Origin of the sequence: Streptomyces sp. NPDC056734 (assembly GCF_042790455.1) — a bacterium.
Classification (GTDB): domain Bacteria; phylum Actinomycetota; class Actinomycetes; order Streptomycetales; family Streptomycetaceae; genus Streptomyces.
This window is the reverse complement of record NZ_JBHTZD010000001.1, coordinates 179,120-236,790: the sequence shown is the minus strand read 5'-3', so window position 1 is coordinate 236,790 and position 57,671 is coordinate 179,120. Positions and strand designations below refer to the sequence as shown.

The 57,671-nt window shown below is 72.3% G+C and carries 45 protein-coding genes and 1 pseudogene (2 of these 46 running past the window's edge); 18 read left to right on the top strand and 28 right to left on the bottom strand.

Features of this window, described 5'->3' with window-relative positions; genetic code table 11:
- The 4 genes from ACFRFC_RS00890 to ACFRFC_RS00875 all read left to right on the top strand — a co-directional run.
- Positions 1–972: the 3' portion of a M20 family metallopeptidase gene (locus ACFRFC_RS00890; protein WP_382680164.1), read on the top strand. Its footprint begins 273 nt before the window's first position; only the last 972 of its 1,245 coding nucleotides appear in the window; the start codon falls outside the window, past its left edge; the stop codon is at positions 970–972.
- The gene (locus ACFRFC_RS00885) at positions 965–1,981 is read left to right on the top strand and encodes a GNAT family N-acetyltransferase (protein ID WP_382679729.1); all 1,017 of its coding nucleotides are present in this window, start codon (positions 965–967) and stop codon (positions 1,979–1,981) included. Before ACFRFC_RS00890 ends, ACFRFC_RS00885 begins: the two co-directional genes overlap by 8 nt.
- Positions 1,978–3,090 carry an o-succinylbenzoate synthase gene (menC, locus tag ACFRFC_RS00880; protein WP_382679726.1) on the top strand — a complete coding sequence of 371 codons (1,113 nt, stop codon included), beginning with the start codon at positions 1,978–1,980 and terminating at the stop codon, positions 3,088–3,090. Before ACFRFC_RS00885 ends, menC begins: the two co-directional genes overlap by 4 nt.
- A 117-nt stretch (positions 3,091–3,207) precedes the next feature.
- Entirely contained in the window at positions 3,208–4,884 is a 1,677-nt protein-coding gene (locus ACFRFC_RS00875; RefSeq protein ID WP_382679723.1) for a PucR family transcriptional regulator, read from the top strand.
- A gap of 128 nt (positions 4,885–5,012) precedes the next feature.
- On the opposite strand, the gene ACFRFC_RS00870 is transcribed toward ACFRFC_RS00875, so the two are convergent.
- The 8 genes from ACFRFC_RS00870 to ACFRFC_RS00835 form a co-directional block, all read right to left on the bottom strand.
- Positions 5,013–7,124: a prolyl oligopeptidase family serine peptidase gene (locus ACFRFC_RS00870; protein ID WP_382679720.1), complete on the bottom strand. Its 2,112-nt coding sequence runs from the start codon at positions 7,122–7,124 to the stop codon at positions 5,013–5,015.
- Complete coding sequence (locus tag ACFRFC_RS00865) at positions 7,121–8,416, bottom strand: erythromycin esterase family protein (protein WP_382679717.1); 1,296 nt, start codon at positions 8,414–8,416, stop codon at positions 7,121–7,123. Before ACFRFC_RS00865 ends, ACFRFC_RS00870 begins: the two co-directional genes overlap by 4 nt.
- Before the next feature lie 13 nt (positions 8,417–8,429).
- Positions 8,430–10,313: an ABC transporter substrate-binding protein gene (locus ACFRFC_RS00860; protein WP_382679714.1), complete on the bottom strand. Its 1,884-nt coding sequence runs from the start codon at positions 10,311–10,313 to the stop codon at positions 8,430–8,432.
- A 92-nt stretch (positions 10,314–10,405) separates the two neighbouring features.
- On the bottom strand, positions 10,406–11,350 hold the full coding sequence (locus ACFRFC_RS00855; protein WP_382679711.1) for an ABC transporter permease: 945 nt from the start codon (positions 11,348–11,350) through the stop codon (positions 10,406–10,408).
- Complete coding sequence (locus ACFRFC_RS00850) at positions 11,347–12,297, bottom strand: ABC transporter permease (protein ID WP_382679708.1); 951 nt, start codon at positions 12,295–12,297, stop codon at positions 11,347–11,349. Before ACFRFC_RS00850 ends, ACFRFC_RS00855 begins: the two co-directional genes overlap by 4 nt.
- 100 nt (positions 12,298–12,397) lie before the next feature.
- Positions 12,398–14,668 (bottom strand): dipeptide ABC transporter ATP-binding protein, encoded by a 2,271-nt coding sequence (locus ACFRFC_RS00845; protein WP_382679705.1) that lies wholly within the window; start codon positions 14,666–14,668, stop codon positions 12,398–12,400.
- Between the two features lie 147 nt (positions 14,669–14,815).
- A complete protein-coding gene (locus tag ACFRFC_RS00840; protein ID WP_382679702.1) occupies positions 14,816–15,856 on the bottom strand; it encodes a dipeptidase in 1,041 nt (346 codons plus the stop codon).
- Positions 15,853–17,220 (bottom strand): serine hydrolase domain-containing protein, encoded by a 1,368-nt coding sequence (locus ACFRFC_RS00835; protein ID WP_382679700.1) that lies wholly within the window; start codon positions 17,218–17,220, stop codon positions 15,853–15,855. Before ACFRFC_RS00835 ends, ACFRFC_RS00840 begins: the two co-directional genes overlap by 4 nt.
- A 377-nt stretch (positions 17,221–17,597) precedes the next feature.
- Here ACFRFC_RS00835 and ACFRFC_RS00830 point away from each other — a divergent pair, with 377 nt between their 5' ends.
- Complete coding sequence (locus ACFRFC_RS00830) at positions 17,598–18,329, top strand: polysaccharide deacetylase family protein (protein ID WP_382679697.1); 732 nt, start codon at positions 17,598–17,600, stop codon at positions 18,327–18,329.
- 213 nt (positions 18,330–18,542) lie between these two features.
- A complete protein-coding gene (gene icmF / locus ACFRFC_RS00825; RefSeq protein ID WP_382679694.1) occupies positions 18,543–21,773 on the top strand; it encodes a fused isobutyryl-CoA mutase/GTPase IcmF in 3,231 nt (1,076 codons plus the stop codon).
- Between the two features lie 14 nt (positions 21,774–21,787).
- Here the strand turns inward: icmF and ACFRFC_RS00820 are convergent.
- Positions 21,788–22,012, bottom strand: a pseudogene (locus tag ACFRFC_RS00820) (hypothetical protein); the annotation flags it as partial.
- A gap of 32 nt (positions 22,013–22,044) precedes the next feature.
- Complete coding sequence (locus tag ACFRFC_RS00815) at positions 22,045–22,587, bottom strand: GNAT family N-acetyltransferase (protein ID WP_382679691.1); 543 nt, start codon at positions 22,585–22,587, stop codon at positions 22,045–22,047.
- A gap of 336 nt (positions 22,588–22,923) precedes the next feature.
- Here ACFRFC_RS00815 and ACFRFC_RS00810 point away from each other — a divergent pair, with 336 nt between their 5' ends.
- From ACFRFC_RS00810 to ACFRFC_RS00795, 4 genes are all read left to right on the top strand, one after another.
- Positions 22,924–23,973, top strand: a complete 1,050-nt coding sequence (locus tag ACFRFC_RS00810; protein ID WP_382679688.1) for a zinc-binding dehydrogenase — start codon at positions 22,924–22,926, stop codon at positions 23,971–23,973.
- Positions 23,970–25,094, top strand: a complete 1,125-nt coding sequence (locus tag ACFRFC_RS00805; protein WP_382679686.1) for a class I SAM-dependent methyltransferase — start codon at positions 23,970–23,972, stop codon at positions 25,092–25,094. The genes ACFRFC_RS00810 and ACFRFC_RS00805 overlap by 4 nt, the downstream gene beginning before the upstream one ends.
- The gene (locus ACFRFC_RS00800; RefSeq protein WP_382679683.1) at positions 25,091–26,494 is read left to right on the top strand and encodes an amidohydrolase family protein; all 1,404 of its coding nucleotides are present in this window, start codon (positions 25,091–25,093) and stop codon (positions 26,492–26,494) included. Before ACFRFC_RS00805 ends, ACFRFC_RS00800 begins: the two co-directional genes overlap by 4 nt.
- A 74-nt stretch (positions 26,495–26,568) precedes the next feature.
- Positions 26,569–27,036: a VOC family protein gene (locus tag ACFRFC_RS00795; protein WP_382679681.1), complete on the top strand. Its 468-nt coding sequence runs from the start codon at positions 26,569–26,571 to the stop codon at positions 27,034–27,036.
- A 162-nt stretch (positions 27,037–27,198) separates the two neighbouring features.
- Here ACFRFC_RS00795 and ACFRFC_RS00790 read toward each other — a convergent pair whose 3' ends face one another.
- The gene (locus ACFRFC_RS00790; protein WP_382679678.1) at positions 27,199–28,047 is read right to left on the bottom strand and encodes an alpha/beta fold hydrolase; all 849 of its coding nucleotides are present in this window, start codon (positions 28,045–28,047) and stop codon (positions 27,199–27,201) included.
- Positions 28,048–28,216: 169 nt separating this feature from the next.
- Between ACFRFC_RS00790 and ACFRFC_RS00785 the strand changes: the two genes are divergently transcribed.
- The 4 genes from ACFRFC_RS00785 to ACFRFC_RS00770 all read left to right on the top strand — a co-directional run bounded on the left by ACFRFC_RS00785 (position 28,217) and on the right by ACFRFC_RS00770 (position 30,509).
- Entirely contained in the window at positions 28,217–28,624 is a 408-nt protein-coding gene (locus ACFRFC_RS00785) for a VOC family protein (RefSeq protein ID WP_382679675.1), read from the top strand.
- 224 nt (positions 28,625–28,848) lie between these two features.
- Positions 28,849–29,163, top strand: a complete 315-nt coding sequence (locus tag ACFRFC_RS00780; RefSeq protein ID WP_382679672.1) for a hypothetical protein — start codon at positions 28,849–28,851, stop codon at positions 29,161–29,163.
- A 458-nt stretch (positions 29,164–29,621) separates the two neighbouring features.
- A complete protein-coding gene (locus ACFRFC_RS00775) occupies positions 29,622–29,837 on the top strand; it encodes a hypothetical protein (protein ID WP_382679670.1) in 216 nt (71 codons plus the stop codon).
- Positions 29,838–30,020: 183 nt separating this feature from the next.
- Positions 30,021–30,509: a beta-class carbonic anhydrase gene (locus ACFRFC_RS00770; RefSeq protein WP_382679667.1), complete on the top strand. Its 489-nt coding sequence runs from the start codon at positions 30,021–30,023 to the stop codon at positions 30,507–30,509.
- A 144-nt stretch (positions 30,510–30,653) separates the two neighbouring features.
- On the opposite strand, the gene ACFRFC_RS00765 is transcribed toward ACFRFC_RS00770, so the two are convergent.
- The 13 genes from ACFRFC_RS00765 to ACFRFC_RS00705 all read right to left on the bottom strand — a co-directional run bounded on the left by ACFRFC_RS00765 (position 30,654) and on the right by ACFRFC_RS00705 (position 47,377).
- Positions 30,654–31,400, bottom strand: coding sequence for an SDR family NAD(P)-dependent oxidoreductase (locus ACFRFC_RS00765; protein ID WP_382679664.1), 747 nt, complete (start codon positions 31,398–31,400; stop codon positions 30,654–30,656).
- Positions 31,397–32,407: an alcohol dehydrogenase catalytic domain-containing protein gene (locus ACFRFC_RS00760; RefSeq protein ID WP_382680163.1), complete on the bottom strand. Its 1,011-nt coding sequence runs from the start codon at positions 32,405–32,407 to the stop codon at positions 31,397–31,399. Before ACFRFC_RS00760 ends, ACFRFC_RS00765 begins: the two co-directional genes overlap by 4 nt.
- A gap of 2 nt (positions 32,408–32,409) precedes the next feature.
- A complete protein-coding gene (locus tag ACFRFC_RS00755) occupies positions 32,410–33,531 on the bottom strand; it encodes a zinc-binding dehydrogenase (RefSeq protein ID WP_382679661.1) in 1,122 nt (373 codons plus the stop codon).
- A gap of 46 nt (positions 33,532–33,577) precedes the next feature.
- The gene (locus ACFRFC_RS00750) at positions 33,578–34,603 is read right to left on the bottom strand and encodes a zinc-binding dehydrogenase (RefSeq protein ID WP_382679658.1); all 1,026 of its coding nucleotides are present in this window, start codon (positions 34,601–34,603) and stop codon (positions 33,578–33,580) included.
- A complete protein-coding gene (locus tag ACFRFC_RS00745) occupies positions 34,591–35,541 on the bottom strand; it encodes an SMP-30/gluconolactonase/LRE family protein (RefSeq protein ID WP_382679655.1) in 951 nt (316 codons plus the stop codon). Before ACFRFC_RS00745 ends, ACFRFC_RS00750 begins: the two co-directional genes overlap by 13 nt.
- 1 nt (position 35,542) lies before the next feature.
- Positions 35,543–38,056, bottom strand: a complete 2,514-nt coding sequence (locus tag ACFRFC_RS00740) for a M81 family metallopeptidase (RefSeq protein ID WP_382679653.1) — start codon at positions 38,054–38,056, stop codon at positions 35,543–35,545.
- Positions 38,057–38,118: 62 nt separating this feature from the next.
- Complete coding sequence (locus tag ACFRFC_RS00735; protein WP_382679650.1) at positions 38,119–38,988, bottom strand: SDR family NAD(P)-dependent oxidoreductase; 870 nt, start codon at positions 38,986–38,988, stop codon at positions 38,119–38,121.
- Between the two features lies 1 nt (position 38,989).
- Positions 38,990–40,198 carry an enolase C-terminal domain-like protein gene (locus tag ACFRFC_RS00730; protein WP_382679647.1) on the bottom strand — a complete coding sequence of 403 codons (1,209 nt, stop codon included), beginning with the start codon at positions 40,196–40,198 and terminating at the stop codon, positions 38,990–38,992.
- 77 nt (positions 40,199–40,275) lie between these two features.
- Positions 40,276–41,556 carry an aspartate aminotransferase family protein gene (locus tag ACFRFC_RS00725; RefSeq protein WP_382679644.1) on the bottom strand — a complete coding sequence of 427 codons (1,281 nt, stop codon included), beginning with the start codon at positions 41,554–41,556 and terminating at the stop codon, positions 40,276–40,278.
- A gap of 139 nt (positions 41,557–41,695) precedes the next feature.
- Positions 41,696–42,466, bottom strand: coding sequence for an SDR family NAD(P)-dependent oxidoreductase (locus ACFRFC_RS00720; RefSeq protein WP_382679641.1), 771 nt, complete (start codon positions 42,464–42,466; stop codon positions 41,696–41,698).
- Between the two features lie 2 nt (positions 42,467–42,468).
- Positions 42,469–44,331, bottom strand: coding sequence for an ATP-binding cassette domain-containing protein (locus ACFRFC_RS00715; RefSeq protein WP_382679638.1), 1,863 nt, complete (start codon positions 44,329–44,331; stop codon positions 42,469–42,471).
- A gap of 133 nt (positions 44,332–44,464) precedes the next feature.
- Complete coding sequence (locus ACFRFC_RS00710) at positions 44,465–45,661, bottom strand: sugar ABC transporter substrate-binding protein (protein WP_382679635.1); 1,197 nt, start codon at positions 45,659–45,661, stop codon at positions 44,465–44,467.
- 228 nt (positions 45,662–45,889) lie between these two features.
- Complete coding sequence (locus tag ACFRFC_RS00705; protein WP_382679632.1) at positions 45,890–47,377, bottom strand: M81 family metallopeptidase; 1,488 nt, start codon at positions 47,375–47,377, stop codon at positions 45,890–45,892.
- 173 nt (positions 47,378–47,550) lie between these two features.
- Between ACFRFC_RS00705 and ACFRFC_RS00700 the strand changes: the two genes are divergently transcribed.
- From ACFRFC_RS00700 to ACFRFC_RS00690, 3 genes are all read left to right on the top strand, one after another.
- Positions 47,551–48,315, top strand: coding sequence for an IclR family transcriptional regulator (locus tag ACFRFC_RS00700; RefSeq protein WP_382679629.1), 765 nt, complete (start codon positions 47,551–47,553; stop codon positions 48,313–48,315).
- Positions 48,316–48,470: 155 nt separating this feature from the next.
- Positions 48,471–50,084 carry an amidohydrolase family protein gene (locus tag ACFRFC_RS00695; protein ID WP_382679626.1) on the top strand — a complete coding sequence of 538 codons (1,614 nt, stop codon included), beginning with the start codon at positions 48,471–48,473 and terminating at the stop codon, positions 50,082–50,084.
- Positions 50,077–51,348, top strand: a complete 1,272-nt coding sequence (locus ACFRFC_RS00690; protein ID WP_382679623.1) for an amino acid deaminase — start codon at positions 50,077–50,079, stop codon at positions 51,346–51,348. Before ACFRFC_RS00695 ends, ACFRFC_RS00690 begins: the two co-directional genes overlap by 8 nt.
- A gap of 41 nt (positions 51,349–51,389) precedes the next feature.
- Here the strand turns inward: ACFRFC_RS00690 and ACFRFC_RS00685 are convergent, their stop codons facing one another.
- Positions 51,390–51,539, bottom strand: coding sequence for a hypothetical protein (locus ACFRFC_RS00685; protein ID WP_382679620.1), 150 nt, complete (start codon positions 51,537–51,539; stop codon positions 51,390–51,392).
- 180 nt (positions 51,540–51,719) lie between these two features.
- On the opposite strand from ACFRFC_RS00685, the gene ACFRFC_RS00680 reads away from it, so the two are divergent.
- Positions 51,720–54,785 (top strand): tetratricopeptide repeat protein, encoded by a 3,066-nt coding sequence (locus ACFRFC_RS00680; RefSeq protein WP_382679617.1) that lies wholly within the window; start codon positions 51,720–51,722, stop codon positions 54,783–54,785.
- A gap of 39 nt (positions 54,786–54,824) precedes the next feature.
- Here the strand turns inward: ACFRFC_RS00680 and ACFRFC_RS00675 are convergent, their stop codons facing one another.
- The 3 genes in view from ACFRFC_RS00675 to ACFRFC_RS00665 are tightly spaced (each overlapping or abutting the next) and all read right to left on the bottom strand, a layout consistent with a single transcriptional unit that may run on beyond the window.
- Complete coding sequence (locus ACFRFC_RS00675) at positions 54,825–55,214, bottom strand: DUF2237 family protein (protein ID WP_382679614.1); 390 nt, start codon at positions 55,212–55,214, stop codon at positions 54,825–54,827.
- The gene (locus ACFRFC_RS00670; protein ID WP_382679611.1) at positions 55,211–57,232 is read right to left on the bottom strand and encodes an amidase family protein; all 2,022 of its coding nucleotides are present in this window, start codon (positions 57,230–57,232) and stop codon (positions 55,211–55,213) included. Before ACFRFC_RS00670 ends, ACFRFC_RS00675 begins: the two co-directional genes overlap by 4 nt.
- Positions 57,229–57,671, bottom strand: partial view of a DUF1116 domain-containing protein gene (locus ACFRFC_RS00665; RefSeq protein WP_382679608.1) — the final stretch only. It continues 838 nt past the right edge of the window; 443 of the gene's 1,281 nt are visible here — the last part of the coding sequence; its start codon lies beyond the right edge, outside the window; the stop codon is at positions 57,229–57,231. Before ACFRFC_RS00665 ends, ACFRFC_RS00670 begins: the two co-directional genes overlap by 4 nt.

Sequence of the window (57,671 nt, the reverse complement as noted above, 5' to 3'; positions counted from 1 at the left end):
GGGTGTTTCGACATGAAGGCGGGACTGGTGATGGCCTTCCATGCGCTGGGATGTCTGGCATCCCGCGCGGACCCGCTCGTCCCCGGCTCCCCGCACCCCCGTACTCAACCCCAACCTCAACCCCAACCCCATCCCCTGGACGGTGTCACCCTTCTCGTCACCGGTGACGAAGAGCCAGGTTCTCCCTCCTCGCGGGGGCTCATCGAGGAGGAGGCACGCCAGTGTGCCGCCGTTCTTGTGCTGGAGGCGGCCGGTCCCGGAGAGGCCCTGAAGACCGAGCGCAAGGGGGTTTCCCGGTATGAGGTGGTGGTGCGGGGGCGGGCCGCGCATTCCGGGCTGGAACCGGAGCGCGGGGTGAACGCGACGATCGAGGCCGCCCATCAGGTCCTCGCCGTGGCCGGGCTGGGCGATCCGGCGAAGGGTACGACCGTCACACCGACGCGCCTGGAGGCGGGGACCACGATCAACACCGTCCCCGCGTCGGCGCGCTTCGATGTCGACGTCCGGGTACGGGACGCTGCCGAGCAGGACCGCGTCCACGCCGCCATGGGTGGCTTGCGGGCGCGGCTGGCCGGGGCCGTCGTGGAGGTCGAGGGTGGTCCGAACCGGCCGCCCCTGCCTGCGAGCGCGTCGCGGGAACTGTTCGCGCGGGCGGAGCGGCTCGCGGCGGGGCTCGGGATCGGCCCGCTCACCTCGGTCGCGGTCGGCGGTGCCTCCGACGGGAACTTCACCGCGGGGGTCGGCATCCCCACCCTCGACGGACTGGGAGCGGTCGGCGGCGGTGCGCACGCCGACGACGAACATGTGCTCGTCGCCGAGCTGCCCCGGCGGACCCGGCTGCTCACCGCGCTGATCGCCGAGCTGCTGGAGTCACCGGACAGCTGTCCGTCCGGACGAACCGGGGACCGGCATCCTGTGTCGTCGGACCAGCAGCACGACCAAAACGGCTGGAACCATGACCGGCGTGACTGATCTCCTCCACCACCGCACCGACTCCCCGCCCATCGACGCGGCGTACGCGGCGGCCGAGGCCGCCGAGAAGGCCGCGGGCGTCGATATTCGTTCCCTGGACAGTATCGGCGAGCTCGAGGCCGTCCAGCGGCTGTACGAGCGCATCTGGCGTACCGGCGAGAACAGCCCGCCCGTGGCGGCCGACCTGCTGCGCGCGATGGCGAAGGCGGGCAGTTATGTGAGCGGCGCCTTCGACGGGGACGAACTGGTCGGTTCCTGCTTCGGGTTCTTCTCTCCCCCGGCGCGCGAGGCGCTGCACAGTCATATCGCGGGGGTGCTGCCCCATGTACGGCAGCGCAACGTCGGGTTCGCCCTGAAGCTGCACCAGCGGGCCTGGGCGTTGGCGCGCGGGGTCCATGAGATCTGCTGGACCTACGACCCCTTGGTGCGTCGTAACGCGTACTTCAACATAGCCAAGCTGGGCGCCGAACCGGCCGAGTATCTGCCGGACTTCTACGGGCCGATCGACGACGACATCAACCGCAGTGACGACTCCGACCGGATCCTGGTGCGGTGGCGGCTGGAGTCGCCCGGCGTCGCCGCCGCCTGTGCCGGGCGGCCCGCGCCTGCCGACGCGGAGGCCGCCCGTACGGCGGGCGCGGCCGTGGCGCTCAGCGTCTCGGCCACCGGCACGCCGGTCACCGGAGCGGCAGACGCCCACGCCGGCACCGTACTGGTGGCCGTTCCCGAGGACATCGAGGCGCTGCGGGAGAGCGACCCGGCCTGCGCGGCGCGCTGGCGCACGGCGGTACGGGAGGCGCTCGGCGGGCTGCTCGCCGAGGGCGCGCGGGTACGCGGCTTCGACCGGGCGGGGTGGTACGTCGTGGATCGCCGGCCCCGCTCGGCATCAGCATCAGCATCAGCACCGGCACCGGCATCAGCACCGGCACCGGCACCGGCAGCGGCATCAGCACCGGCAACGGCAGCGCATGGAACACATCACAGCGAGACACCGCGGGAGTCAGTGTGAAGATCACCGGAGTCGAACTCCGCACCATCGGGATGCCGCTGGTGTCCCCCTTCCGTACGTCGTTCGGGACCGAGACCGTACGTGAGGCCCTGCTCGTGCGGGTCGTCACCGACGAGGCCGAGGGGTGGGGCGAGTGCGGCGCGGGCACCGCCCCCCGGTACTCCTCGGAGTACACGCAGGCCGCCGCCGATGTCCTGAGCCGCTTCCTGGTCCCGGCCCTCGCCGAAGTGCCCGGCCTCGACGCCCATCGGGTCGCCCCGGCCCTGGCCCCGTTCAAGGGTCACCGCATGGCCAAGGCGGCGCTGGAGACGGCGGTGCTGGACGCGGACCTGCGCGCCCGTGGTGTCTCCTTCGCGCAGGCCCTGGGCGCGGTCCGTGAGACCGTGCCGTGCGGGGTGTCGGTGGGCATCACGGAGTCGATACCCGCACTGCTCGACGCGGTCGCCGGATATCTGGACGCTGGCTATCTGCGGATCAAGCTGAAGATCGAGCCCGGCTGGGACGTCGAGCCGGTCCGGGCCGTACGCGAACGGTTCGGCGACATCATGCTCCAGGTCGACGCCAACACCGCCTACGGCCGTGGCGACGCCCGGCAGCTGGCCCGGCTCGACCCGTTCGGCCTCCTCCTGCTGGAGCAGCCCCTCGCGGAGGACGACCTCCTCGGGCACGCGGAACTCGCCTCGAAGATCACCACCCCGATCTGTCTCGACGAGTCGATCGTCTCCGCCCGCGCCGCCGCCGACGCGCTCGCCCTCGGCGCCTGCCAGGTGGTGAACATCAAGCCGGGCCGCGTGGGCGGCTACCTCGAAGCCCGCCGGATCCACGATGTCTGTGCCGCGCACGGCGTCCCGGTGTGGTGCGGCGGCATGCTCGAAACGGGGCTGGGCCGTGCCGCCAATGTGGCGCTCGCCGCACTGCCCGGGTTCCTGCTGCCCGGCGACACCTCGGCCTCCGACCGCTACTACCGGACCGACATCACGCCGCCGTTCCGGCTCGTGGACGGACACCTCGCCGTACCGGCCGGGCCGGGGCTCGGTGTCACCCCGGTCCCGGAGATCCTGGACGCGGTCACGACCACGACGACCTGGGTACCCCTGCCCGCTTCCTGATCTCCTCCGGAGCACCCACCCCCGCGACCGCGCCTGTCCCGCCCGACGAACCGGATGGCATCATTTCGTCATGCGCAACAAACGACGACGCGGGTCCGCCGCGCTAGTTTCGGCCTCGTGCTCATCCCCGTGACCAGCCTCCCGCGAGCGAGCCTCGGACGTGTCCTCGAGGAACTCGGTACCACCCTGCTCGACGTGGTCTGCGGCGACGTCGAACGCGCCGACGACCTCGGCGGCGTCGTCATACACGACCCGCTGGACGAACCGGAGCTGCCTCAGAACGCCCTGGTGCTCGGCGTCGGTCTGCACGACCCCGCCGACCTCGCGCGGGTCGTCACCCAGCTCGGCGGACGCGGCGCCGCCGCGCTGGTGGTGCGCGCGCCCGTCGCCCCCGACGCGGGGCTCCTCGCCGCGTCCCGCGCGTCGGGCGTGGCGGTCCTCTCCTTCGCCCGGGGCGCGTCCTGGACGCACCTGGCGGGGATGCTGCGGACCCTGACGGCCGACGGCAGCCGCTACGACACGGAGTCCACCGCCGCCGGCCGGACCGGGTCGGGTGATCTCTTCGCCGTCGCCAACGCCATCGCCGCGCTGCTGGACGCCCCTGTCACCATCGAGGACCGCAACTCGCGCCTGCTGGCCTTCTCCAGCCGCCAGGAGGACGTGGACCCGTCACGGGTGCAGACGATCCTGGGCCGTCAGGTCCCCGAGCACTACACCCGCATCCTGGAGGAGCGCGGGGTGTTCCAGTCGATCTACCGCAGCGACCGGCCCGTCTTCGTGGCCTCCCTGCCCGAGTCGGGCGACGCGTTGCAGCCGCGCGAACTGCCCCGCGCGGTGATCGCGGTGCGCGCCGGGGACGAGATCCTCGGCACGATCTGGGTGGTCGTCCCCGAGCCGCTGAGCGCGGAGCGCAGCGAGGCCCTCTACGAGGCGTCCAAGCTCGTGGCGATGCACATGGTGTGGCAGCGCGCCGATGCCGACATGGAACGGCGACTGCGGGCGGAGCTGCTGGCCAGCGCCCTGGAAAGCGGCCCGGGGTCGGCCGAGGCGGTCCGCCGTCTCGGTCTGAAGGACGAGCCGTCGGTCGTCCTCGCGCTCACCGTCGTGGACGCGGCGGCCGAACCCCGGCTGCCGGCCCGGCTGGCCACCGAACGGAAGCGGCTCACCGACGCGTTCGCCATGCATCTGTCCGCCGTGCACCCGCGTGCCACCGCGGCGCTGATCGGCGACGTCGCGTACGGCATCCTGCCCCTGCTCCCGCAGAACCGGCAGAACCCGGAGGACGCGGGGGAACGCGCGGCCCGGATCGCCACCGAGTTCCTGGCCCGCGTCGGCTCGCGGCTGCGCCCGCTGATCGGGGTGGGTCAGCCGGCCGCGGACTGTTCGGCACTGGCCCGGTCGCGTGCGGGGGCCGAGCGGGCGTTGCGCGTGCTGCGCTCCGGAGGCGTGGGGCAGCAGGTGGCCCGCGTGGACGACGTCCACATCGAGGCGCTGCTGCTGGAACTCGCCGACCTCGTCCCGCGCGGGGACCTTCCCAGCGGTGCCGTCGCGCGGGTCGTCGCCTACGACGAGACGCACCAGGCCAATCTGGTCGAGACCTTGCGCAGCTGGCTGGACGCCTTCGGCGATGTCGCCGTGGCGTCCGCCGCGATGTTCGTGCACCCCAACACGTTCCGCTACCGGCTGCGGCGCGCGGCCGAGGTCGGCCGTATCGACCTGGGCGACCCGAACGCACGCCTGTCGGCCATGCTCCAGCTCCGCCTGATGTCCCTCAGGTCCGCCCCGGACGCGTGAAGCCCTCGTCCCGGACGCTGAGCCCTCCGCCGGGATGCTGGTGCCGACCGTCCTGGACACCTGAGCACTCCGCCCGGACACCTGAGCCCTACGCCGGGACGCTTGACCCAGCCGCCCCGAACCCCAAGTCACCCCCTCCCACCAAACGCCCCCTCACCCCCCACCCCGAGTGTGCTGAGCAGAAAGGCCAGCCACTCGGTGTCCTGGGCGACCGCGACCTCGTGCGAAGTCGCCGCGCCGTGACCCGCGTTGTCGAAGACGTGCAGCAGGATCGGCGCCGGGCCCTGCTGCGCGGCCTGCATCCGGGCGGCGAACTTGCGCGCGTGCCACGGTGCGCACCGCGGGTCGGTGGCCCCGGCCTGGAGGTAGACCGCGGGGAAGACACCGGGCCTGACCAGCTGGTACGGCGACAGCCCGAGCAGCCGCCGCACCTGCGCCGGATCGTCCGGGTCGGCCCACGCCTTGCGGATGACGAAGTCCAGGTACGGATCGCGGGTCCCCCCGATGAGGTCGAGCAGCGGCGCCCGTGGCAGCACGGCACGCCACAGCTCGGGCCGCTGGGTGACGGCGATCCCGCACATGAGGCCGCCGTCGGACCCGCCGGTCAGCGCGAGCCGGTCCGGGCCGGTGAGCCCCGTGGCGACAAGGTGCTCGGCGACCGCGACCAGGTCGGTGTCCCGCACATGCTTGCGTTCGCGGTGCGCGGCCAGATACCAGTCGCGGCCGAACTCGCCGCCCCCGCGCAGATACGCCTGGACGAGCACGCCACCGGCCCCGACGAACGCGGCCAGGTCGGGCTGGTACTGCGGCAGCAGGGGGACGTTCGCCGCGCCGTACGCGGAGATCAGTGTCGGCGCGGGCCGCGCCGGGTCGCTGCCCACGGGTCGAACGACGTGGTACGGGATTGTCTCGCCGTCGGGTGCGAGGGCGCGGCCGACCGTCACCTCGGCGTCGAGGGTGACCTCCGGGGCCGACAGTGTCTCGATGCCCGGCTCCCCCGGCCGGTGGCGATACACGCCCCAGGAACTGGTCAGGGTGGAGAAGGCGAAGACGTAGTCGTCCGGCGGTGTGCCGACCGCCAGGCCGGTGAGTGCGAAGAACGGGGCGGCGAGTGCGCCCCGGCCGGGCAGGGGGACTTCCCCGGTGATGGCGCCCGTACGGTCGAGGATGCGGACCCTGGCGAAGGTCTGGTCGAACTCGCTGAGGTAGAGGTGTTCCCCGACCGGGGTGAGGGACCTCAGTACGGTCTCCCCCTCCGGCACCAGCTCCCGCCACCCCGCAGGGTCGTTGGGGTCGGCCGCGTCGAGCGGGAGGGCGACCACCCGTCCCCGGGGGGCCGCGACATCGGTCACCGCGAGGTAGTGGTCGCCGACGACATGACCGGCGATCGTCCCGGCGCACTCGGTGACGAAGGGGCGCCAGGCCGTGCCGGGCCGGGTCAGGTCACGTACCGCGACCGGGACGGGGCTGCCCACCCGGTGGCTCGCGACGGCCCACCGGCCGTCCGGCGAGACCTGGACCAGCGTGTACTCCCGGGAGCCCTCGCCGACCGGGATCGGTTCCACCTCGGTGGTGCCGATCCCGGTCCCTCCCGGGGACGGTTCGGCGAGCCGGTGATGGAACACCGCCTGCCGGAACTCCCGTGGTGAGCCGGTGAGCGCGAGGAAGTAGAAACCGCTGCTGTCGGGCAGCCATGACACCCCGCCCGCCCACGCACTGTGCAGGACTTGTTCCGGCGCACCGCCGAGCACCCGCCCCGAATCCACGTCGATCAGCCGGATGGTGTTGTGCTCGCTGCCGTCGGTACAGACGCCCAGGGCGAGGACGCGGCCGTCCGGCGCCGGCACCAGCCAGGACAGGACCGCCGGATGGGGCTCACCGCCGAACGCGGCCAGGTCGGCCACCGGCCGCCCCGCCCCGAACGGCCGGTCGGCGACGACCACCGTGGGCGCCGCCCCGCCCGGCGGGGTCACGGCACGGAACCAGCGTCCGGCCGCGTACTTCGGCAGCGCCGGACGCGACCCGCGGTCGTACGTCTCGATCAGTCGCCGGACGGCCGCCGGGTCCTGTCCGTCGTAGCTGACGGCGGTGGCGATCTCGGCCTGCCGCCGCTGCCACCGCCGTACCTCTTCGGTCTCCGGCTCCAGCCACCGGTACGGGTCCGGCACCCGGACGCCCGCTACGTCCTCGAAGACGTCGACGGTACGCGCGGGCGGATACGGCGGAGGGTTGACGTTCACGGTGACTCCGGCTTGTCGGGGGCGTCTGGGTGGAGGCTCGCGGCCTCGGCGAACTCCGCGCGGAGCCGTTCGAACGCCCCGGGGATCCTGGTGACCCGGCGGACATGGAGCAGCGCGTCGTAGGCGGCGGGGAAGTCGTCCACGGGGTCGAGGCCGCCGCCGACGAGCGTGCCCTGGACCCCGTCGAAGAAGCCGTCCGGCGCGCGGCGCGGGTCGACCAGGGTCAGTGGCGGGCCGAGGCGGTCCAGCCGTGACTCGACGGACTCCGGTGTCAGGGTCCGGGTGCCCAGGGTGACCTCGCAGTCGAACGGGCGTGGGGAGCGCTGGGTGAATCGGACCTCGGGGCCGGACCCGTAGGTCATGGCGATGGCGACCAGGTCGGCGCCGAGCACGGAGTCGAGCTGACTGCCCAGCGTCGGCCGGCCATTGAGCGGTGTGCGGCGGATGTGTGCGTTGTGGGCGCTCACCACGACGCGTCGCTCCCGCCGGAGGATCCATTCCACGCTCCGCGCCATGAACGCGTCCCGGGGGTACGGCCCCGCCGGGGGCTCCGCGTTGTCCCCACGGTCCTCGGTCTCCGCCACGAAGGCCCGGAAGGAGGCCGCGCACCAGAGCGCGACCTCCGCTTCCGCACTGTCCTGGCCCCTCTCGTGGTGGAACCGGAGCGCGCGCTCCTCCAGGTCGCGCAGCCCGTCGAGCAGCCGGGTGCGGTCGGCGGCGGGCATGGCCGCATAGCGGACCGCGGCCTGCGAACGGCCGCCCAGGTCACTCAGCCGCACCAGCTCCTCGTCACCCGGGTGGGCCGGCAGCCGGTCGAGGCAGGCACGGACCGCCGGCCCGGGTGAGGTGGAGGATCCGGGCAGGTCCATTCCGTAGAAGGCGACCTTCGCCGCATCTCCGGAGTTGCGGTGGCGCATCCAGCGCAGTTGCCGCCACATCGGCTCGCACTCGCCGAACCGGTAGGTGATGCCGTCCCGGGCGACCGTCTCGACCCGCCCCGGTCCCCCGTGGATCCACTCATCGACCGCGAGCCCGTCGGCGAAACCGGACTCCAGCACCAGGCCCGTGAACCCGAAGTCCTCGACCAGGAGCCGGAACACCCGGTCCCTGAGCCCGTAGAACTCGGTGATGTTGTGCGCGCCCTCGCCGAGGGCCACCACCCGTGCGTCCCCGATCAGCTCACGCACCGCCTCGGCGTCCGCCGGTCCGGCGGTCCGGCCCAGGGGGCGGGCGAACGCGTCCTTGGCCGGGCCGACGGTCATGCCGCCGGTCGTCTCGCTCGTCGTGTCCATGGCCGTGGGTGTCCTACGAGTCCTGCTCGCGGAAGTACCACAGCTCGGGCGTGTACAGGAAGCTGAGCAGCGCGTTGAACGACGACGGCGGACCGGAGAGGGTGTCCTTCCAGACGACCAGGGTGTGCGGGGTCGGGAAGAACAGCACCGGCAGGTCCTGGGAGAGGCTGGTCACCTCGGTCGACAGGACCGTCGGGTCCGCCCCGAAGGTCGATGCCTCGATCAGCTTGTCCACCTCGGTGTTGCGGTAGCCGCCCAGGTTGAAGCTGCCGCCCGTGTTGAACACGGTGTTGCTGCTCGGGTATCCGGCCGCCAGGTAGAGCGGCCCGTAGTCCTGTGCCGCCCACTTGTCCTTGTTGGCGGGCGCGAAGCTGTTGCCGTAGTTGGAGTACAGGTAGTTGAGTGACTTGGTCTCGATGGTGACCTCGACGCCGAGCTTCTTGGCCTGCGACGCGAAGGCGATGTCCCGGGCGCCGACATAGGCCGGGGTGTTCGCGGAGGAGAGGGTGAAGTCGATCGTCTGCCCCTGGGGGATACCGGCCCCGCACTCGCCCGGCCCGGTGCCGGGGCGCTCACAGGTGGTGGAGCCGTCGGGCACCACCTTCCACCCGTTGTCGGTGAGCAGCTTCTCGGCGGCGGCCGGGTCGTACGGGTAGGGCGCCTGGTCGCCGAACTCGGGCGGGTACGGGGAGCCGCTGCCCGCGGTGCTGTAGTTCGGGGAGGCGGCACCGTTGTAGACGCCCCGGCTCTTGACGTAACCCCCCTGGTCGATGAGGTGTTGCAGGGCCTGGCGGACGTACGGGCGGGCGATGACCTTGTCGAAGTTGTCGGTCGTGTTCTCGAAGTTGAGGACGAGCGGGTCGAAGCGGGCGGGCGCCGGGGCGCCGTAGACGTGGTAGCCCTTCTTCTTCAGCGCGTCGATCTGGGTGATGAAGCTGGAGTCCAGGGTGCCGACGGTCAGGTTGCCGGCCTTGAACTGGTTGAGCACGGCCGCGGCGGAGGTGAAGGACTTGAAGTCGACCTGGCCGAGCCGTGAGTCCCCCGGGCCGCTGTACGCCTTGTTGGGGGCCAGGGAGAACGATCCGGTCGTCGGGTCGAAGCTCTTGAGGCGGTACGGGCCGTTGACCACCTGCCAGAGCGGATTGCCGGCGAAGGTGGACTGGGACTCGGACTGCTTGGTGAGATAGGTGTAGATCGCCTTGGCGTTCTCCGGGTCGGCGTGGTCCAGGTGCGGCCCTCCGGTGCGGGCGATGTTCCACTCCTCGGAGGGCATCACATACAGCAGGGTCAGCATCGACAGCAGGTACGACGGGTTGTACGCGGTGTCCAGTTCGAGGGTGAGTGTGTCCGGCGTGGTGGCCTTCGCGGTGACACCGTCGGGGAACTGGCCCGGGGTGTAGAAGCTCCAGTTGGCCGGGCTCTCCTTGAGCGCGGCCTTGAGCAGGGCGAAGGAGAAGACGACGTCATCGGCGGTGACCGGCCTGCCGTTGGACCAGGAGTAGTCCTTCATCTTGATGGTGACGGTCTTGCGGTCGGAGCTGTAGGCGGGGGCCTCGGCCAGGCTCAGCGCGGTGTCCGCGATCTGGTCGCCCTCCCCGCTGGGGCGGTACAGGGAGCGCCACATCAGGCCCCGGGCGATGACGGTCCCGTTGGCGGAGGCGGGCGGGTAGGGATAGATGTAGTTGGGGCTGAGCCCCGGGGTCAGCGCGACGGTGGCCGTGCCGCCGTCGGTGGGCTTTCCCGACTCCTTGGGCAGGGTCTTGTAGCTGTCCTGGACGTCCTCGGCCGCGGTGCCGCCACCGCCGGTACAGGCCGTGGCCAGCACGGCGAACACGGCGGCCAGGGCGGTGAGCGCCGCGAGGCGGCGTCTTCGCGGCTTGGCACAGACATGTGACATGGGTGGCTCCCTGCGAAGTGTCGGGGTGGAGAGGTTCGGTCGGCCAATGGGGCGGGTCCTGCGGTCGGCCCATATCCCCGTCAGCCGGTCGGTCAGTCGGCCCGGCGCCCGAGCGCGTCGCGGAGTGCGTCCGCGAGGAGGTTGAGCGCCAGGACCGTGAGGACGATGCAGCCGCCGACCGGATAGACCAGCCACCAGTGGTCGGCGGAGATGTAGGTGGCACCGCTGGCGAGCTGGCTGCCCCAGTCGGCGGTCGGGTAGGTCAGGCCGAAGCCCAGGAACCCCAGGGCGGCGACGACGAGGACCGCGTCGGCGACCTGGAAGGTGATGTTGACGATGATCACGCCGAGCGCGTTGGGGATCAGATGGGTGAGGATGAGCCGCCGGCGGGACGCCCCCATCACCCGCGCGGCCAGCACGAACTCCCGCACCCGCAGGGTCAGCACCTCACCGCGGACCAGCCGGGCCGAGATCAGCCAGGAGAACCCGCCGATGACCAGGCTCAGCGTCACGGCGTTCGCGTGGAACCGCGCCGAGAGGATCAGCACGAAGAAGAGGAAGGGCACCGACAGCAGGATGTCGACGACCCGCATGAGGAACCCGTCGAGGATGCCTCCGGCGAGTCCGGCGACAGCGCCGTAGAGGGTGCCGATCGCGGTGGCGAAGAGCGCGGCGAGCAGTCCGATCTGCAAGGACACCCTGCCGCCCGCCATCAGCCGGCCGAGCACGTCGAAGCCGTTGGCGTCGGTGCCGAGCGGGTGTCCGGGGCCGGGGGGCAGGGCCGCGTTCAGCAGGTCCACGTCGGTCTGGTTGGTGCGGTGGAGCAGCGGGCCGAGGAAGCAGAATCCGACGACGAGCACCAGGAGCAGCCCGCCGGTGAGGCCGAGCGGATGGTGTCGCAGGGTGCGCAGCACCGACCTCGGGAAGAGTCTCTTCCGCTGCGGGGTGGGTTCGCCCGGACCGGCGGGTTGGGTCTCGGCAGGTGCCGTGGCGTCCGTCTCGGTGGCCTCCGCCGTGTCCATGGGTCGTGAGGTCATTTCTCCAGCTCGATTCGGCGGTCGGCGGCGGCGACCGCTATGTCGGCGACGAGGTTCCCGATCACGGTCAGGACACCGCCCATGAGGGTGTAGGCGAGGAGTACCGGATAGTCCTCGCGTTGCAGGCTGTTGAGGAACAGCAGGCCCAGGCCGGGATAGTTGAAGAGGGACTCGACGATCAGGTTGCCCGCCAGGAGGGTGGGGACGAGCGTGCCGACCAGGGTGATCAGCGGCAGGCAGGCGTTGCGCAGCAGATGCCGGGTGAGGATGAGCCGTTCCGGGAGCCCCTTGGCTCGCGCGACCCGGATGTAGTCCTGGCCGAGCTGGTCCAGCGCGGAGGAGCGTTGGTACTGGGAGAAGACCGCGACGCTGGTGATGGCGAGCGTGATGACGGGCAGGGCCATGGCGCGTGGATCGGTGAGGACCACCCACGGGGACCGTGACTGGGACGCCTCGGCCGGGAAGAACGGCAGGGACTGGCTGAAGACGGCGATCAGGATGAGGCCCAGCAGGAACGACGGGGTCGCGTAGAGGACGTAGGAGACGGCCGTGGCGCCCCGGTCGATGAGGCTGTTGCGCTTGACCGCCTGGAGGATGCCGAGCGGTACGGCGATCAGCAGCGCGAGGACGAGACCGGCCAGTGACAGGGTGGCGCTGCGGCCGGCGTTCTGTCCCAGCAGCGTGATCACGTTCTCGTTCAGTTTGTAGGACCGTCCCAGGTCGCCTTGGACGAGCTGGCCCAGGTAGCTGACGTACTGCACGACGATCGGGCGGTCGAACCCGTGCTCCTGGTTGAAGTCGGCCACCGCCTCGGGTGAGGCGCGCTGTCCGAGGACGACGCGTCCGGGGCTGTCCGACACCAGGTGCAGGAGGAAGAAGACGGCCGCGGAGATCCCCAGCAGGACGAGGAAGGAGATCGCCAGCCGTCGGACCACGTACCAGGTCATGCGTGTCCAGCCCCTCTGCGAGAAAGCGGTGTGAGGCGTGTGAGGCGTGCGGGCCGCGAGGTCGTGACCTGTGGAACCCGGGGAAGGGGTGACAAGCGGGTCATCGTGCCGTCAGCTCCTCGGGCCGCCCGGCCTTCGACCGCAAGGGGTGGTGGCAGGCGACCTGATGTGTACCGGTCGCCGGTGCCGGGGGCGGACCGGTGACCGTCGTCAGGGGCGGCTCCACCGTCGCGCACAGCTCGGTGGCGAGCGCGCACCGGGTACGGAAGCGGCAGCCGCTGGGGGGATCGAGGGGACTCGGCAGTTCGCCGCGCACCCGCGCGTCCGCCGGGGGACGCGGCGCCCCCGGGTCCGCCTCGGGGACCGCGGCGAGCAGTCCCGCGGTGTAGGGGTGCGCGGTGGCGCCGTACACCTCCTCGGTGGTGCCGGTCTCGACCAGCTTGCCGAGGTACATGACACCGACCCGGTCGGCCAGGTACCGCACGACGGCGAGGTCGTGGGAGATCACCACGCTGCTCAGTTCGCGTTCGCGCTGGACGCGCTGCATCAGGTTGAGGACCTGGGAGCGGACGGAGACGTCGAGCGCGCTGACCGGTTCGTCGGCGACCAGCACCTTCGGATCCAGGGCGAGCGCGCGGGCCAGTCCCACCCGCTGGCGCTGGCCGCCGGAGAGTTCGTGGGGGTAGCGGTCCAGGATGGTCAGGGGCAGACCCACGTCGTGCAGCAGTTCGCGGGCGCGGGCGGTCCGTTCGGCCCGGGTGCCGATGCCCTGGATCGCCAGGGGCTCGCGCAGGATCGCGCCGATGCGCATCCGGGGGTCGAGGGAGGCGTTCGAGTCCTGGAACATCATCTGGAGCTGGGCCCGGCGCGGCCCGAGTTCCCGGGGGCTCATCCGGGTGACCCGCGCGCCGTCGAAGATGACCTCGCCCGAGGTGGGCCGGTCCAGGGCCACGAGCATCCGGCCCAGCGAGGATTTGCCGCATCCCGACTCGCCGACCAGCCCGAATGTCTCGCCCGCCGCGACATCGAAGCTCACTCCGGAGACGGCCTTGAGCGTGCGGCGCTCCCCGAGGAGACCGCCTCGCCGCCCGCCGACCGGGTACTCGCGTCGGAGGTCGATGACGCGCAGGCGCGGCGGGGTGTCGCGGTCGGGGAGGGGGGCCGGGGGGTGGTGGGGGGAGGTGTGAACGGGCGCGTGGTGGTCAGGCGCAGAGCGGTCGGGCGAGAGGTGATCGTACGCGGGGCGGTCGGGCGACGGGAGGTCGGCCGAGGCGTGGTGGTCCCCGACCGTCGAACCCTCGATCTCGACCTCGACCTCGACCGGGTGCCAACAGGCATGAGTATGGCCGCCCTCCCCCACCGACAGCCCCGGCCGCTCCTCCCGGCACCGGTCCGTCGCGGCCGTGCAGCGCGGGGCGAAGGGGCAGCCGGCGTGGTGTGCGGCCAGGTCCGGCGGTGCGCCGGGGACGCTGAAGAGCTTCTCGCGCCGGTCCTGGGTGAGCGAGGGGATGGAGGACAGCAGGGCGTGGGTGTAGCGGTGCCGGGTGCGGGCGAAGAGCGCGGGTGTCGGCCCGGTCTCCGCCACGCGTCCGGCGTACATCACGCCCACCCGGTCGGCGTGCCGGGCGATCACCCCCATGTCGTGGGTGACCAGGATCATCGACATGCCCAGCCGGGATCTGAGGTCGTCGAGGAGATCGAGGATCTCGGCCTGGACGGAGACGTCGAGCGCGGTGGTCGGCTCGTCGGCGATGACGACCCTCGGTTCGCACACCAGCGCCATGGCGATCATCACGCGCTGCCGCATGCCTCCCGACAGCTGGTGCGGATGGTCGTCCATCCGCTCGGCGGGCCTCGGTATCCCGACCAGCGCGAGCAGTTCCTCGGCGCGCGTGCGGGCGGCCCGTTTCGAGGCGCCGTGGTGCAGCCGTACCGGCTCGGCGACCTGTTCGCCGATGCGCCGGGTGGGGTTCAGGGCGGTCATGGAGTCCTGGAACACCATGGCGATGTCGTTGCCGCGCAGGGCCCGGTAGCGGGCCGCCGGGAGGCCGACGAGTTCCGTGCCGCCGAAGTCGATCGACCCGCCGGTCACCCGGCCGCCGGCCGGCAGCATGCCCATGATCGCCAGACCGGTCATGGACTTGCCGGATCCGGTCTCCCCGACGATTCCCAGGGTCTCCCCGCGGTCGAGCGCGAGGCTGACTCCCGAGACCGGGCGGACGACCCGGTCGCCGCGCCGGATCTCCACCGACAGATCGCGGATCGTCAGCACGCGGCTGCCGTCCGCGGGCCCACGCGGGTTCTCGGAACCATCGCTCGTGCGCACGGTACCGCTCTCCATCTCCTTGGCCACCCGACGATATTCAGACACAGGGCGCGAATATCGTTCGTCGGGTTCATCGAACATTCGGGTTGGGGTTTGTCCAGTCGTACGAAGAGGTCAGCAAGTCGTACGAAGAGGTCCGTACGAGGGGTCGGCGAGGAGTGGGGTGGGTTGGGTTGGGATGTACGAGTCCGCTCAGCCGGAGGACGTGGCCGGCCGGCCGAGTTCGTTCCGCAGCAACCGCCGCACGTTCTCGCCCAGGACCGCGACGATGTCACCTTCCGGCCAGCCACGCCGTTGCAGCGCCTCGGTGACCAGTGGCAGCCCGGCCGGGCCCGTCAGGCCGGGCAGATAGGCGTCGGCGGGCACCCCTTCGACGAAGGCACGCTCGCAGCACGGCGGGGTGGTGTCGGCGAGGACTTCCTTGATGAAGTCGGGGCCCAGTCCGACATGCCCGATCCCGGCCACCCCGGCGATGTGCTCGAAGTGGTCGATCAAGCGGTCCATCGAGTAGTCGCTGCCGTGCAGATACGGGGCGAAGAAGTTGACGCACACCACCCCGCCCCCCGCCGCGACACCCCGGAGCTGCTCGTCCGTGAGGTTGCGATGGTGGTCGAAGAGCGCCCGGGCGGCGGAGTGGGTCGCGATCACCGGCCGCGAGGCCAGTTCCAGGACATGCCCGACCCCGGCCGCGCCGAGGTGACTGATGTCGAAGAGCATGCCGAGGCGTTCCATCTCGGCCAGCGCCGCGACCCCGGCCCGGGTGAGCCGGCCGCCCGTCCCGTCCTCCCCGCTGCCGTCGGCCAGGGCGGTGCGCCCGAAGTGTGCCAGGGACGCGATCCTGACCCCCAGCCGGAACAGGGTCTCCAGCAGTTCCACGTCCTCGCCCACACCGGGCGCGCTCTCCAGCGCCAGCACCAGGGCGATACGGCCCTGCGCGAGCGCCTGATCGATCTGGACGCCGTCCTCGCACAGGGTGACGGCATCGCTGTTGCCGGCCGCGAGCCGGTGGGCCGCCTCGATCATCCGCAGGGTCCGGCGCAGCGCGCCTTCGGGCCGGTACGGGTCGTCGATGAACACCGGCAGCGCCTGGAGGTCCACCCCACCGGCCCGCAACTGCGGCAGCCAGCGCTCGCGGAAGAACTCGGCCCAGTCCTCCACCGGCCGGGCGGCCACCGCGCACAGCAGGTCGTTGTGCAGGTCGGCGACGACAGCGCGCCGGTGCAGCTCGTTCACCGTGTCACCCGTCGGTCGGCCCGGCCGGTGTGCAGATAGCGGGCGTGCCCCTGCCCGTCGTCACCGAGGAAGGCGAGCGGCGCGTGCACACCGCGCTCCGGTTCGACCGGGAGCAGTGAGTGACCGCGCCAGGCGACCAGTTCGGTGCGGTACGGCGGCTCGTCCAGGTCGGCGATGATCCCGAGGGGGGTGCGCTCCATCCACAGCCGCCCCGCCGGGTCGCGGCTCACCGTGGTCTCGGAGGTGCTCGACGTGTAGGTACCGAGATACCTGGACGCTTCCCTGATGGGAGCGGTCCCTCCCGGTGTCGGCGGCGCGGGCAGTCCGACACCGCCGAGTTCGCCGAGCACCCGGCCCGCGATCTCGGCGTACACCTGCCGTGAGAGGCCGCCGTTGGTGAGAATCGCCACGGCCACACCGCGCTCCGGTGCCACGCGCAGGAACGCGGACTGGCCGATGGTGTTCCCGTCGTGGCCGAAGAGCGGGCCGTCCGGCAGGTCGAAGAGTTCCCAGCCCAGCCCCCAGGCGGTGCCCTGGTCGATATCGGGCAGGGTGATCTGCGGGAGCCGCATGGCCCGGGCACTCGCCGGGCTCAGTACGGTGGTGCCGTGCGGGCCGCGGCCCTCGGCGAGGTGCATCCGGGCGAAGGCCAGCAGGTCACGGGGGCGCATGGCCAGCATCGACCCGGCGGGCGCGTTCGAGCGCGCCAGCGCCCAGATAGGGGTGGGTTCCAGGGGTTTCCCCGGCACCCGCTCGACATGGCCCACCGCCGCGCGATGGACGATCGCCTCGTAGGGGTCGCTCGCGGTGTGGGTCATGCCCAGCGGCGTGAAGAGGTGGTTCCGGGCGCAGACGTCGTACGGCTCCCCGCGCAGCACCTCGACCATCCGCCCCAGCACACAGAAGCCCGCGTTGTTGTACGAGAACATCGCGCCCGGCTCGAAGAGCTGCGGCACGTCGCGCAGGACACCCACGTACTTCTCCAGGCAGTCGTCACCCTTGCCGGTGTCGGTGAAGACGTCCCCCTCGAAACCGGCGACATGACTCAGCAGGTGGCGCGCGGTGATCCGCCGGGCGGCCCGCTCGTCGGCGATCCGGAACTCCGGGAGGACGGCCCGCACGGGAGCGTCGAGGTCCAGTCTCCCCTCGTCCGCCAACTGCATGACCAGGGTCGCGGTGACCACCTTGGTGATCGAACCGATCTGGAAGAGGGAGTCCACGGTCGCCTCGACACCCGTGGCCGTGCTCAGCACCCCGGCCGCGGCCTCGACCACCTCGTCGCCGACACTGACCGCGACCGCCGCGCCCGGCACCTGGCTCTCCCGGAGCAGCCCCGGCAACCGTCGGCGCAACCATGCACCCACCCCGTCCAGCGCATCCCGCTCCCGCGGCCCATCCAGCTCATCAACGCCATCCAGCCCATCCGGCTTCGGCACGGTGTCCCTACCTCCCCGCTCGATTCCGGACGAGCATAGAACCGGCGGAAACCGCGCTCTTCATCCGCTCCCACCACAAACGGTCCATCGATTGGTGGGAGCGACCGAACTCGCCTGCCCGTCGCAGGACAGGCACCGACCTGCGGGTCCGGGTCGGCGAGCAGTCCCGCCCCGGCGGCGAGCGGCCGGTCACGGCGGGTTCCGTACCCAGGCCCGAAACCGGCCCCCGTGGCGCGAAACGCAAGGGCATCCATGCCCCCGAGGTGTTGGTCTCACAGGGCAAGCCCGTTCCCCTGGAGGACCTGATGCACCGACGCCTCGTCATCTCGGTTGCCGTTTCCGCCCTTTGCGGCGCCATGCTGGCCGGCACCACCGCCCCCGCCTCCGCCGCCGCACCCACAGCCGCGCCCGCGGCTGTCGACTGTCGCAAGGTGAAGTGTGTCGCCCTCACCTTCGACGACGGGCCGGTCGCCGACACCCAGCGGCTGCTGCGCACGCTCAACGACCGCAACGTCAAGGCGACCTTCTACGTCGTCGGCAAGAACGTCCAGCGGTACCCGTCGACCGTGCGGAGCGCGGCGAGCGCGGGTCACCAGATAGGCAATCACAGCTGGGACCACGCCGACCTGACCCGGCTCAGCGCCGCGCAGATCAAGTCCCAGTTCGCCCGCGCGGACACGGCGATCAAGCAGGCCACCGGCAAGAAGCCCACCACCGTCCGCGCCCCCTACGGCGCCCACAACGCGACCGTCCGCCAGGCCGCCGCCCGGCCGCTCGTGCACTGGAGCGTCGACACCCTGGACTGGAAGTACCGCGACAGCGCCAGAATCATCAACACCGTCAAGACGCAGACCAGGCCGGGAGACATCGTCCTCCTGCACGACATCCACAAGACGACGGTCAACGCGGTCCCGGGAATCATCCAGGCCCTCAAGGCACGCGGCTTCCATTTCGTGACGGTCGACCAGCTCTTCGCCCCCGCCAAGCTCCCCGCGGCGAAGGTCACCTACCACAACCGGGCCGCCTACCGGCCGTAGGCCCACGTCACGGAAGCCGGGCGGCCGGAGAGCCGGGCAGCGGGGCAGCCGGACAGCCGGACAGCCGGACAGCCGGACAGCCGGAGAACGCTAGCAGCGCCGAGCGTCTCCCCCGCTGTGCTCCTGGTCATACGCTCACCACCTTCAGTTAGATACTAGGACGTCCTAGTATCTCGGGTAAGAACTCCTTCTGACCTGTCCGGGAAGGCCCCGATGAGCGAACCGCACCGTCCCGTGCACCCTGTCCGCCTGGTCACCGCGTCGGCCCTGTTCGACGGGCATGACGCGTCGATCAACATCATGCGGCGCATCTTCCAGTCCCAGGGCGCCGAAGTGATCCACCTGGGGCACAACCGCTCGGTGCAGGAGGTCGTGGACGCCGCGCTGGAGGAGGATGTCCACTGTGTCGCGGTCTCGTCCTACCAGGGCGGGCACGTGGAGTACTTCGAGTACCTGGTCGAGTCGCTGCGCGCCCAGGGCGCGGGGCATGTCCGTGTGGTGGGGGGCGGGGGCGGCGTCATCGTGCCCGCGGAGATCACCCGGCTGCGGCAGAGCGGGGTGACCATCTTCTCCCCCGAGGACGGCCAGCGCCTGGGGCTGGCCGGGATGGTCAACTCGGTGGTGAAGGACTGCGATTTCGACCTCTGGGACGACCGACCGGCCGACCTGGCCGCCGTGGTCGCGGGCGACCGGTTCGCCATCGCCCGCGCCACCACCGGCGCCGAGCTGGGCAGACTGCCGGCGGAGCTGCTGGAGCAGGTGCGGGCCACGGCGGCGGCCCGGACCACGCCGGTGCTCGGTATCACCGGCACCGGCGGTTCGGGGAAGTCGTCCCTGACGGACGAGCTGGTGCGCCGGTTCCGGGTCGACCAGCAGGACAAGCTGCGGATCGCGGTGATCGCTGTCGACCCGACCCGGCGCCGGGGTGGCGGTGCCCTGCTCGGAGACCGGATCCGGATGAACTCCCTCGACGGAAGCAGGGTGTTCTTCCGGAGTCTGGCCACCCGGGGCAGCCGTGAACTGCCCGAACATCTCACGGATGTCATCGCCCTCCTCAAGGCCGCCGCCTTCGATCTGGTGATCGTGGAGACACCGGGTATCGGCCAGGGCGACGCGGCGATCGTGCCGTTCGTCGGCACCTCCCTGTATGTGATGACCCCGGAGTTCGGCGCGGCGTCACAGCTGGAGAAGATCGACATGCTCGACTTCGCGGATGTCGTGGCGATCAACAAGTTCGAGCGGCGCGGCGCCCAGGACGCGCTGCGCGATGTCGCCCGCCAACTGGTCCGCAACCGCGAGGCGTTCGACAAGAGGCCGCAGGACATGCCGGTGTACGGCACCTCCGCGGCCACCTTCAACGACGACGGTGTCACGGCGCTCTACCAGCACCTCAGGTCCGTCCTGGCCGGGCAGGGACTGCCGGTGTCCAAGGGCACGCTGGCGCCGGTCGCCGTCCGGCATTCCTCGGGCATCCGCCAGGTGGTGCCCGCGCACCGGGTGCGCTATCTCGCCGAGATCAGTGACACCGTGCGCGCCTATCACCGCGAGGGCGAGGTACTGGCCGAGGCCGCGCGCCGGGTGCAGCGGCTGGACGCGGTCAGGGGCGAGCTGGTCGAGGCCGGCTCCGACCCCCGGGACGTACAGTCACTGCTGGACGACGCCCGCGACCGGCTCCCGCGCCACATCACCGCTCAGATCGAGAACTGGCCCTCGGTCGTCGCCTCCTACTCCGGTGACGAGCAGGTCGTGAGGATCCGGGACCGGGAGATCCGTACCCAGCTGACCCGCGAGTCCCTCTCCGGCAACCGGATTCCGCGTGTCGCCCTGCCCCGCTTCACCGATCACGGGGAGCTGGTGCGGTTCTGGCTACGGGAGAATCTGCCCGGCAGTTTTCCCTTCACGGCGGGGGTGTTCCCCTTCAAGCGGGACGGTGAGGATCCGGCGCGGATGTTCGCCGGCGAGGGCGACCCCTTCCGCACCAACCGGCGCTTCAAGCTGCTGTCCGAGGGCCAGCCCGCCACCCGTCTGTCCACCGCCTTCGACTCCGTCACCCTGTACGGCCGCGACCCCGACGAACGCCCCGACATCTACGGCAAGGTCGGCACCTCGGGCGTGTCCGTGGCGACGCTGGAGGACATGAAGGCGCTCTACGACGGCTTCGACCTGGTCTCGCCGGCCACCTCGGTGTCCATGACGATCAACGGACCGGCGCCGACGATCCTGGCGTTCTTCCTCAACACGGCCATCGACCAGCAGCTGGACCGGTTCCGCGCCGTCGAAGGCCGCGACCCCTCCCCCGAGGAAGCGGCCGGGCTGCGCGCCCACGCGCTGGCGAACGTACGCGGCACCGTGCAGGCCGACATCCTCAAGGAGGACCAGGGCCAGAACACCTGTCTGTTCTCCACCGAGTTCAGCCTGCGCATGATGGCCGACGTCCAGGAGTGGTTCATCACCGAGGGGGTCCGCAACTTCTACTCGGTGTCCATCTCCGGCTACCACATCGCCGAGGCCGGGGCGAACCCCATCAGCCAGCTCGCCTTCACCCTCGCGAACGGATTCACCTACGTCGAGGCGTATCTGGCACGCGGCATGGACATCGACGACTTCGCGCCCAACCTCTCCTTCTTCTTCTCCAACGGCATGGACCCCGAGTACTCCGTCATGGGCCGGGTGGCCCGCCGGATCTGGGCCGTCACGCTGAAGGAGAAGTACGGCGCGAACGAGCGCAGTCAGAAGCTCAAGTACCACGTCCAGACCTCCGGCCGCTCGCTGCACGCCCAGGAGATGGACTTCAACGACATCCGCACCACCCTCCAGGCGCTCATCGCGATCTACGACAACTGCAACAGCCTGCACACCAACGCCTACGACGAGGCGGTCACCACCCCCACCGAGGAGTCCGTCCGCCGGGCCCTGGCGATCCAGCTCATCATCAACCGCGAGTGGGGCCTCGCCATGAACGAGAACCCGCTCCAGGGTTCGTACATCATCGACGAACTCACCGACCTGGTGGAGGAGGCCGTCCTCCGGGAGTTCGACCGGATCAACGAGCGCGGCGGGGTGCTCGGCGCCATGGAGACCGGCTATCAGCGCGGCCGGATCCAGGACGAGTCCATGCTCTACGAGCAGCGCAAACACGACGGCACGCTCCCGATCATCGGGGTCAACACCTTCCGCAACCCCCACGCGGGCACCGCCGAGCCCGGCGTGATCGAACTGGCCCGGGCCACCGAGGACGAGAAGCAGTCCCAGCTGAAGCGCGTCCACACCTACCAGTCCGCGCACCAGGAAGCGGCCCACACCGCCCTGACCGCGCTCAAGGCCACGGCGGTCACCGACCAGAACGTCTTCGCGGTCCTGATGGACGCCGCCCGCGTCTGCACACTGCAACAGATCACGGACGCGTTCTTCGAGGTCGGGGGCCAGTACCGCCGAAATGTCTGACCGAGCGCCCAGGCCGGCCGCATCAGCTCCAGGTCCTCGCCCCAGGCGTCCAACACCGACCCATGCCCGGCCCTACGGACCACCGCCTCGACCTGTGCGAAGAGACACCGTCGGGTGAATATGTCGCCCCTTCCCGAGATACGGTCCAAGGCGCCGAGCAGCACCCCGGTGTCCCAGCCGGGGAGCGGGAACCGGGTCAGCTCCCACTCCAGGTACTTGTTGTAGGGACGGGTGCGCCGACCGGGCCGCTCCCGGCGGATCGGCGGTACACCTAGACCTTCGGATCCCGCTTCCACTCGTGGGCGAGGAGGCCGAGCACGACCTGGTCCAGGAACTCGCCCAGCACCCAGGCGGAGGAGCGCAGCACGCCCTCGCGGACGAAGCCGTTGCGCTCGGCGGAGCCCAGCATCGCGGCGTTGTCCGACAGGGTTTCGATCTGCAACCGCTGGAGGCCGCGCACGACGAAACCGTAGTGGCACAGCACCGCGACCACATCGGTGCCGTAGCCCTTGCCCCGGGAGGACGGCAGCAGCCCCAGCCCGATGTGCGCGGACCGGTTGTGGGTGTCGATGCCCCACAGCAGCGCGGTGCCGACCAGTGTGCCGCCCGCCAGCTCCACCACGGAGAACGGGACCCGCCCCTCCTCCTTGTCGTCCACCACGAGACGCGGATCCTTCGAGCCGGGCGTGACCGGGCGCCATGGCCCGCCTTCGGCCCGCGAACCGGTGATCACGTCGTCGTACAGCTCGGTCCGCAGGACCGGAATGTCATCCTCGTGCCGGGCCCTGAGCCCGACCTTGCCACCCTTCAGCATGCGAGATTCCTACCCCGGAGCACTGACCGGCGGCAACCGATTTGCGCCGGTCAGAGGGGTAACCCGTGGCGATCGCGGACGATGTGGATCTTCGGTCTGGCCGTTGGTGTGCGGTGCCGGAACCCGGCGAGGATGACTCCGCCGAGTTCGAGGTGATGTGTCCGGGGCATTGACAGCCGTCGACGGGCCGCAATACGTTCGGGCCGATCCGGTCGATGGGCAACAAATCGATCGGGGGGAGCGTCCTCGCGGCGCTCCGGAGACCGTTGCATGCCGACCAGGTGTGCATCGAACTGGCCGGTGACCGAAGTCCCACAGCCAGTGGAGGTCTCTCGTATGAAGGTTGTACTCCATCGAACGCACGGTGACCGGGATGTACTCCAGGTGGCCGACGTCCCGGTGCCCGATCCGGGACCGGGTGAAGTGCTCGTCCGCGTCGCCGCCTGCGGTCTCAATCACCTCGACGTCCTCCAGCGACGCGGGCCGGGACTGATCCCCGGCTTCGCCCTGCCGCACGTGGCCGGCATGGACGTCGCCGGTACCGTCGCGGCGGTCGGCCCCGCGGGCGCCGGGCGGGAGGGCGGCACCGCGTTCGCCGAGGGCACGCGGGTCGTCGTGAATCCGGCCGTGCCGTGTGATCGCTGCGAGAGCTGCGTCACGGGAGCCGACGGCAGGTGCCCGAGCGCGGGTGTCATCGGTGCCACCCTGGCCGGCGGCTACGCCGAGTACGTGCTCGTCCCGGCGGCCAATGTGCACCGGGTGCCGGACGAGGTCGACCTGGTCGAAGCGGCCGTCGTACCGACGATCTGGATGACGGCCTGGCACGCGCTCATCGAGATCGGCAAGGTCCGCCTCGGCGAGACCGTGCTGATCCACGCGGCCGGCAGCGGCGTCAGCACCGCCCTGATCCAGCTGGCCAAGGCCGCCGGCGCCCGGGTGATCACCACGGTCAGCTCGGACGCGAAGGTCGACTACGCACGCGGCCTGGGCGCCGATGTCGTGGTCAACTCCACCACCGGCGACGTCGTGAAAACCGTCCGCGAGGTCACCGCGGGACGGGGCGCCGACCTCGTACTCGACCATGTCGGCCCGGCCACCTGGAACACCGGCATCTACAGCCTCGCGGCGCGCGGGCGGCTGGTGTTCTTCGGCAACACGACCGGCAACCGGGCCGAGTTCGACCTGGTCTATGCCTACCACTTCGGGCTGCAACTGCTCGGCTCGGACCCGTACGACCGCCGCGAGTTCGCCGCGATGCTCGACGCCTACTGGGCGTCGCCGTTCCGCACGCCGATCGACAGCGAGTTCCCGCTGGCCGAGGCCGCGGCGGCACAGGCCCGGATGGAGTCACGGCAGGCCACCGGCAAGATCGTGCTGCGGCCATGAGCACGGCGACCACCACCCCGGTCGGCCCGGCGCCGGTGTGGGACGTGATCAACGGCTTCACGTCCTACTGGGCGCTCTCGGCCGCGCTCGACCTCGGCCTGTTCGACGCCCTCGCGAAGGATGCGGGGGATGCCGGGGATGCGAAAGATGCGGCGGGCGCCGACGGGGGCGGACTGGACGCCGTGCGGCTGGCCGGCGCGATCGGTGCCGACGGGCCCGGCCCGGTGTCCGTCCTGGCCGAGACGCTCGTCGCGCTCGGCCTGCTCGCCGCCGACGAGGACCGGTTCCGGCTCACGCCCGTGGCCGAGCGCTACCTGGTGTCGACGGCACCGGCCTCGATGGCCGCCCTCGTCCACCATTCCCCGGGGCCGCCGGGGGCCTGGCCGGGCCTCGCCGACACCATCCGCAGCGGCGCGCCCGAGCCGGCCGTGACCGCCGACCTGACCGAGCTGTACCCGGCGCTCGTCCGCGCGACCGGCCCCACCCAGGCGGCTGTGGCCACGGCTGTCGCCGCGGAGCTGGAGCAGCGCGGGCTGTGGCCGGAGCAGCCGGTGATCGTCGACCTCGGCTGCGGCTCGGGGGCGTGGCTGACCTCGCTGCTGCGCACCCGGCCGAAGGGCACGGTGGTCGCGGTCGACCTGCCGGACGTGCTGCCGATCGCCGAGCGCGCGGCCATGGACGCGGGCCTGCGTGAGCGGGTGATCGCCGTTCCCGGCGACTACCTGGAGTCCGCGCTCCCGGTCACCTCGGCCGATGTCGTCGTCCTGGCACATGTGCTGCGGGCCGAGCCGGCCGAGCGGGCCCGGCGGCTGCTCGCCCGCGCGGTCGAGCTGGCCGGCCCGGACGGGGTCGTCGTGGTCGTCGACTATCCGCGCCCCGACCCACCCCGCACGGGACAGGGCACCGACGGCGAAGACCGTGGTGCCGTCTGCCGCGCCGCGCGTCATGAACTGCTGCTGTCCCTGACGATGCTGGCCTCCACGGCCGGGCTCGGTGTCACGGTCGCGGACCTGCGCGCGTGGGCCGGGGCGGCCGGAGCCGAGCTGACCGACTCGTTCGAGCCGGTGCCCCGCCAGCATGTCCGCCTCATCCGCTCCCGCACCTCGGAGGCCACCTCGTGAATTCCCCGAATGCCACGGCGCCCGCCGACACCCTGATCGTCAACACCCTCGTCGTGACGATGGACGACTCCCGCCGCGTGATCAGCGACGGGGCGGTCGCCATCCGGGACGACCTGATCGTGGCCGTCGGCAAGACCGCCGACGTGACCGCCGAGTGGCACAGTGACACCGTCATCTCCGGTGAGCGGTTCGTCGTCACCCCCGGCCTGATCAACACGCATGTGCACATCACCGGGGAACCACTCACCCGCGGTTTCGTCCCGGACGACACCCCGTTCCTGGAGAACGTCTTCGAGTGGCTCACGCCGATCCACACCCACTACACCGAGGAGGACGAGCACATCTCGGCCCAGCTCGCGGCGCTGGAGATGCTCAAGAGCGGCACGACCGCGTTCCTGGAAGCGGGCACGATCCGGTTCATCGACCCGGTCGTGGAGGCCCTCACCGAGATCGGCATCCGCGCCCGCGTCGGACCGTGGGCATGGGACCTCGTGCCCGAGCCGGAGATCCTGCGCATGTCGACCGCACAGGCCATCGCCCGCCTCAACGACACGATGGGCAAGTACGCCTCGGTGGCCGACGGCCGCATCCAGGCCTGGCCGATCATCATCGGCCACACCTGTTGCAGCGACGAACTGTGGCAGGCCGCCAAGAACCTGTCGATCGAGTACGGCAGCGGGTTCAGCTTCCACATGTCGCCGGCCGCGATGGACCCCGAGGGCTTCCTCGCGGCGTACGGGCAGCGGCCCATGGTGCACCTCGACGAGCTGGGTGTGCTCGGTGACAACGTGATCCTGACCCATGCCGTCCATGTGGACGACGACGAGGTGGCGCGGCTCGCCAGGACGGGGACGAGTGTGTCGCACTGCCCGACCACCGCGCTCAAGGTGTCCTACGGCGTGACCCAGATCGGCAAGTTCCCCGAGATGGTGGCCGCCGGTGTGAATGTGGCGATCGGCACCGACGGCAACAACGCCTCGAACTACCACGACCTGATGCGCGCGACCTACCTGGTCGCCGGGCTGTTCAAGGACGCCCGGCGGGACGCGACGATCTTCCCGGCCGAGGACGCGTTCGCGATGGCCACCCGCAACGGTGCCCGTGGGCTCCAGGCCGAGCATGAGATCGGCTCGATCGAGACGGGCAAGAAGGCCGACCTGGTCCTGCACGACACGAACCGGCCGGAGTGGCGGCCCCTGCACAACGTGGCCAACCAGCTCGTGTGGTCGGCGGACGGGCGGGGCGTGCACACGGTGTTCGTCGACGGGCGGCGCGTCGTCGACAACTACCGCTGCACGACGATCGACGAGGACGACCTGCTGCGCCGCGCCCAGACCGCGGGCGAGGGCATCGTGGCCCGCTCCGGCCTGCCCAACCGGGCCAAGTGGCCCACCGTCTGACCACACGGCCGCGTGTCACGGCCGGGCCGAACGAACCCCATGAATGAAGTGAAACGAACGAGGAGAGCAGAACCATGGCTGAACTGACCGAACCCCGCTGGACCCACGTCGCCGTGCCGGTCAGCGACCTGGACCGATCCATCGAGTTCTACACGAGCCTCACCCCCTTGGTGCTGGTCACCAAGAACGTGGACAGCAACGGGCGCGGTGCCTGGCTGTCGAACAAGGGGCAGGTCGACTCGGCGTTCGTCCTCGTCCTGGCCGAGTTCATCCCCGAGGTGGGGGCGCGCTTCGGCATCGAGCCGGGCGAGAAGATCCCGACGCTGGCGCCGTTCGCCCACATCGGCATCGAGCTGCCCCACCGCGAGGACGTCGACGCGGTCGCGGCCAAGGCGCGCGAGATGGGGAACCTGCGCTGGGAGCCGGTGGAGATGGCCGCCCACATCGGGTACATCTGCGCCGTCAACGACCCCGACGGCAACACGATCGAGTTCTCGCACAACCAGAAGGTGTTCTCGACCATCCAGGAGCTGTGGGGCTGAGCGGCCCGAGAGGAGACGCGGCCGACCGGGCCTGTCGAGACGGTCTGGCGCCGGTCCCGGCGACCGGGTCGGTCGGGTCGGTCCAGCGTCTGTGGCGGCGATGGCGGCCTGATCCCCGTAGTGGCCCAGGCCGCCCTCCGCAGCTGTTCCCCCGGGGCCGGCTCAGTCCGCGCGGATGACCGCCCGCAGACGGGTGGCGAAGGAGTCGGGGGTCTCCACGAATCCGGTGTGACCGCCGGGGAACATCACCGGCTCGATGCCCAGGGCCTGAGCGAGCGCCTGGGAGGTCCGGTCGCAGAGCTGGCCGGTGGAGTCGTCGCCGATGCCCACCACGACGCGGGTGGCCCCGGTGCGCAGGGCGGTCGTGTCCGGCTGCCAGAAGGTGGAGCCACGCATTTCATGGGCGAACCAGCGACGCTCGTCCGCCACCTGGCGCGGATCGCGCTCGCCCCCGAACATCTCCTCGATCACGGGCTCGGGAATCGCGATGCCGGCCTGCGCGAAGAATCTCTTCCAGGCTCCCGTGACATCACCGTCGAGGTAGGTGGTCACCAGGTCCTCGGTCCCGGCGCGTAGCTGCTCGCGGTCCTCCAGCAGCTCGATCAGCGGGGGCTCGTGGGCGATGACGGTGTGCGCATGGTCCGGGTGGGCCTGGGCGAGGGCCAGCGCGGTGACGGCACCGCCGCTGGAGCCCAGGACGAGGGCCGGGCCCGCGTCGACATGGGCGATCAGCCGGGCCAGGTCGTCGGCGCGCAGAGGCGGCGTCGAGTCCTGCTCGGGGTCGTCCAGCGTGCTGCGGTGGATGCCGCGCGGGTCGGTGGTGAGCACCGTGTGGTCGGTGGCGAGCAGCTCGGCCAGCGGGGCGAAGGCGGCGGCGTCCATCGGGGCACCGACCAGCACGATCAGCGGGCCTTCGCCGCGCACCTCGTAGTGCAGAAGCGCGCCGGGCACCCTGAGCGAACCGACGGCACCGGTCTCGGGGGTGTCCGCCGTGCGAGTGGTATCGGTCAAGTCTGTCGAGTCAGTGGTCATGCTCTCTCCGGATGAGACTGTTCTTGATGGGGCTGTTCTTGATGAGGCTGTTCTTGAATGGGGCTGTTCCTGGTCTGTCGATCATGTAGACCTCGCGGAGGGCGCGGACTCATCGGTCGTCGGCACATCGCTTCGTACACTGGCGGGCATGGCATGCCGTATCAGTGAGCTGGTCATCGACTGCGCCGACGCCGAACGGCTCGCCGCCTTCTGGAGCGAGGTTCTCGGCTACGTCGAACTGCTGCGGGAGGACGACGGAAGCATCGAGATCGGACCGCCCGACGTCGGATTCGGCGGCCCGCTGCCCACCCTCGTCCTCAGTCCCAGCGGCGAACCGCGGGCCGGGAAGCTCCGGCTGCATCTCGACGTCAGCGCCACCGACCGCGACCAGGACGCCGAACTGGACCGGCTGCTCGCGCTGGGCGCCAGGCCGGTCGACATCGGCCAGACCGGCGCCGAGAGCTGGCATGTCCTGGCCGACCCGGAAGGCAACGAGTTCTGCCTCCTGCGCACCCGTATCCAGCCTGTCATCCAGCCCGTCATCCAGCCCGGCTGACCAGGCTCCCACCGGCCCGAAGCCGGAAGCCGCCCGTGTCCGGGCCATCGTGTCCCCCACATCACCCGTGCGAGCGAAAACACTCCGAAGTCCTGCGAGGTCAATGCCGTGTCGGGTGCCGTCGCCCGGCGGGGCTGGTGAGACTTCCTGGACACACTGGGCCGTGTCGAAGTCTCTTCGGTCCGCGCGCTGCCGGGTCGATGAAGCGTGATGAAGGGGGAACGGTGGCTGCGATGGAACTGGTCGCGGGGGCCTTGGCCGCGGGGTTGGTGGGCGGGCTCACGGGCGGGCTGACGGAGACGGGCCAGCGGGCCGCGCGAAGCGCCTGGAACGGGCTGATGTCCCTGGTGTCGCGCAGGCGGCGGGACGCCACGGCCGGTGAGGAGGAGTCCGCCCCGGACGCGGGCGAGGGAAGCGAGCCGGTGAACGAACCCGATCGGGGCGTTCCGGCGGGCAAGTGCGGCGTGTTCGTGAACAGGTCCAGAGGCGTCGCGTTCGGCGACCACATCAGCCAGACCAACTACTTCACCGACCGGTGACGAAGAACCGCCTCGCTGACGGCGAGGGAATGCAGGTCTCGGCTCGCGGTAATGGCATCGTCATCGGGGAAAAGGCCGTCCAGCACAACCATTTCCCGCAAGTCCCCGTACGGCCCGCGGCACGGCGGGCGATGGTCGTTGGGCTCACGGTGCTGGCGGTCGTCGCCTTCGGCGGCCCCGACACCTCGGAACCCGCTCAGCCGATCCCGCCCGCGCCCGGGGCGCCCTCACCGGCCCCGACGGCCACAGCGAGCACCCGGCCGAGCCTCGCGCCGACGCCCACCCAGAACCCCGCGCCGACTACCACGTCTCCACCGCAGGCCCTGCCGCCGGCACCCGCGCCCGCCCCGAGCCCCCCTCCGGAGTCCAGCCCACCCCCCGCACGTCCCACCCCCACACTCACCCCCACACCCACGCCGTCCCCGGCCCGGACCTGTCCGCTGCGGAAGCAGTACCGGGTGAACAACAAGGGGCAGATCTGGGACGCCGGGGGCAACCGCGTCGGGGACGTGGCCTCGGGCACCCTGTTCTTCCGGCTGGAGCCCGCGAGCTATCCGGCCCCCGTCGACGATCGCTACTACGGCACCGTCGACGAGGTCATTTCCGGCAGCGCGACCGGCTATGTCCTGCGGAAGAAACTCGACTATGTCGGGACCGTCGAAATCTGCGACTAGGGCTTGCGCCTGGTTGCCGGGCGGGCAGGGCTACCGGTCCGGACCTGGCCGGATCGGTACCCATTTCTTTGCATGGACTTTCCTGTTCGAATTCGGACTCGGTACATTCCCTCTGGTTTTGGAGAAGTGAGCATTCGCTGCGTCCGGCAGCCCCTCTCCACACCGAAAAAACGGGAGGAAATAATGTCGGTCATCGATGAATCACTCGTCAACAATGAGGTGTACGCCGCTTCCTTCGGCGGTCGCCTCGCACTTCCTCCGGCACGCGAACTGGCCGTCCTCGCCTGCATGGATGCCCGGCTCGACATCTTCTCGATGCTGGGCCTCAAGGAGGGAGACGCCCATATCATCCGCAATGCGGGCGGCGCGGTGACGGAGGACGCGATCCGGTCGCTGGTCATCAGCCAGCGCCTCCTGGGCACTCGGCGGATCATGCTCATCCACCACACGGACTGCGGCATGCAGACCTTCAAGGACGACGACTTCAAACGCGAGATCGAGGACGAGACCGGAATCCGCCCGCCCTGGGCGCCGGAAGCCTTCGCCGATCTGGAGACGGATGTCCGGCAGTCCATCCGGCGTATCAAGGCCGATCCCTTCGTGCCGCACAAGCGACACATTCGCGGTTTCGTCTTCGCCGTGGAGACGGGGCAGCTGACGGAGGTGCAGTGAGGCGCAGTGAGATGCGATGAGGCGCCTCAAAGACCTCGTGCCCGGCCGACAGTTCCTCGTCGGTCGGGTTGGTCGGGCTGGTCGGGCTGGTCGGGTCGATCAGGCTGATCGGGCCGCGGCGAGGCCCGCGCGGCGGCGGCCCGCCTATCGATGGACCAGCCCACCCCCCACCTCGATCACCTGCCCCGTCACCCCCGCCGCGCCCTCGGACACCAGGAAGCGCAGGCAGCCGACCATGTCGTCGGGGGTGAGCCGGCGGGGCAGTGCCTGGCGGCGCAGGATGTCCGCGTCCAGGTCGTGCTGGGGCCCGTGCGCGGTGGCGAGTTCGCGTTCGCTCTCGGTGCGGACCGCCCCGGGTGACAGGGCGTTGACGGTGATGCCCGCCGGGCCCAGGGAGCGCGCGAGGGCGCGGGTCAGGCCGACCAGGCCGCTCTTGCCGGCCACGTACGCGGGGCCGGACGGGCCGCCGAGCCGTACCGTCGCCGAGGTGATGTTGACGATGCGTCCCCAGCCGCGTGCGCGCATGCCGGGGACCAGGGCGCGGGCCAGCAGGACGGGCGCGGTGAGGTTCACGGCGAGGGTGGACGCCCACTCCTCGTGGGTCAGGTCGTCGAGCGCCGACTGGGAGGCGCGGGCCGCGTTGTTCACCAGCACGTCGACCGGGCCCGCGGCCGAGGCGAGGCGGGCGATCTCGCGGGCGTCGCCCAGGTCGGCTTCCAGGGTCTCGACCGCCGCACCGAGGTCACGGCACCGGGCGGCCACGTCGGCGATCTCGTGCGCGGCGTCCAGGTGGTGCAGCACCAGGGCCGTACCGGGGCGGGCCAGGCCCACGGCCAGGGCGGCGCCGATCCCCCGGCGGGCCCCGGTCACCAGGACGCGCCTGCCGGTCACCTCCCTGCCCCCTGCGATGCGCCCGGCACGATCAGCGTCTTGACGGTCGTACCCGCGCGCACCCCGTCCAGGGCGGTGCCGATGTCCCCCAGGCCGAAGGCGGCGGTGACCAGCGGGGTGAGCCGGGCCGCGTGTCTGCGGACCGTGTCCACGGCGGCGGGGAAGCTGTGCAGGATCGCCATCGAGCCGACGATGGTCAACTCGTCGGCGTAGACGCGGTACGGCGACACCTCGACGCGTGCGGCGGGCGGGGCCACTCCGAAGACGAGGAGATGGCCGGCCCGGTCCACCAGGTCGAGCGCCTGGGTGAAGCCGGAGGGGTGTCCGGTCGCCTCCACGACCCAGGGCACCCGGAGTCCGGTCACCTCGTCGGGGTGTCGGGCGGTGGCGTCGGTCAGCCGGGCGGCCAGTTCCCGGCGGGCCGGGTTGGGGTCGACGACGGTGACCGGGCCCACGCCCCTGGCGTCCAGCAGCAGCGCGAGGATCAGGCCCATCGTGCCGGCCCCGCACACCACGGCCGGTTCGTCGGCGCGCGGGCGCAGCCGGTCCAGGCCGCGTACCGCGCAGGCCACGGGTTCGAGCAGGGCGGCGGCCTCCCAGGGGAAGGACTCGCCCAGGCGGTGGCAGTTGGCCTCGGGGACGGCGACGTACTCGGCCCAGGCGCCCGGTCTGGTGGCGCCGATCGCGCCCCAGTCCTCGCACATGTTGCCCTGTCCGCGCAGGCAGCGCCCGCACCGGCCGCAGTGCAGCGAGGGGTCCACGGCCACCAGGTCGCCCACGCGGTGGTCGTGGACGCCGGTGCCGACCGCGACGACCTCGCCCCAGGACTCATGTCCCGGCACCAGCGGGAACCGGCCGTCGCCGAGTCCGCCCGACAGGAGGTGGAGGTCGGTTCCGCAGATGCCGCACGCCCGTACCTCGATCACCACCTCGTTCGCGGCCGGGTCGGGGTCGGGGATGTGCTCCACCGCCTGCCGTCCCGGCGCCGAGGCCACCACGGCACGCATCCTCACCGCCCCCGCTCGTCGGCCGGGGGCGGGTCGAAGACGATCAGGCCGCGCCCGGCCGCGCCGGAGCGCAGTGCGTCGTACGCCTCGTCCAGTTGGTCGGGGCGCCAGCGTCGGGCGACCATCTCCGCCAGTTTCAGCCGGCCCGCGAGGTGGAGGTCCACCAGGTCGGGGAAGTCGACGGGCGGGTTGGACGAGCCGTATTTCGAGGCGATGATGCGGCGCTCACCGTTGAGCAGGTGGCCGGGGTCGAACGCCACGCGTGCGCCGTCGGGGTAGCCCGCGACCAGGACGGCGGTCCCGCGCGGTGCCAGGACGCGCAGGGCCGTGTCGAACGCCGGGGCGGCACTCGTGGTCACGAAGGCGTGGTCCACCCCGCCGTCGGTGAGGTCCAGGATCTGGCCCGCCACGTCGTTGGAGCGCGCGTCGACACAGTGGGTGGCGCCCAGTGCGCGCAGGGCCTCGAACTTGGCGGGTACGACATCGACGGCGATCACCGGGTGGGCTCCCGCCAGTTGGGCGCCATGTACGGCGCTCGCGCCCACCCCGCCGCAGCCGAGCACGGCGACCGCGTCACCGACCCGGACGGCCGCCGTGGTGCGGACGGCACCGATACCCGTCGCCACCGCGCAGCCGATCAGCGCGGCGAGGTCGAGCGGCATGCCGGGGTGGACCGGCACCACGGCGCGTTCCTCCAGGACGGTCAGCGGCGCGTTGGTGGCGGGACCGTAGTGGAACACCTCCCGACCGGCGGCGGAGAGGCGGGTGGTGCCGTCGCGCATCCTGCCGAACGGCGGTGGGCGGCGGCAGATGGCGGGGGCGCCCCGGCGGCAGGCGCGGCAGGTGCCGCATCCGGGGGCCCAGGAGACCACGACATGGTCCCCCTCGGACACGGAGGTGACACCGGGGCCGACGGACTCCACCACACCGGCGCCCTCGTCACCGAGCACGATCGGGACGGGGATCGCGGCGTGTTCGCCGTCCATGGCGTACAGACAGCTGTGGCAGACGCCCGAGGCGGCCATCCGGACCCGGACCTCGCCCGTGCGCGGCTCGGCCACCTCCAGGTCGATTATGCGGTGGGGCTCGCCCGCGCCGAAGAAGACGGGGGTGGGGATCAGCATGTGTGCCTCCGCCGGAGGTGAGAGAGGGAGAGGAGGGTGGCGCGGGTCATGTCCGGCCCGCCAGGTGGATCTTGGTCTCGGTGCCCGTGGCCGCGGCGGCCATCGCGTCGGCGGCGTCGGTGAGGGGCCGTACCGAGGTGATGAGGCGGGCCACCGGTACGCCCTCGGCGACGAGTTCCGCCGCGCGGTCGAGATCCTCCGGTGTGTACATCGCGGAACCGGTCACCGTCACCTCGTGGTCCTGGACCGTCTCGATCGGCACCGGGACCTCGCCGTGGCCGACTCCGACGACCACGACGGAACCGCCGCGCGCCACCTCCGCCACGCCCGCCCTGATCGTCACGGCGGAACCCACGCAGTCGAACACGACGTCGGGCCGTCCGCCGAGGGCCGTACGCACCCGCTCCCGGGCGTCGCCGCTCGCGGGGTCGATCGCGTGGGCCGCGCCCAGTGCCGACGCGAGCGCCCGTTTGGACGCGACGGGCTCGACCACGGCCACCGGGCCCACGCCCGCCGCCGTCAGGGCGAGCAGCACGCACTGGCCGATGGCTCCGCCGCCGGTCACCTGCACCGCCGCGCCCCGTGTGTCACCGGCCCGCGTGAGGGCGTGCACGGCCGTGGCCAGTGGTTCGATCAGGGCAGCCTCCGCGAGGCCGACCCCGGCGGGGACGCGGGCGAGGGCGGCTTCGGGGACGACCGCGAAGTCGGCCATGAGGCCCGGGAGGTGGGATCCGACGCCGATCAGGTCGGTGCAGAGGTTGGGGCGGGCCCTGCGGCAGCGGGCGCAGGTTCCGCAGGCCAGTACGGGGCGCAGGTAGACGTCGTCGCCGGGGGCGAAGCGGTGGGCGCCGTCGCCGAGGGCCGCGACCTGGCCCGATGCCTCGTGTCCCGGGGCGAGGGGGTAGGGCAGCCAGGGGTGTCCACGGGTGAGGGTGTGCAGGTCTGAGCCGCAGATCCCGGCGAAGGCCGTCCGGACCAGGGCCTCGCCGGGGCCGGGGTCGGGCACGGCCACCGTCCGGACCTCGACCGAGCCCGGTCCGGTGATCCAGACCTGGCGCATCAGTGTTCCCATCGCGGCTCCCTGACGTCGTGTCGGGTGGGGTGGGGTGCGGGGTGTGGGGCGGTGGCCGGGGTGCCAAAGGCTGGCACCGGCAGGCCCGTCACACCCACGTCCAGGAGGTGGACGGAGCCGCCGGGGCGGTCGTCGTCAGCCGCCGTGGTGACGGCCAGCAGGTTCAGCCGCGCGCCGGTGAACGCGCAGGAGGTGACATGGCGTGCGGGCAGGTCGATACGGGCGACCGGCTCGCCGTCCGGGGTGAGGCGCAGGACGCGGCCCGCTCCCCACACCGCGAGCCACAGCCCGCCCTCGGCGTCGCTGGCCAGCCCGTCGGGGACACCGGCCTCCGGGGGCAGGCGCAACAACGTCTCGCCCGGGCCGGTGAGGCCGAGGGCGGCGTCGTAGCCGAAGCGGGTGAGGGTCCGGGGGCCGCTGTCGACGAAGTAGAGGCGGTCCCCGGCCGGGTTCCAGGCCAGGCCGTTGCCGTGGGTGACTCCGGTGAGGTGCCGTTCGGCCCGGCCGTCCGCGTCGATGGTCCACAGGGCGCCGCCCGCGTCGGTGCCGGGGCGGACCGTACCGGCCCACAGGCGGCCGTCGGGGCCCACTTTGGCGTCGTTGAAGCGCACGCCGGGCGGGTCGGCGGGGATGGTGGCGTGAAGGGTGGGGCGGGTGATCTCCTCCAGGTCCAGCCGGGTCACCTGGGTTCCGGCGGTGAGCAGGATGCCGCCCTGGGTGTCGGCGGCCACCGCACTCGCCGCGTTCCCCTCGGCGAGGCGGTGGACGCGCCACGGACCCGAGGTGTCGTCAAGGACGTACAGGGTGCCCGCCAACGCGTCCACCCACAGCAGGAGGCCCGGCCCGGGGAGCCACAGCGGGCTCTCGGCGAGTGCGGCGCGGCACTCGATCTCGCGGACGACGGAGGCGTCCAGGCGGGGCAGGGATGCCCAGTCCATGTCACACCTCCGGCGGGAGGCAGACGACGACGGTGAGGTCACCGCGTACGGTCAGCGGCCCCGCGGCGGCGGGGACGACGAGGGTTCTGCCGCGCCGTACCGGCAGTTCGGGGCCGTCGGGCCAGCTGAGGGTGCCGGTCCCGGCCGTGACCACCAGGACGGCGAAACCGGTCGGGGGCAGGGTGAACTCGCCGTCGCACTCGGCCAGCCAGGCGCGGAAGTACGGGTCGGCGCCGGGCGGGAAGAGGGTGGTGAGGCGTCCGCCGGGTGCGGTGCCGGGGACGGGGCGGGGCGGGGGCAGCAGGGCGTCGAGGCGGGTGCCGTGGGCGCTGAGGTCGAAGCAGGACAGGGCCGTGTCCCAGCCGAGGCCGAGGGTGGCGGTGTCCTCGCCGAGGCCGAAGGCGTGGTGGTCGGCGAGGACGGAGAAGGAGGTGGGTTCCTGGAGTTCGATCACCGTGACGCCGGGTCCTATGGCGTGGGGCAGTCCGGCGGGTACGTAGATGACTTGGCCGGGGTGGACGGGGAGTTCGTTCATGGCCGCGAGCATCGACGGGAGGTCGCCCCGGGTGATCCAGTGGCGGAGGTCGGCGGGGGTGACCCGCTCGCGCATGCCGAGCCAGACCCTGGCGTCCGGGTCGGCGCGCAGCACGATCCAGCCTTCCGTCTTGCCGAACGGGCTGTGGAGGTGGGTGCGGGCGAACTCCCGCGTGGGGTGGCAGTGGACGGGGAGGCGCTCCCCCGCGTCGAGGAGTTTCACGAGCAGGCCGGTGTGGCCGTCGAACGCCCGCGCGAGGCGGTCGCCGAGCCAGCCGGTGGGGTCGGCGGTGATGAGGTCGCGCAGGGAGCCCTTGGCGGTCATCGACACGCCGGTGTCGGAGGCGGCTCCGGGCGGCAGCAGGGAGGCGGGCAGCGCGGTCACCGAGCCCACCCAGTCCTCGGGGCCGCCGTCCGTGCTGTCGTCGCCCGTGCGGAACTCGGTGATGCGGGCGCCGCCCGCGTAGTAGACGGGCACCCGGTTGTCCTCGACGAAGAGGGCGGTCGGTGGGGGCGCCGCCGGGTCGAGCGGGTGCAGGGGGCGCGGGGCGTGCCGGTAGTCGAGGTAGCCGAACCGTGGGGTGCTGGCGCCGGGGAGGTCCAGGACGTACGCCGTGGAGTACTGGCCCTGGAACCCGGCCCGGTACATCGTGGCCGACCTGACCACCACCGCGTCGGCGTCGCGTGGTTCGAGGCCCGCGTGGCGGTAGGCGGCCGGGTCGAAGGTGGGGGCCGGGCGTTCGGTGACGAGGATGACCGGGCCCCGTCCGGTGTCCAGGACGGCCCATCGGCCCATCGAGATCCGCTGGCCGGTCATCGAGTCGCCGGTGAGGACGACCGGGCTGGTGCCGAGGCGTGCGACATGGCCGCGCACGGCGACGGGGTCGGACCAGCGGCGGTCGAGGGTGGCGCCGAGGGTGGTGCGTACGGCGCCGCCGGGGCCCGCGTCGAAGCAGGCGGCGACGGCCGGGGGGTCGACGACGGTGGCGAGGCCGGTGAGTCCCCGGCCGTGGTCGAGGAGCGCTCCGATGACGGTGGCGCTGTCGGCCGTGGCCCCGGCCGTCGGGGAGTCGGCGGACTGGACGAGCAGCACGGGGCCGGTGCCGTCGCGTCGCTCGATGCCGCTGACGGTGGTGGTGAGGTCGTGCAGTGCCACGTCGAAGGCGGCACGGTCCGTCCAGGCGGCCTCGGCCAGTTCGTCGGCCAGGCGGGCGGCGGTGGCGCGGTCGCCGGTGGTGGTCACGGTCACGCCGAAGCCGAGTTCGGGGACGTCGAGCCAGGGCTGTACCGGGAACAGGGAGACGTCGAGGATGTCGCCGGTCGTGGCGGCGTCGGCCAGCCGGCGCAGCCGGGCCATCGGCGGGTCGGCCAGGGCCTGGGACTCGGCGGGGAGGAGCAGCGGGCGCTTGGCCAGGACGGTGTGCGGTGCCGATCGGCGGTCGCGCAGGGCGCGTAGGACGAGGTTCGCGCCGCGTCGGCCGGTGTCGGCCTGGTCGATGTGGGGGTAGGTCCGGAAGCCCACGAGGGCGGTCGCGGCGGCGACGATACGGGCGGTGACGTTGGCGTGCAGGTCGTGGGTGACGATCAGGGGGGTGCCGGGGCCGAGTACGGTTCTGGCGGCCTCGGTGAGGGCGGCGTCGGCCGCTGGTTCGTGGGCGGCGGCCAGGGCGCCGTGCAGGCACAGGACGAGGCCGTCGAGGGGGGCGGCGGCGCGCAGTCCGTCGGTGAGGAGGGTGCGGAGGGTTTCGAAGGCGTCGGCGTCGAGGGTGCCGCCGGACATCGCCCAGGCGCGGAGGATCGGGACCGGCTCGTCGCCCGCCTCCGCGAGGGTCTCGACGGCTCCGGCGATCTCGGTGTTGGTGCCGTACGAGAGGTCGGCGGCCGGTGCGCCGAGCCACAGGCCGTGCGCCTGGAAGTCGGCGAGGGTGGTGGCGGCCGGTGAGAAGGTGTTGGTCTCCTGGATGAGGGCGGCGACGGCCACGCGTGGCGCGTTTCGTGTACGTGGTGTGCCTGGTGTGCTTGGCGTGCCTGGTGTCCCGGTCATCAGTGCATCACCCATCCGCCGTCGATCACGAGGAGTTGTCCGGTCACGAATCCGGAATCGGGGCCCAGCAGCCAGGCCGTGGCGGAGGCCACGTCGGACGCCTCTCCCCTGCGGGGCAGCGACTGGAGGGCGGCCATGGTGCGCTCCAGTTCGCCGGGGTCGCCGTACACCGCCTCGGCCTCGCCCCGGATGGCGCCGGGGGCGAGGGCGTTGACCCGTACGCCGTCGGGGCCCACCTCGCGGGCCAGGGCGCGGGTGAGGCCGATGAGGGCGGCCTTGGAGGTGACGTAGGGCAGGTTGCCGGTGCGGCCGAGCAGTGGGGTCACCGACGCCATCACGACGACGGACCCGCGTCCGGAGGCGACCAGGTCCGGGTGGACGGCCCGTGCGCACAGGTAGGCCCCGGTGACATTGACGGCGAGCACCTCGGCCCAGTCGGCGGCCGAGTGCGCGCGCCAGTCCCGGCGGGCGGCGACGGACACGGCCGCGTTGCAGACGAGGGAGGTCACGGGGCCGAGTTCGGCGCGGGTGCGGGCCGCCATCGCCGTGGTCTGCTCGGGGTCGGAGACATCGCCGGGCACCACCACGGCCCGGCCGCCCCGGGCGGTGATGTCCGCGACGACCGCCGCGGCCGCCGTCTCGTGCTCCGGGCCCGGCGGGCAGTTCACGGCGACGGCGTAGCCGTCCCGGGCCAGCCGGGTCGCCACGTCCCGGCCGATGAGCCCGGCCGCGCCGGTGACGAGGGCCACGCCCGCGGCGCCGGGGGTGGGCGGGGTGCCCGGGGTGCCGGGAGTGGTGCCGGGAGTGGTGCCGGGAGTGGTGCCTGGGGTGGTGCCTGGGGTACTTGCCGCATCCGTTGTTCCCGTCATGTCAGTACTTCGGGAACCGGGCCCGGAAGCCCGCCTGGGCCGGGTCCTTGAACTCGCTGCTCTCCCCCACCCGCTGGTGGTGCTCGGCGTAGAAGCGCAGCTTGTCCCGGTCGAGGGTGACACCGAGTCCGGGACCGGTGGGCACCTGTACGCGCCCCTCGTGGAAGGTGAACGGCTCGGTGATGATGTCGTCGGCCTGTTCCAGCAGGTGGGTGTCGACGGTGTGGCTGACCATGGTCTCCGACGCGGCCAGATGCAGTACGGCGGCCGTGGAGATCCCCAGTTCCCGGTCGCTGTGCAGACTGAGTCCGATGTTGAAGGTCTCGCACACCTTCGCCAGGTGCAGTACGGCGCTGGGGCCGCCCCAGAAGTGGACATCGCCGAGGATCACGTCGACGGCGCGCAGCCGTACCGACAGCGGGATCTGCTCGAAGGTGACACAGGCCATGTTGGTGGCGAGCGCGACGGGTGTGCGTTCCCGCACCAGGGACATGCCCTCCAGGCCCCAGGTGGGGTCCTCGCAGAACTCCAGCCCGTACTCGTCCAGTTCGTTCAGGACGCGGACGCTGGTCTGCACCGACCACACGGCGTTCGGGTCGATCCGCAGGTGGCGCAGCCGTCCGCCGAGGCGTTCCCGCATCAGCCGGACCGAGCGGATCTCCTCCTCGGGGGTGAGGACCCCGTTCTTGAACTTGATGTCGCGGAACCCGTGGGTGTCGAAGAGTTCCTCGGCGTGGTCGGCGGCGTTCTCCGGGCGGTCGCCGTCGCCGATGTCGGTGGCGCTCGCGTAGCGGTAGAAGACGTAGGCGGCGAATTCGACGCGCTCGGTGCCGATGCCGCCCCAGAGGTCGCCGCAGCGTTTGCCGAGGGCCTTGCCGATCAGGTCCCAGCAGGCCATCTCCACGGCGGCACCGGCCAGTTTGGCGGCGCCGACGAGGGCGAGTTGCTCGCTGGTCATCCGGAAGACGGCGAATCGGCGGGCGATCCGGGACACCTCGAAGGGGTCGGTGCCCATGAACAGATCGCGGTGCAGCGCGAGGGCACGGACCACCTCGTCGCCGCCGCGGGTCTCGCCGACGCCGATGAGCCCTTCGTCCGTCTCCAGTTCGACGATGGTGCGGGTGGTGCTGGTCTCCACGCCGAACGACCAGCGCAGGGGCCGTTTGAGCGGCACGGTGACGGGTGTCGCCCGAATGTTGACGATCTTCATGGAAGCGGCTCCTTCACGAGGTCGCGGGTCACGGATCGCGGGTTGCGGATCGCGGGTCACGGGTCACAGGTCGCGGGTCAGATCCGGGAGAGTGCGTGGGTGACGGCGTCGAGGGTCATGTCGATGTCGTCGTCGGTGTGCGCGGACGAGACGAACCAGGTGCCGCGCGGCAGGACGCGTACACCGCGTTCGAGGAGCCGGTGGGCGAACTCGGTGTACCGGGTGCTGTCGAGCGCCCGCGCGGAGCGGTAGTCCTGCGGTGGCGGGCCGTCGGTGAACCGCACATGGAAGACGGCCGGGTAGCCGGCCACCTGGGCGGGCACCCCGGCGTCGCCGAACGCCTTCTCCAGGCCGCTGATCAGGCGGGCGCCGGTCCGCGCGATACGGGTGTGCGGCTCGCCGGTGGCGATCTCGCGCAGTACGGCGGTGGTGGCGGCCATGGCGACGGACTGGGTGTTGTAGGTGCCGCCGTGCAGGACCCGCCGGTCGCCGATCAGCTCCATGAGGTCGGCGGGTCCGGCGAGGGCGGCGACGGGGAAGCCGTTGCCGAGGGCCTTGCCGAGGACGGTCAGGTCGGGGAGAACTCCCAGGCGGGCCTGGGCTCCGCCGGGCGAGACCCGGAAGCCGGTGATGACCTCGTCGAAGATCAGCAGGGTGCCGGTGGCGGCGCACAGGTCGCGGACCGCCGCCAGGTATCCGGCGCGGGGCGGGACGCCGCCGTTGTTGAACATGACCGGTTCCATGATCACGGCGGCCACGTCACCGGGGGCCAGCCGGGCCCGTACGGCGTCGGCGTCGTTCCAGGGCAGTACGGCGATGTCCTGGGCGGGGAGCTGGCCCGCGGAGCCCGGTACCGGGACGGGGGCGTTCGCGGGGCCCGCCGCGGCGGGGTCGGGGGCGACGCTCCACAGCACGTTGTCGAACCAGCCGTGATAGTGGCCCTCGAACTTGACGACGACCCGGCGTCCGGTGGCGGCGCGGGCCAGCCGCAGCGCGGACTGCACGGCCTCGCTTCCGGTGGAGGAGAAGCGGACGCGTCCGGCGGCGGGGACCAGTTCGGTGACCAGCCGGGCCGCCTCGTACTCCAGCGGGGTCTGTCCGGCGACCAGGACGCTGCGGCCGAGCTGTTCGCGGGCCGCCGCCAGGACCGGGGCGGGGCTGTGGCCCAGCAGCATGGGACCCATGCCGAGGACGTAGTCCAGCAGGTGGTTGCCGTCGGCGTCGACGAGCCGGGCGCCGTGGGCGGACTCGAACACCAGGGGGGTGGGCCGGATGCCGGCCCGGAAGGCGCTGTTGACGCCTCCGGCGACGTAGCGGCCGCCGTCACGGATCCGCTGCCTCGACACGTCGAACCGCATGGGGAACTCCTGTCGGTGGGGCGGGGGTTGAGGCGGGAGCGGGGTGGCGGTCCCAGGTGGGGTGCCGGTCCCAAGTGGGGTGCCGGTCTCGGGCGGTGTGCCGGTCCCGGGCCGGCCGGGGATCGCCGCGGTCACGGGGTCACCACAGGGTCCAGCCGCCGTCGACGACGACGCTCTGGCCGGTGACGAAGGACGACGCCGGGGCGGTGAGGAAGAGCAGCGCGCTGCGCAGTTCGCGGTCGGTGCCGAGGCGGCCGGCCGGGGTGCCCGCGCTGAGGGCGGTGGACACCTCGTCGCTGAGGGCGTCGTCGTTGGCGGGGCTGGGGAACATGCCGGGGCACAGCGCGTTGACGGTGACCCCGGTGGGTCCGAGCTGGGCGGCGAGGAATTTCGTCAGCCCGATCAGGCCGTGCTTGCTGGCGAAGTAGGAGGCGATGTCCAGTCCGACGCCGGGATAGCGGGAGGCGTCCCCGGCGACGAGCCCGTACACCGAGGCGACGTTGACGACGCGGCCCCAGCCGCGCTCGGCCATGCCGGGGACGAGTTTCTGGCAGAGCCGGAAGGGGGCCTCGACGTTGAGGGTCATGATCTGCCGCCAGTCCTGCTGGGTGACCTCGGGCCAGGGGGCGCGGTGGGCGAGTCCGGCGTTGTTGACCAGGATGTCGACGGGCCCGGCGGCGGCGACCAGGGCGTCCACGTCGGCGGGGTCGGTGACGTCGGCGCGGATCGGGGTGACGGTGCCGGGGTCGAGTTCCGCGGCCGTCCGTTCCAGTGGTTCGGGGCGCCGGCCGCAGATGGTGACCGTGGCGCCCGCGTCGACGAGTGCCTCGGTCAGCTGACGGCCGAGTCCGTCGCCGCCGCCGGTCACCAGGGCGCGGCGGCCGGTGAGGTCGAAGTCCGGTGGGTGCATGGTCACTTCCCTCCGCTGGTGGACGCGGGTTGTGGCGGGCTGTCGGCAGGCGTGGCGGCGGGGGTGTCCTGGTCGAGGCCGGCCATCAGGTGCAGCAGCTTCGAGTGGGTGATGCCGGCGACATCGCCGTCATGGACGACCGTGCCGAGGCGCAGGACGACGACGCGGTCGGCGACGGCGAAGACGGTACGGATGTCGTGGCTGATGAGGATGACACCGGCGCCGTTCTCGGCGGCCTGGCGGACGATGCGCAGCACATTGCGGGTCTGGGTGACGCCGAGCGCGGCCGTCGGCTCGTCGAGGATGACGAGTTTCACGTCCTCGCGCATGGCACGGGCGATGGACACCGACTGCCGCTGTCCGCCCGAGAGGCGGCCGACGGAGCGGTTGAGGTCGGGCAGTTCGATACCGAGGGAAGCGAGGCGCGTGCGGGTCCTGCGGACGGCCTCCGCGTCGTCGCGGACCGGGAGGTAGCGGCGGCGGGGTTCGTCGCCGAGGATCAGATTGTGGGCGACGCCCAGGTTGGGGCAGACCGCGAGATCCTGGTGCACGGTCTCGATGCCGCTGCGGCGAGCGTCGAGCGGCGTGCTGAAGCGCACCGGTTCGCCGTCGAAGGTGATCCGGCCGCCGTCGGGGCGGTGCACCCCGCAGATCAGTTTCACCAGTGTGGACTTGCCCGCGCCGTTGTCGCCGACGAGACAGACCACCTCCCCGGCGCGCACGGAGAACGAGCCGTCACGCAGGGCGAACACCGACCCGAAGCGCCGGGACAGACCCTGGCACTCCAGGACCGTACGGCCGGGTTCACGGACCCGTTCCAGGCCGGTGCCGTACTCGTCGGCGGCGGCGTCGGCACGCGCCGGGTCACGGGCCTCGGCCGGTGCCTCCTTGCGTACGGCGTGGTCCCGGCGGTGGGTGGCGAGCTGGTCGGCGCCGAGGGCGAGCAGCAGCACGGCACCCTTGGTGATCTGCTGCCACCAGTCCTCCAGCCCGGCGAAGATCAGCCCGGAGCCGAGGACACCGATGGTCGCCACGCCGACGAAGACCCCGGCGGGGTGGCCGCTTCCCCCGGCGAACCCGACACCGCCGAGGATGACGGCGGTCAGGACGTCGAGTTCGAACTGGGTACCGATCTGCGGGGTGCCGCTGCCGAGGCGGGCGGTGGTGAGGACGGCGACGATCCCCATCAGCAGCCCGTTGAAGACGTACAGCTTGATGACGGTACGGTCCACGGGTACGCCGGTCAGCCGGGCCGCGTGGACGTTGCCGCCGATGGCGTACAGCCGCAGGCCCGCCGGGGTGCGCAGCAGCCACAGGCCGCCCAGCACGAGGACGACGACCGCGACGATGACCGGGACGGGGATGCCGGCGGGGCGGCCCCGGCCCAGTTCGATGAACGCGTCGGAGAACCCGAAGACCGACCGGCCCTCGCCGACGAGATAGGCGCAGCCCTTGAAGACCGCCATGGTGCCCAGGGTCACGATGAGCGGCGATATCCGCATGACCCGGACGAGGACCCCGTTGACCAGGCCGAGGACGAGTCCCATGGCCAGCCCGGCCGCCACCGGGAGCACGACGCCGCCGGTGTCGGCGGCGACCTGCGCGGTCACCACGGAGATCAGGGCGTACTGGCCGCCGATGGACAGGTCGACGTTCCCGGAGATCAGCAGGAACATGGCGCCGACGCCCGCGATGGCGATGGCGGAGACGTTCAGTGAGATGGTCAGGCCGTTGGACACGGCGAAGAAGTTGTCGAAGCTGACGCCGAAGTACGCGATGAGCCCGATGCACAGGAGCGCGAGCCCGATACGTCTGCTCGGCTCCCCGGGCACCAGATAGGTGCGCGGCGGACGGTTGAACCTCACGGTGGAAACCCCGTTCTCGGCGGGTGCCGCGGTGGTCCGGAACTCGTGCCGGAGTCCGGAGGGGCGGGGCCGGGCCTCTTCGAGGGCGGACCTTCGAGGTGGGTCGCGAACGTCCCGAGGCCCGGCCGGGCCCTCAGGCCGCGTCGTTGATGTACTGGTCGCGGTGCTCGTAGTCGACGGACCCGAGCAGGGTGAAGTAGGTCTCGGCGTTCTTCCAGGTCGTGGCGACGTCCTTCATGTCGGCCTTGTACGCGGCGATCGTCTCGGGTGAGTTCAGTTCGATCGCGTTGAACTGCATGACCTGGGGTACGGGCTTGCCTTCGAGCCAGTCGGCGGCGAACTGGGCCCACGCGTAGCCCATCAGCGGGTAGGCGAAGGCGAAGCTGGCCCGGTAGACGCCCTTCTCGCCGACCTCGGCGAGGGCCTGCTCGTCGCCGTCGATGCCGGACAGGTACATGTGCGGCTTGACGGCCTTGGCCGACTCCAGCGCGGAGAGCGCGCCGAGGACATGGGTGTCGCCGCCGAGGATGACGTCGATGTCCGGTTCCTTCTGGAGGACGGTGCTCAGTGCCTTGAAGCCGCCTTCCTGGGTGATGGCCGGGGGCTGGACGTCGGCGACGATCTCGACTCCGTCGCCCGCGGTCCTGAGCCCGTCGAGAACGCCCTGGTGCCGGGCCTTGAGGACCTCGATGGTGTCGTTGTTGAAGTAGACGACCTTGGCCTTGCCGTCGAGTTCCTCGGTGATGTACTTGGCGGCGGCGAGCCCCTGGGCCTGCCCCACCTTGTACTGGTCGGCGACGGCCTGCACGGTGCTCGGCGGGGTCACCAGCGACATCACCGCGGCCCCCGACTCGATGGCCCGCTGCATGAGCGGGGCCTGGGCGTTGGCGTCGAGCGGCTGGATGCAGAGGGCCCCCACCCCGCGCTGCAGAAACGTTTCTATCTGCTCGATGTTCTTGGCTGAGTCGTCATTGGCGATGGCGGTCACGAATTCCAGGCCGCGTTCCTTGGCGGCGAGTTCGATGGAGTTGGTGATCTGGAGGAAGAACTCCGCGTCCGAGGTGTTCGCCCAGGCGATCCGCTTGGGCAGGTCGGGCTTCTCGCCGGCCGGCTGGCCGAACTCGAACGGCTTGAGATCCTTCGGCGCGGCGATACCGGGCCCGATGTCCCCCTCGCCGTCGCCCGAGGCGGCGGAACCCGAGTCCGTGGACCCGCCGCACGCGGTGAGCAGCATCCCGGCGGCGAGGGACCCGGCCAGGAAGGCGAGGGAGCGCGGCGCGCGGGGCCGTCGGCCCGATCCGCCTCGCCGGTGGTGAGGTTCCGATCCCATGCGCCGGTAGCGGCGCTCCGATCTGCTCCGCCGGTAGTGAAGTACAGACACTCGACACCCCCTGATTCCGCAATGCGGATTGGGTTTTTGCGTTGCGGACACCGTAGGAAGGGGGTAGGGGGGTGTCAATAGATCGGACATGGCCGAAATGAGTGGTGTGGGAGTGGCGGGGATGGTGGGGGTACGTGGGGGGGTACGCGGGGGGGGTACGCGGGGTGGAGTCGCCTCTCACCCCCGCAGACCGGCCGCCACGGCCGCCTCCCAGGCGGGGTCGCGCTCCAGTGGGAACAGGGGCGTGGGGCGGTGCCGGTAGCGGAGTTGGTCCAGGGCGGCCGGGCAGTAGCCCGGTGTCCGTACGTGGAGGGTGCGGGCGGCGTAGCCGCCGAAGGCCGCCTTCCAGGCGATGGCGCCCTTGGCGACGAGGGACCGGGCCGCGCGCGGCTCCACCCCGAGGACCCGCAGGTGGTCGTCGTCGAAGGGCACCACCCGGTGTTCGGTGAGGACGACGGTCCCGATCGGGGCGTCGACCACGACGACCCGGCCCATGTCGACGCGCTGGCCGCGCATGTAGCTCCCCGTGCGGGTGTAGCCGACCCGGCCCAGCCGGCGGGCCGGACCCGACAGCACGAAGGGCGTGCCCATGGACGGGTCGCTGCGCCCGCCCACGGGGAGCGCCACCAGCTCGCCGTAGGTCCGCTCGGCCGCCGCCACCGCCACGGGGTCCCACAGCACCGACACCGAGCCGTGCGCGCCCGCCGCCGCGAGGGCGTGCAGGATCGCGGTGCCGTCGCCGGGGGATCCGCCGCCGACGTTGTCGGCCACGTCGACCAGAACGACGGGGCCGGGCCCGCTCATCGTGGCGCGGGCCGCCGCGTCCGCGTCCACCAGGTCGCAGGTGAAGTTCTCGCGCTGGGACCAGATCTGTTCGGCGAGGTCGGCGGCGTGCCCGTGGGCTCCGTCGGCTGCGGACACGTAGACGCCGAAGCCGAGCCGGTCCCCCTCGCCGTAGGCGAATCCGGGGAGCGCGCTCGCCGTCCACACACCGGGTCTTCGGGTGAGGTCGCCGACGGCCCGCAGCAGGGACCGCATGGGCTCGGCCGAGCCCTCCTGGGCGAGCGGGACCGTCAGCAGCGGCAGTTTCCGGAAGGCGTACGGGGTCCGGCGCGGCCGCCCGATCCGCCGCACCAGCAGTTCCACCGCCTCGGCGCCGCGCTCGGCCATGTCCACGTGCGGGTACGTCCGGTAGCCCACGAGGAAGTCGGCGGCGCGGGGCAGGTCGGGCCCGACGTTGGCGTGGTAGTCGAGGGTGACGGCCACGGGCACGTCGCCGATCGCGTCGCGCAGGGCGGTGACGACGCGCAGCTCGGGGTCGGGGCAGCCCTCGACCACCATCGCGCCGTGCAGGGCGAGCACCACGCCGTCCAGCGGGCCCGCGCTCCGGGCCCGCCCGACCAGGGCGCGCAGCATCGTCGCGAACGCCCGCCCGTCCACGACCCCCGAGGGGAGCGCGGCGCCGAAGCACAGCGGCACCGGCAGCACCCCGTTCTGCTCGGCGAACGCGACGGCGCCCCCGAGTTCGGTCCCCGTGCCGCGCACCGCGTCGAGCAGCGCGGGGCCCTCCGCGAGGAGGTAGTTCTCGAAGTCGCGCAGCGTCGTGGCGCGCGGCACGAAGGTGTTGGTCTCCTGCCAGATCCCTCCGACACCGATCCTGAGCATCCGGGTCCCCTTCCGTCGTGTGTCCCGCGTGTGTACGGTAGCCGGAACAAGAGTCCGACTGCCGGAATATCGCTCGGTCTGTGCTCCACGGACCCGGTGCCCCTCCCCCACCCCTCCCCCACCTCTCGCCATGGCCGCGAACCGGCGGCGTGCGCGGAAAGGAGCGAAGCGCTATGGCGCGCGAACGACGGACCGACGAGGTGGCTGTCCTCCTCAAGGCCCTCGACATCCTCAACTGCCTCGCGGTGGACGCCCCCTGCACGGCCGCGCACATCAGCGAGCACGCGGGGGTGACCAAACCCGCCGCCTACCGGATCCTCAAGACGCTCGACCTGAGCGGCTATGTCGTCCGTGACGAGGAACAGCGCGAGTACATGCTGGGACCCGCCCTGCACGGCCTGAGCCGGGCGGCCCGCAGTTCGAGCGATCTGGTGCGCGTCGCCCGGCCCGTGATGGAGAGCCTCAACGAGGAGCTGGGCGAGACGGTGAACCTCGGCGTCCTCAGCCATGGCCAGATCGTCTACCTGGACACCATCGAGAGCACCCACCGACTCCGCTCGACCGTGCAGATCGCACTGCGCGACTGTGTGCACTCCACGGCGCTGGGCAAGGCGATCCTGGCCGCCCTGCCGGTCGAGGAGGCCAGGAAGCGGCTGGAGGCGGCCGACCTGACGGGGATGACGTCCCACACCCTGACCGAGGTCCCCGCCCTGCTGAGCCAGCTGGAGGGCGTACGGGAGATGGGGTACGCGGTCGACGACGAGGAGAACGAACTCGGCTCGCGCTGTGTCGCCACCGCGATCCTGGACGGCTCGGCGAAGCCGGTGGCGGCGCTCAGTGTCTCCGCCCCCACCACCCGGATGCGCGCGGAGACCCTCCAGCGGGTGGGCCGCCGGGTGGCGGGCGCCGCGGCGGACCTCGGTGAACTGATCCGGTGACCCGGTGACCGGCCACCGTCGGATCCATGGCACCCGCAACCGTCGGATCCATGGCGCCGCCCACCGTCGATCCCTGGCGGTGGCCGGCATCGGATCCATGGCGGTGGCCGACGCCGGGCAGCGAAGGGAAGGTACCCCATGAGGCACGGCCCCCGATGACCTTCGACCTCCTCCTGCGCCGCGCCCGCGTCCTGGACGGCACCGGCCGCCCCGAACAGGCCCTGGACATAGGCATCACCGGCGACACCATCACCTACGCGGGACCACCCCTCACCCCGCCGGACGCCCCCGACGCCGACCGCCTCGCCCGGCACACCCTCGACCTGGACGGGCTCGTCCTCACCCCCGGGTTCATCGACATCCACACGCATTCCGACGTGAGCCTCCTGCACGACCCCGCGGGTGAGAGCAAGGTCCTCCAGGGCGTCACCACCGAGGTGGTGGGCAACTGCGGCTTCTCAGCCTTCCCCTCGCACCCGGCACACCGCGCCACCCTCACCGACCACCTGGCCCGCCTCGGCGACCGCCCCACCACGATCACCTGGGACGACCTGACCGGCTACGCCGCCGCCCTACGAGCCCACCCCCCGGCGCTCAATGTCGCGGCCCTCGTCGGACACAGCGCGCTGCGCATCGCCGCGATGACCGACCCGTACGCCACGACCGCGCAGGCGCCGCAGGTCCGCATCATGCGGCGGCTGCTCCACGATGCCCTGGACCAGGGCGCGTTCGGGATGTCGACCGGCCTGACGCACACGCCGTCCTCCCTCGCGGACAGCGCGGAGATCGAGGCGCTGGCCGAGGTCTGCGCCCGCCATGACGCGCTGTACGCGACACACGCGCGGGCGGGCGCGGGGCGGGAGTTCGCGGCCGTGGACGAGGCGGTCGCCTGCGCGCGGGCCACGGGTGTCCGTACCCAGTACTCGCACCTCGCCCTCAACGAACCCGCGAACTGGGGCCGCGCTCCCGAGATGCTGGGCCTGTTCGAGGCGGCGGTAGCCTCGGGCACCGACCTCGCCTTCGACGTCTACCCCTACGACGCGTCGTCGTCCGCCCTCGTCCAGTACCTGCCCGCGTGGGTCCAGGCGGGCGGCAGCGACGCGCTCCGGGAGCACAGCACCGATCCGGCCTGGCGGCGGCGCGCGCTCGCGGACATCCGCAAGGGATGGTTCGGCGGTATCCCCTGGCTGTGGGACCGGGTGGTGATCAGCGCGGCGGGCGGGGAGACGGCCGTCGTGGGCCGCAGCGTCGCGGAGATCGCCGACACGCGCGGCACACCGCCGGAGGTGGTGGTGCTCGACCTGTGCGCGGAGTTCGGCAGCGCGGCGCAGGCCGTGCTGCACTACCGCACGGACGCCGACATGAGCACGTTCCTCGCGCATCCCCTGTCGGTGGTCGGCTCCGACGGCAACGCGCTGCCGCTGGCCCCGGCCGGGGACACCCCGCACCCCCGCGGCTTCGGCACCTTCCCCCGGGTGCTCGGCGGCTATGTCCGTGACACCGGCCGGCTGACCCTGGCCGACGCCGTGCACAAGATGACCGTGGCTCCGGCCCGGCGGCTCGGCCTGCGCGGGCGCGGCGAGATCCGCGCGGGGTACGTGGCCGACCTCGTGGCGTTCGACAGCCGTACCGTCGCCGACCGCGCGACCTTCGCCGACCCGCGCCGGGCCCCCGTGGGGATCCGCCGGGTCCTGGTCGCGGGGCGGACGGTCGTCGCGGATGGACGCCTGACCGACCACCGCCCGGGGAGGTTCCTCCACCATGACTGAGCCACCGACCACCGCTGACCGACAGGCCCCACCGGCCCGCATCGCCCCCAAGGGCCTCCCGCCCGACGACCTCACCCACCTGTCGGACACCCACCGCACGAACCTCTTCGACGGCACCTTTCTCCTCCCCACCGCCGTCCTGCTGGACGAACCCCTCCGCCACAACATCGCGCTCATGGCGGACTACTGCGCCCAGCACGGCGTGCGGCTCGCCCCGCACGGCAAGACCACCATGAGCCCAGAGATCATCGCGCGGCAGATCGAGGCCGGTGCGTGGGCGATCACGGTCGCGACGAGCTGGCAGGCGGGCGCGGTGGTGGCCATGGGGGTACGCCGGGTCCTCGTCGCGAACCAAGTCGTCGACCCGGCGTCGGTCCATCACCTCGACACGCTCCTGCTGACCCACCCCGGCCTGGAACTGCTGACCTACGTCGACTCCGAGGACGGCCTCGTCCTGCTGGAGCGCGGACTGTCCCCCGGCGCGGCACACCGGCTCGGGGTGCTCCTGGAACTCGGCGTCCCCGAGGGACGTACCGGATTGCGTGACGACGCCGCCGCCCTCGCCCTGGCCGCCCGGATCGCGGCCGGGCCGCTCCGGCTCGCCGGGGTCGCCGGGTTCGAGGGCATCATCGACGGCGGTGATCTGGACGCCACGCTGATCCTGGTCGACGCGCTGCTGTCCCGGATGGCCACCACCGCCCGCCGTCTGCACGCCGAGGGACTGCTCGACGCGGATGTCCCGATCGTCACGGCGGGCGGCAGCGCCTACTTCGACCGGGTCGTCGCCGTCCTGCCCGACGCGCTGCGCGGCACCGGCTATCGGGTGGTGCTGCGCAGCGGGTGCTACGTCACCCATGACTCGGGCGGCTACGAGCGGCTCTCCCCGCTGGCCGGACGGCTCCGTACGGGGGCCCGGCTCAGGCCCGCCCTTGAGGTGTGGGCCCCGGTGCTCTCCCGGCCGGAGCCCGGCCGGATCATCGTCGGCCTGGGCAAGCGCGACCTCTCCACCGACGCGGGGTTCCCCGTCCCGCTCCGGGTCCGGACCGGCACCGGTCCCCCGACGGCTCCCCCGCCGGACTGGCGGGTCGTGGCGGTCAACGACCAGCACACCTACGTGGACCTCCCACCGGACGCCCCGGCACGGGTCGGCGATCTCGTCGGGTTCGGGATCTCGCATCCGTGCACGACGTTCGACAAGTGGCGGGTGATGCCGCTGGTCGACGGTGAGTACGGGGTGATCGGGCGGGTGCATACGTCCTTCTGACCGGCCGCCGGAACGGGGGCGGCGCAGGGGTGCCGGGCCCGTCAGTCGCCGAGCAGTCGGGTCATCAGTGCCCGGAAGGTGCCGGAGAGGATCCCGGCGATGGCGTGACCGATGAGGGTGATCCGGGCGGTACGGGAAGGTCGGCCGGAGGGGCCGGAGGGGCCAGAAGGTTCGCGGGGTTCGGCGGTCATGGTGGGCTCCCGGTCTACGAGGGACGGGCCCGGTGCCGAGTGCGCCGGGCGGTGGGTCCATCGGGCCGTCTCCGGAGGGTTTCCGGCGATGTTCCGGGGACCCGGCCCCGCCCCGGGAAAGGGCCTAGCCTGGTCCGACCGCGTTCACCGTGGGTTTTCCGGACAGGGGGTGGCAGACCGGTGGGGCAGCAGGCGGACCGGTTCTGGGCGGAGTTGCGGGCGCTGTACGAGGCGGCGGGCGGGCCGACGCTGAGCAGTCTGGTGGCCCTGGGGACACGGCAGCGTCCGCCGCTGGCGGTGGCGGACTCCACGCTGCACGAGTGGCTGCACGGCCGGACCGTGCCCGGCCCCCGGCACACCCGTTTCCTGCTGGTCCTGGTGGCCCACCTCCAGGCCCAGGCGGTGGAGTACGAGGCTCGTCCCGAGGGCTGGTGGCAGTTGCTGCTGACCGGCGCCCGCCAGGAACGTGACCGGGCCCGGGGCGGACGACCCGGCACGCTGCCCCCAGGGGCCGGCTCCCCGGCCGCACCGGGCCCGACCGAACCGGGCCCGGTCACGCTGCCGCCCGCGCCCACGGGCTTCGCCGGGCGCGAAGGGGCCGTGGCGCAGCTCATGGGGTGGCTGGAGCCCACCAGCGAGCCCACCGAGGAGCGGGCCGGGGAACCAGCCGGGGAGCGGAGCGCCGTCGTGGTGTCGGCGGTGGCCGGGATGGGTGGCGTCGGCAAGACCGCGCTCGCCCTGCACACCGCCCACCGGGCCCGTGCGCGCGGCTGGTTCCCCGGCGGGGTGCTCTTCGCCGACCTGCACGGGTACAGCCAGGGGCCGCCCCTGGAACCCGGGTCCGTCGCCGACCGGTTCCTGCGCGCGCTCGGTGTGACGGGCCGTGAACTGCCGGCGACCGTCGAGGAGAAGCTGGACCTGTGGAGGCTGCGTCTGGACGGCCTCGCCCGGCAGGGCCGACCGCTCCTGGTCGTCCTGGACAACGCCCGCAGCGCCGCGCAGACCGCGCCCCTGCTTCCCGGCCCGCCCCACCGTGCCCTGATCACCTCCCGGCAGGACCTGTCCGGTCTCTCCGCGCGGCGTCTCGGCCTCGACCCGCTCGATTCGGCCGAGGCCCTTGACCTGCTCGACCGGGCCCTGCGCGCGGGCGGGACCGGGGACGACCGTGTCACGGACCAAGCCGCCGACGCCGTACGGCTCGTCGGGCTGTGCGGTCGGCTCCCCCTCGCCCTGCGGATCATCGCCGCCCTGCTGCGGGACGAGCCGGACCGGTCCCTCGCCGATCAGGCCGCCGACCTGGCCGACGCCCGGACCCGCCTCGACGCCCTGGACTACGCCGACACCGACGCCCATGGACGCACCCTCGCCGTCCGCGCCACCTTCGACCTCTCCTACCGTCATCTCACCCCCGGACAGGCCCGCGCCTTCCGTCTGCTGTCGGCCGTCCCCGGCCCCGACCTCTCCACGACCGCCGCCGCCGAACTCCTCGGCTCCGCGAGGGCCCGGCCCCTCCTCGCCGCCCTCGCGCGGGCCCATCTGCTGCAACGGTCGGCGGGGGAACGCTGGTCCCTGCACGACCTGCTGCGGCTGTACGCGCGGGAGAAGGGGCGGGAGCACGCGGAGGGCGATGCGCGGGAGGAGGCGGTGCGCCGGTTGCTGGGGTTCTATGTCAGCACCGCCGAAGCGGCCGGCAGCCGGCTGAACCGGGGCGCACCGGGCGCCGGGCCCCCGTCGGACCGCTTCACCGACCGGGCCGACGCGCTCACCTGGCTGGAGGCGGAGCGCCTCAACCTGGTCGCCGTCGCCACCTCGCCGGGGGACCTGGCCGGGTCGGCCGCTGTCCCGCTCTCCTTCTCCCTGGCCGTCTTCTTCGAGCGCCGCCGGTATCTGGACGACTGGATCACGGTCGCCACCCGCGCCTGCGCGGTGCTTGAGGCGGGCCCGCCCTCGGCCGTCCGTATCCACGCACTGAACCGGCTGGGCGGCGCGCTGTGCGAGGCCCGGCGCTTCGAGGAGGCCATCGGCACCCACCACGCGGCGCTCGCCCTGTGCGAGGTCACCGGGGACTGGCGGGACACGGCGGCGTCCCGGAGCTGCCTGGGTTCCGCCCTGATGGGGATGCGGCGGTTCGAGGAAGCCGCCGCCGTGCAGACGCGGGCCCTTGACGCGTACCGGGAGCGTCACGACCGGCTCGGCGAGGCGGTCACGCTGCTGGATCTGGGGCTTTCGCTGGCCCCGTTGGGGCGGGGTGCGGAAGCGGTCGACGCCCAGGTGAGGGCCTATCGGCTCTTCGAGGAGCTGGACCTGCCCTACCAGCGGGCCGCCGCGCTGAACAACCTCGGCAACACGCTCCAGCACCTGCGGCGGTTCGCGGAAGCCGCCGAGGCGCACTCCCGGTCCGCGGTCGTCTACCGGGAGTACGGCGATCCCTACCGCGAGTCCATGGCGCTGGCCAACCTCGCCGCCGCCCTGCGGGAGACCGACCGGCCCGAGCGGGCCGCGACCGTGCTGGCCGATGCGCTGAGCCTCGCGCGGGCGAGCGGGGGTCCGCACGACGAGGCGGCGGCGCTGGACCACCTGGGCGTCGCGCTCACCGCCGCCGGGCGGCCCGCGGAGGCCGTCGACGCGCACGCCCGCGCGCTCACGCTCTTCCGGCGGACCGGGGACCTGCGGGGCGAGTCCGCCGCCCTGATGCACTCGGGGCTCGCCCAGGTGGAGCTGGGCCGGTACGAGGAGGCCGTGGACCTGCACACCCGGGCGGTCGCCGTCGCGCGGAAGGTGGGCCACCGCGACCGTGAGGGCGTGGCGCTGAGCAACCTCGGGACCGCGTTACGGCTCAGGGGGCGGATCGACGAGGCCCTCGACGCGCACCATGGGGCGCTGGCCGTGTTCCGCGAGGCCGGGGAACGCCGTCGCGAGAGCGGGGCGCTCGCCGACCTCTCACGGGCCTATCGGGCGGCGGGGCGTCTCGACGAGGCGTTGGGCGCCTTCACCCGGAGCCTCGCCCTGACGACGGAGGCGGACGGCCCCGCGGACGAGGCCGTCATGCGGTGCGACCTCGGGGAACTCCTGTGGCACATGGGGCGGTTCGAGGAGGCCGTGGCGTCCGGTCTGGCCGGTGCCGCCCGCTTCCGCGAGGCGGGTGCGGTCAGGGAAGCGGAGGTGGCCCTGATCACCTGGGTCGCCTCGCACAACGAGCTGCGGCGGGGCCGGGCGACCGGGGGTGTGTCGCCGTACAAGCCGTGAGCGTCGCTCTGTTCACTCCGCAAGCGGCGTTCCACCGGCTCACACGGGGTCGCTCCGGCGGGCGTCGAACCCGTACTCCAGCAGGACGTCACGGGGGATGACGTCCAGGGCTCTGACATTGGTGGCGGCGAGATTGACGGGGCAGGCGTGTCCGGCCTGGTACGCCTCCCACCACTTGGCGGCGATGACACACCAGTGGTCGCCCGGCTTGAGGCCGGGGAAGTCGAGGTCGGGGCGGGGGGTGGCGATGTCGTTGCCGATGACGGTCTGGTAGGCGATGAACTGCTCGTCGACCACCGCGCACACCGTGTGGCCCTTCGGGTTGTCCGGGCCGGTGTGGCAGTAGCCGTCGCGGCGGTAGCCGGTGACGGGGTCGAAACCGCAGGCTTCGAGGGGCTCGCCCAGGACGTTCAGCGCGGGCTCGGTCATGGTGTGCTCCTGACGGGGGTCGGATGGGTGGGTGACGTCGGCGGCGCCGGGCAGGCGAAGATCCGCTCCTCGAACTCGGCCCCGATACGGGCGAGTCGCGCGTCGGAGCCGGGGCGTCCCACCAGCAGCAGCCCGACGGGCAGTCCGTCGACCAGTCCGCAGGGGACGCTGAGCGCCGGGTGTCCGGTGAGGTTGAAGACACAGTTGTTGTCGTGCATCTCGAAGGGCAGGTCGGAGCCGATGACCGCCTCGTGCGGATCGGCGGGCAGCAGGTGCGGCAGCATGGGCACGGTCGGCATCAGCAGGACGTCGACCTCGCGCAGCGCCCGGTCGACCTGGTCACGCAGCCGACGGCGCAGCCCCTGCGCGTACGCCATGACCCGGCCGTGGGTCGCGTCCCGCAGCAGGGTGGCTCCGGTGAGGGCGAGGAGGCCGCCGACGGGGATGTCCTCGGGGCGCCGGGCCATGGCCTCGCCGAACACCGCGCCGAGGTGGGGGTGGTAGGGGCCGGTGTGGTTGGTGCCCTGGAGACGGGACTCGAAGACCGTGCCGAGTCCGCCTTCGACGGAGATCGGCAGGTGGATGTCGCGGCCGTGCCGGTGCAGGGGCACCGAGACCTCGCGGACGGTGAGGCCCAGTGACTCCATGGCGTGGGCTGATTCCCGTACCCGCTGGTCCACGCGCGGGTCGGAGCGGTCCGGCCAGTCGAAGCCCTCGGTCACCATGCCCACCCGCAGTCCGGTGAGGTCGCGGGCGTAGGTGGCGGTGTAGGACTCGGCTGTGGCCGGTTGGGCGGTGGCGTCGAGGAAGGCGGGCAGGTCGGCGGCGTGGCGGGTGAGGACGCCGATGTGGTCGAGGGTGCGTTCGGTGGGCATGGCGCCGTCGTAGTCGATGGTGCCGTAGGTCGGTTTGAGGCCGAAGACTCCGCACCAGGCGGCGGGGTTGCGGATGGAGCCGCCGTGGTCGGTGCCGATGCCGTAGTCGGCGGCGCCGGTCGCCACGAGGACGGCGGCGCCGCTGGTCGAGCCGCCCGCGGCCCGGGCGCTGTCCCAGGGGTTGGTGACCGGGCCGGTGACGCTGGTGAAGCTGGAGCCGGAGTAGCAGAGGTCCTCGCAGACGGAGGTGCCCAGGACGATGGCTCCGGCCGCGCGGACGCGCCGGACGACGGCCGCGTCCGAGCCCGGGACGAACCCGGCCATGAGGCGGCTGCCCAGGGTCATGGGCACGCCGCGCACCGCGATGGCCTCCTTGACGGTGACCGTGCGGCCGGCCAGCGCTCCGGCGGCGGGGCGTTCGGGGGTCTCGACGCGGTAGCGCCAGGCGCCGTGCGGGTTGCCCGGGCCACGGGCGGGCTCGGCCACGGCGACCGGCGGCGGCTCGGCGGGCAGCCCCTCGGCCGCGAGGTCCCGTACCCGCTCGTAGGTGTCCCGCATCCGCTCGATGGCGGGGCGCAGTTGCTCGACCAGCGCGGGGTCGAGATGCCAGCGGGTGGCCACGGCGGTGAGGTCGGCGGGGGTGAACTGCCAGGCGGGGGTGGCTGATCGGGCGCTCGCGTGCGCTCCGGTACCGGGGCGGGGTTCAGCGGCTGTGTGCCCCTCGGTGCCGGGGCGGGAGCGGGGTTCGGCGGTCGTGTGCCTTCCCGTGCCGGTGCCAGGACCGGGTTCGGCGGCCGAGTATCCCTCCGTGGCGGGGCCAGAGCAGCGCTCGGCGGCCGCGTGCCCTCTGGTGCCGCAGCCAGGACCGGATTCGGCGGCCGTGTGCCCCTCCGTGCCGGGGCCAGAGCGGGGTTCGGCGGCCGTGTGCCCTCCCGTGCCGGTGCCGGGACCGGGTCCGGCGGCCGTGTGCCCCTCCGTGCCGGGGCCAGGACAGTGCTCGCCGGCCGCGTGCCCTCCCGTGCCGCAGCCAGGACCGGATTCGGCGGCCGAGTACCCCTCCGTGCCGGGGCCAGAGCGGGGTTCGGCGGCCGCGTGCCCTCCCGTGCCGCAGCCGCGGTCGGGGGAGGATTCGGTGGCGCTCATGCGCGGTCCTTTCCGGCCGGTCGGCCGGTGTCGGTCGTGAGCGCCTCGCTGGCCTCGATGAACGGTTCCACGGGGATGGGGGTGATCCCGGCGCCGACGCGTCCTCTGCCGGGTTCGCGGTGGGCCAGGCCGTTGTTGATGACGGGTTCGATGCCGGTGGCGCGGACCTTGTGCACGTCGATGCCCAGCGGGGTGCCCCGGAAGTCCTCGCCGGGGATCAGCAGCCGGGTGCTGGTGCCGGCGCAGATCTCGCGCATCCGGGAGGTGATCCGCTGGGCCTGGGCCAGGTCGCCGCCCACGAAGGACATGATCGCCGGGGCCGCGGTCATCGCGAAGGCGCCGAAACCGGCGGTCTCGGCGATCATGGAGTCCCCCATGGTGGGGGTCACGTCGGCGAGGGTGGCGCCGTCCAGCAGTACCGGGTTCCCGACCGGGGAGG

Bases quoted from the DNA above. Each gene is read 5' to 3' on its own strand.
- ACFRFC_RS00725 (WP_382679644.1), bottom strand. From the start codon at position 41,556: ATGCGGTTCGACGTGTCGAGGCAGCGGATCCGTGACGGCGGCCGCTAC.
- ACFRFC_RS00675 (WP_382679614.1), bottom strand. From the start codon at position 55,214: ATGACCGAGCCCGCGCTGAACGTCCTGGGCGAGCCCCTCGAAGCCTGC.
- ACFRFC_RS00850 (WP_382679708.1), bottom strand. From the start codon at position 12,297: ATGACCTGGTACGTGGTCCGACGGCTGGCGATCTCCTTCCTCGTCCTG.
- ACFRFC_RS00755 (WP_382679661.1), bottom strand. From the start codon at position 33,531: ATGCTGATCCCCACCCCCGTCTTCTTCGGCGCGGGCGAGCCCCACCGC.
- ACFRFC_RS00855 (WP_382679711.1), bottom strand. From the start codon at position 11,350: ATGACCTCACGACCCATGGACACGGCGGAGGCCACCGAGACGGACGCC.
- ACFRFC_RS00720 (WP_382679641.1), bottom strand. From the start codon at position 42,466: ATGCACCCACCGGACTTCGACCTCACCGGCCGCCGCGCCCTGGTGACC.
- ACFRFC_RS00860 (WP_382679714.1), bottom strand. From the start codon at position 10,313: ATGTCACATGTCTGTGCCAAGCCGCGAAGACGCCGCCTCGCGGCGCTC.
- ACFRFC_RS00690 (WP_382679623.1), top strand. From the start codon at position 50,077: ATGACTGAGCCACCGACCACCGCTGACCGACAGGCCCCACCGGCCCGC.
- ACFRFC_RS00805 (WP_382679686.1), top strand. From the start codon at position 23,970: ATGAGCACGGCGACCACCACCCCGGTCGGCCCGGCGCCGGTGTGGGAC.
- ACFRFC_RS00750 (WP_382679658.1), bottom strand. From the start codon at position 34,603: ATGGGAACACTGATGCGCCAGGTCTGGATCACCGGACCGGGCTCGGTC.
- ACFRFC_RS00795 (WP_382679681.1), top strand. From the start codon at position 26,569: ATGGCTGAACTGACCGAACCCCGCTGGACCCACGTCGCCGTGCCGGTC.
- icmF (WP_382679694.1), top strand. From the start codon at position 18,543: ATGAGCGAACCGCACCGTCCCGTGCACCCTGTCCGCCTGGTCACCGCG.
- ACFRFC_RS00685 (WP_382679620.1), bottom strand. From the start codon at position 51,539: ATGACCGCCGAACCCCGCGAACCTTCTGGCCCCTCCGGCCCCTCCGGC.
- ACFRFC_RS00810 (WP_382679688.1), top strand. From the start codon at position 22,924: ATGAAGGTTGTACTCCATCGAACGCACGGTGACCGGGATGTACTCCAG.
- ACFRFC_RS00705 (WP_382679632.1), bottom strand. From the start codon at position 47,377: ATGCTCAGGATCGGTGTCGGAGGGATCTGGCAGGAGACCAACACCTTC.
- ACFRFC_RS00785 (WP_382679675.1), top strand. From the start codon at position 28,217: ATGGCATGCCGTATCAGTGAGCTGGTCATCGACTGCGCCGACGCCGAA.
- ACFRFC_RS00695 (WP_382679626.1), top strand. From the start codon at position 48,471: ATGACCTTCGACCTCCTCCTGCGCCGCGCCCGCGTCCTGGACGGCACC.
- ACFRFC_RS00735 (WP_382679650.1), bottom strand. From the start codon at position 38,988: ATGACGGGAACAACGGATGCGGCAAGTACCCCAGGCACCACCCCAGGC.
- ACFRFC_RS00700 (WP_382679629.1), top strand. From the start codon at position 47,551: ATGGCGCGCGAACGACGGACCGACGAGGTGGCTGTCCTCCTCAAGGCC.
- ACFRFC_RS00760 (WP_382680163.1), bottom strand. From the start codon at position 32,407: ATGCGTGCCGTGGTGGCCTCGGCGCCGGGACGGCAGGCGGTGGAGCAC.
- ACFRFC_RS00815 (WP_382679691.1), bottom strand. From the start codon at position 22,587: ATGCTGAAGGGTGGCAAGGTCGGGCTCAGGGCCCGGCACGAGGATGAC.
- ACFRFC_RS00670 (WP_382679611.1), bottom strand. From the start codon at position 57,232: ATGAGCGCCACCGAATCCTCCCCCGACCGCGGCTGCGGCACGGGAGGG.
- ACFRFC_RS00830 (WP_382679697.1), top strand. From the start codon at position 17,598: ATGCACCGACGCCTCGTCATCTCGGTTGCCGTTTCCGCCCTTTGCGGC.
- ACFRFC_RS00865 (WP_382679717.1), bottom strand. From the start codon at position 8,416: ATGGACACGACGAGCGAGACGACCGGCGGCATGACCGTCGGCCCGGCC.
- ACFRFC_RS00710 (WP_382679635.1), bottom strand. From the start codon at position 45,661: ATGGGATCGGAACCTCACCACCGGCGAGGCGGATCGGGCCGACGGCCC.
- ACFRFC_RS00770 (WP_382679667.1), top strand. From the start codon at position 30,021: ATGTCGGTCATCGATGAATCACTCGTCAACAATGAGGTGTACGCCGCT.
- ACFRFC_RS00745 (WP_382679655.1), bottom strand. From the start codon at position 35,541: ATGGACTGGGCATCCCTGCCCCGCCTGGACGCCTCCGTCGTCCGCGAG.
- ACFRFC_RS00730 (WP_382679647.1), bottom strand. From the start codon at position 40,198: ATGAAGATCGTCAACATTCGGGCGACACCCGTCACCGTGCCGCTCAAA.